Source organism: Malikia sp., from assembly GCF_028687635.1.
GTDB lineage: Bacteria > Pseudomonadota > Gammaproteobacteria > Burkholderiales > Burkholderiaceae_C > Malikia.
The window spans coordinates 1-51,209 of sequence record NZ_JAQTZS010000020.1; the positions used below are offsets into that span (position 1 = coordinate 1).

The 51,209-nt window shown below is 65.4% G+C and carries 44 protein-coding genes; 17 read left to right on the forward strand and 27 right to left on the reverse strand.

From position 1 onward, the window contains the following. The 8 genes from PHR85_RS15230 to PHR85_RS11400 form a co-directional block, all read right to left on the reverse strand. A partial coding sequence (locus PHR85_RS15230; RefSeq protein WP_367278740.1) for a transposase family protein occupies positions 1–126 on the reverse strand: 126 nt, incomplete at its 3' end. 86 nt (positions 127–212) lie between these two features. Beyond that, entirely contained in the window at positions 213–950 is a 738-nt protein-coding gene (locus PHR85_RS11370) for an amino acid ABC transporter ATP-binding protein (RefSeq protein WP_300054385.1), read from the reverse strand. Positions 951–973: 23 nt separating this feature from the next. Then, complete coding sequence (locus tag PHR85_RS11375; protein WP_300054387.1) at positions 974–1,642, reverse strand: amino acid ABC transporter permease; 669 nt, start codon at positions 1,640–1,642, stop codon at positions 974–976. Between the two features lie 2 nt (positions 1,643–1,644). Then, positions 1,645–2,397 (reverse strand): amino acid ABC transporter permease, encoded by a 753-nt coding sequence (locus tag PHR85_RS11380; protein WP_300054388.1) that lies wholly within the window; start codon positions 2,395–2,397, stop codon positions 1,645–1,647. Positions 2,398–2,476: 79 nt separating this feature from the next. Then, positions 2,477–3,376, reverse strand: a complete 900-nt coding sequence (locus PHR85_RS11385) for an amino acid ABC transporter substrate-binding protein (protein WP_300054390.1) — start codon at positions 3,374–3,376, stop codon at positions 2,477–2,479. A 140-nt stretch (positions 3,377–3,516) separates the two neighbouring features. Next, entirely contained in the window at positions 3,517–4,446 is a 930-nt protein-coding gene (locus tag PHR85_RS11390; protein ID WP_300054392.1) for a LysR substrate-binding domain-containing protein, read from the reverse strand. 1 nt (position 4,447) lies between these two features. Beyond that, positions 4,448–6,334, reverse strand: a complete 1,887-nt coding sequence (locus tag PHR85_RS11395; RefSeq protein ID WP_300054394.1) for an ABC transporter ATP-binding protein/permease — start codon at positions 6,332–6,334, stop codon at positions 4,448–4,450. 388 nt (positions 6,335–6,722) lie between these two features. Then, positions 6,723–8,081 carry an MFS transporter gene (locus PHR85_RS11400; protein WP_300054396.1) on the reverse strand — a complete coding sequence of 453 codons (1,359 nt, stop codon included), beginning with the start codon at positions 8,079–8,081 and terminating at the stop codon, positions 6,723–6,725. A 57-nt stretch (positions 8,082–8,138) separates the two neighbouring features. On the opposite strand from PHR85_RS11400, the gene PHR85_RS11405 reads away from it, so the two are divergent. Beyond that, positions 8,139–9,020: a M48 family metallopeptidase gene (locus PHR85_RS11405; protein ID WP_300054397.1), complete on the forward strand. Its 882-nt coding sequence runs from the start codon at positions 8,139–8,141 to the stop codon at positions 9,018–9,020. A gap of 6 nt (positions 9,021–9,026) precedes the next feature. On the opposite strand, the gene PHR85_RS11410 is transcribed toward PHR85_RS11405, so the two are convergent. Together PHR85_RS11410 and PHR85_RS11415 are read right to left on the reverse strand one after the other, a co-directional pair. Continuing rightward, positions 9,027–9,665, reverse strand: a complete 639-nt coding sequence (locus PHR85_RS11410) for an MBL fold metallo-hydrolase (protein ID WP_300054399.1) — start codon at positions 9,663–9,665, stop codon at positions 9,027–9,029. Between the two features lie 28 nt (positions 9,666–9,693). Further along, positions 9,694–11,484, reverse strand: coding sequence for a GspE/PulE family protein (locus PHR85_RS11415; protein ID WP_300054451.1), 1,791 nt, complete (start codon positions 11,482–11,484; stop codon positions 9,694–9,696). A 268-nt stretch (positions 11,485–11,752) separates the two neighbouring features. Between PHR85_RS11415 and PHR85_RS11420 the strand changes: the two genes are divergently transcribed. Next, on the forward strand, positions 11,753–12,148 hold the full coding sequence (locus PHR85_RS11420) for a glycerate kinase (protein ID WP_300054401.1): 396 nt from the start codon (positions 11,753–11,755) through the stop codon (positions 12,146–12,148). A 14-nt stretch (positions 12,149–12,162) separates the two neighbouring features. Here the strand turns inward: PHR85_RS11420 and PHR85_RS11425 are convergent, their stop codons facing one another. After that, entirely contained in the window at positions 12,163–12,966 is an 804-nt protein-coding gene (locus PHR85_RS11425; RefSeq protein WP_300054402.1) for an exodeoxyribonuclease III, read from the reverse strand. A gap of 1 nt (position 12,967) precedes the next feature. Here PHR85_RS11425 and pyrE point away from each other — a divergent pair, with 1 nt between their 5' ends. Together pyrE and PHR85_RS11435 are read left to right on the forward strand one after the other, a co-directional pair. Then, on the forward strand, positions 12,968–13,669 hold the full coding sequence (gene pyrE / locus PHR85_RS11430) for an orotate phosphoribosyltransferase (protein ID WP_300054453.1): 702 nt from the start codon (positions 12,968–12,970) through the stop codon (positions 13,667–13,669). Between the two features lie 36 nt (positions 13,670–13,705). Continuing rightward, complete coding sequence (locus PHR85_RS11435; protein WP_300054404.1) at positions 13,706–14,383, forward strand: DUF4124 domain-containing protein; 678 nt, start codon at positions 13,706–13,708, stop codon at positions 14,381–14,383. Positions 14,384–14,481: 98 nt separating this feature from the next. On the opposite strand, the gene PHR85_RS11440 is transcribed toward PHR85_RS11435, so the two are convergent. The 6 genes from PHR85_RS11440 to gatC form a co-directional block, all read right to left on the reverse strand. Continuing rightward, positions 14,482–15,684 carry an RNA-guided endonuclease TnpB family protein gene (locus PHR85_RS11440; protein ID WP_300054406.1) on the reverse strand — a complete coding sequence of 401 codons (1,203 nt, stop codon included), beginning with the start codon at positions 15,682–15,684 and terminating at the stop codon, positions 14,482–14,484. A gap of 78 nt (positions 15,685–15,762) precedes the next feature. Beyond that, complete coding sequence (locus PHR85_RS11445; RefSeq protein WP_300054454.1) at positions 15,763–16,008, reverse strand: hypothetical protein; 246 nt, start codon at positions 16,006–16,008, stop codon at positions 15,763–15,765. A gap of 5 nt (positions 16,009–16,013) precedes the next feature. Then, complete coding sequence (locus PHR85_RS11450; protein ID WP_300054408.1) at positions 16,014–16,802, reverse strand: hypothetical protein; 789 nt, start codon at positions 16,800–16,802, stop codon at positions 16,014–16,016. Positions 16,803–16,920: 118 nt separating this feature from the next. Further along, positions 16,921–18,456, reverse strand: coding sequence for an Asp-tRNA(Asn)/Glu-tRNA(Gln) amidotransferase subunit GatB (gene gatB, locus PHR85_RS11455; protein ID WP_300054410.1), 1,536 nt, complete (start codon positions 18,454–18,456; stop codon positions 16,921–16,923). Continuing rightward, positions 18,453–19,949, reverse strand: a complete 1,497-nt coding sequence (gene gatA, locus PHR85_RS11460; protein ID WP_300054411.1) for an Asp-tRNA(Asn)/Glu-tRNA(Gln) amidotransferase subunit GatA — start codon at positions 19,947–19,949, stop codon at positions 18,453–18,455. Before gatA ends, gatB begins: the two co-directional genes overlap by 4 nt. Next, the gene (gene gatC / locus PHR85_RS11465) at positions 19,946–20,245 is read right to left on the reverse strand and encodes an Asp-tRNA(Asn)/Glu-tRNA(Gln) amidotransferase subunit GatC (protein WP_300054412.1); all 300 of its coding nucleotides are present in this window, start codon (positions 20,243–20,245) and stop codon (positions 19,946–19,948) included. Before gatC ends, gatA begins: the two co-directional genes overlap by 4 nt. Before the next feature lie 237 nt (positions 20,246–20,482). Here gatC and PHR85_RS11470 point away from each other — a divergent pair, with 237 nt between their 5' ends. From PHR85_RS11470 to mrdA, 4 genes are read left to right on the forward strand one after another with little or no spacing between them, the layout of a single operon-like run. After that, positions 20,483–21,529 (forward strand): rod shape-determining protein, encoded by a 1,047-nt coding sequence (locus tag PHR85_RS11470; RefSeq protein WP_300054414.1) that lies wholly within the window; start codon positions 20,483–20,485, stop codon positions 21,527–21,529. A 19-nt stretch (positions 21,530–21,548) separates the two neighbouring features. Continuing rightward, positions 21,549–22,496, forward strand: a complete 948-nt coding sequence (mreC, locus tag PHR85_RS11475) for a rod shape-determining protein MreC (RefSeq protein WP_300054415.1) — start codon at positions 21,549–21,551, stop codon at positions 22,494–22,496. Further along, positions 22,493–23,026, forward strand: coding sequence for a rod shape-determining protein MreD (gene mreD, locus PHR85_RS11480; protein ID WP_300054417.1), 534 nt, complete (start codon positions 22,493–22,495; stop codon positions 23,024–23,026). The genes mreC and mreD overlap by 4 nt, the downstream gene beginning before the upstream one ends. Positions 23,027–23,032: 6 nt before the next feature. Next, on the forward strand, positions 23,033–24,967 hold the full coding sequence (gene mrdA / locus PHR85_RS11485; protein ID WP_300054419.1) for a penicillin-binding protein 2: 1,935 nt from the start codon (positions 23,033–23,035) through the stop codon (positions 24,965–24,967). A 47-nt stretch (positions 24,968–25,014) separates the two neighbouring features. Here mrdA and PHR85_RS11490 read toward each other — a convergent pair whose 3' ends face one another. Then, on the reverse strand, positions 25,015–26,508 hold the full coding sequence (locus tag PHR85_RS11490; protein WP_300054420.1) for an AAA family ATPase: 1,494 nt from the start codon (positions 26,506–26,508) through the stop codon (positions 25,015–25,017). A 119-nt stretch (positions 26,509–26,627) separates the two neighbouring features. Next, positions 26,628–27,611: a porin gene (locus tag PHR85_RS11495; RefSeq protein ID WP_300054422.1), complete on the reverse strand. Its 984-nt coding sequence runs from the start codon at positions 27,609–27,611 to the stop codon at positions 26,628–26,630. A gap of 336 nt (positions 27,612–27,947) precedes the next feature. Here PHR85_RS11495 and PHR85_RS11500 point away from each other — a divergent pair, with 336 nt between their 5' ends. Then, a complete protein-coding gene (locus tag PHR85_RS11500; protein WP_300054423.1) occupies positions 27,948–29,351 on the forward strand; it encodes a Fic family protein in 1,404 nt (467 codons plus the stop codon). Positions 29,352–29,452: 101 nt separating this feature from the next. Here PHR85_RS11500 and PHR85_RS11505 read toward each other — a convergent pair whose 3' ends face one another. The 3 genes from PHR85_RS11505 to PHR85_RS11515 all read right to left on the reverse strand — a co-directional run bounded on the left by PHR85_RS11505 (position 29,453) and on the right by PHR85_RS11515 (position 33,637). Continuing rightward, positions 29,453–30,541, reverse strand: coding sequence for a porin (locus PHR85_RS11505; RefSeq protein WP_300054425.1), 1,089 nt, complete (start codon positions 30,539–30,541; stop codon positions 29,453–29,455). 342 nt (positions 30,542–30,883) lie between these two features. Beyond that, positions 30,884–31,876: a porin gene (locus tag PHR85_RS11510; protein ID WP_300054427.1), complete on the reverse strand. Its 993-nt coding sequence runs from the start codon at positions 31,874–31,876 to the stop codon at positions 30,884–30,886. A 141-nt stretch (positions 31,877–32,017) separates the two neighbouring features. Further along, positions 32,018–33,637, reverse strand: coding sequence for an ATP-binding protein (locus PHR85_RS11515; protein ID WP_300054430.1), 1,620 nt, complete (start codon positions 33,635–33,637; stop codon positions 32,018–32,020). Positions 33,638–33,860: 223 nt separating this feature from the next. On the opposite strand from PHR85_RS11515, the gene groES reads away from it, so the two are divergent. The 4 genes from groES to PHR85_RS11535 all read left to right on the forward strand — a co-directional run bounded on the left by groES (position 33,861) and on the right by PHR85_RS11535 (position 40,442). Continuing rightward, the gene (gene groES, locus PHR85_RS11520; RefSeq protein WP_105746730.1) at positions 33,861–34,151 is read left to right on the forward strand and encodes a co-chaperone GroES; all 291 of its coding nucleotides are present in this window, start codon (positions 33,861–33,863) and stop codon (positions 34,149–34,151) included. 94 nt (positions 34,152–34,245) lie between these two features. Next, positions 34,246–35,892, forward strand: coding sequence for a chaperonin GroEL (groL, locus tag PHR85_RS11525; protein WP_300054432.1), 1,647 nt, complete (start codon positions 34,246–34,248; stop codon positions 35,890–35,892). A gap of 118 nt (positions 35,893–36,010) precedes the next feature. Beyond that, positions 36,011–37,702 (forward strand): SulP family inorganic anion transporter, encoded by a 1,692-nt coding sequence (locus PHR85_RS11530; RefSeq protein ID WP_300054434.1) that lies wholly within the window; start codon positions 36,011–36,013, stop codon positions 37,700–37,702. 256 nt (positions 37,703–37,958) lie between these two features. Further along, positions 37,959–40,442, forward strand: a complete 2,484-nt coding sequence (locus PHR85_RS11535; RefSeq protein ID WP_300054435.1) for an adenosylcobalamin-dependent ribonucleoside-diphosphate reductase — start codon at positions 37,959–37,961, stop codon at positions 40,440–40,442. A gap of 18 nt (positions 40,443–40,460) precedes the next feature. On the opposite strand, the gene PHR85_RS11540 is transcribed toward PHR85_RS11535, so the two are convergent. Together PHR85_RS11540 and PHR85_RS11545 are read right to left on the reverse strand one after the other, a co-directional pair. Next, positions 40,461–43,274: a PAS domain-containing hybrid sensor histidine kinase/response regulator gene (locus PHR85_RS11540; protein ID WP_300054436.1), complete on the reverse strand. Its 2,814-nt coding sequence runs from the start codon at positions 43,272–43,274 to the stop codon at positions 40,461–40,463. A 20-nt stretch (positions 43,275–43,294) separates the two neighbouring features. Beyond that, the gene (locus PHR85_RS11545) at positions 43,295–44,437 is read right to left on the reverse strand and encodes a response regulator (RefSeq protein ID WP_300054438.1); all 1,143 of its coding nucleotides are present in this window, start codon (positions 44,435–44,437) and stop codon (positions 43,295–43,297) included. 380 nt (positions 44,438–44,817) lie between these two features. On the opposite strand from PHR85_RS11545, the gene PHR85_RS11550 reads away from it, so the two are divergent. From PHR85_RS11550 to PHR85_RS11565, 4 genes are read left to right on the forward strand one after another with little or no spacing between them, the layout of a single operon-like run. After that, on the forward strand, positions 44,818–45,306 hold the full coding sequence (locus PHR85_RS11550; protein WP_300054440.1) for a tripartite tricarboxylate transporter TctB family protein: 489 nt from the start codon (positions 44,818–44,820) through the stop codon (positions 45,304–45,306). A gap of 14 nt (positions 45,307–45,320) precedes the next feature. Further along, a complete protein-coding gene (locus PHR85_RS11555; RefSeq protein WP_300054442.1) occupies positions 45,321–46,835 on the forward strand; it encodes a tripartite tricarboxylate transporter permease in 1,515 nt (504 codons plus the stop codon). After that, positions 46,836–48,833 (forward strand): ATP-binding protein, encoded by a 1,998-nt coding sequence (locus PHR85_RS11560; RefSeq protein ID WP_300054443.1) that lies wholly within the window; start codon positions 46,836–46,838, stop codon positions 48,831–48,833. Between the two features lie 7 nt (positions 48,834–48,840). Next, positions 48,841–49,464, forward strand: coding sequence for a LuxR C-terminal-related transcriptional regulator (locus PHR85_RS11565; protein WP_300054445.1), 624 nt, complete (start codon positions 48,841–48,843; stop codon positions 49,462–49,464). Between the two features lie 11 nt (positions 49,465–49,475). Here the strand turns inward: PHR85_RS11565 and PHR85_RS11570 are convergent, their stop codons facing one another. The 3 genes from PHR85_RS11570 to PHR85_RS11580 all read right to left on the reverse strand — a co-directional run. Continuing rightward, positions 49,476–50,123, reverse strand: a complete 648-nt coding sequence (locus PHR85_RS11570) for a methyltransferase domain-containing protein (protein ID WP_300054446.1) — start codon at positions 50,121–50,123, stop codon at positions 49,476–49,478. 96 nt (positions 50,124–50,219) lie between these two features. Continuing rightward, positions 50,220–50,819 carry a hypothetical protein gene (locus tag PHR85_RS11575; protein ID WP_300054448.1) on the reverse strand — a complete coding sequence of 200 codons (600 nt, stop codon included), beginning with the start codon at positions 50,817–50,819 and terminating at the stop codon, positions 50,220–50,222. 112 nt (positions 50,820–50,931) lie between these two features. Then, positions 50,932–51,209 (reverse strand): hypothetical protein (locus PHR85_RS11580; protein ID WP_300054450.1); only part of this gene is annotated, 278 nt, incomplete at its 5' end.

Consider the following 51,209-nt stretch of genomic DNA (forward strand, 5'->3'; position numbering starts at 1 on the left):
CTCGAAGCCGCACAGCACCGCGCACAGCGTGATCATCACGATGTCCTCGAGCTTGTGCAGCTTGTTGCGGGTCTGCCGCCTGGGGTCGGGCAACTCGGCGAAGTAGGTCTGGGGATTGGCAAGCATGCCTTCAGTATCCACCCGGCCAGCGCAGTAGCCCAGTCTCAGATCATTCCCGGGCTACATAGCGCAATCGCCCTGGCAGGGCCGCCTCAGTGCTGCAGGATCTTGTTGAGGAAGTCCTTGGTGCGCGACTGGCGTGCCTCCGGGTTGCCGAAGAACTCGTCCCGGCTGCAGTCCTCCAGGATCTTGCCGCCGACATCCATGAAGATGACGCGGTCCGACACCTTGCGCGCGAAGCCCATCTCGTGGGTCACGCACATCATGGTCATGCCCTCGCCAGCCAGACCGACCATCACGTCGAGCACCTCGCCGACCATCTCGGGGTCGAGCGCGCTGGTCGGCTCGTCGAACAACATCACGATCGGGTCCATGCTCAGCGCGCGCGCGATCGCCACCCGCTGCTGCTGTCCGCCCGAGAGCTGGCCGGGGAACTTGTCCTTGTGCGCCATCAGGCCGACGCGGTCGAGCATCTTGAGACCGCGCTTCCTGGCGTCATCGAGGCTGCGGCCCAGCACCTTGACCTGCGCCAGCGTGAGGTTCTCGGTCACGCTCAGATGGGGAAACAGCTCGAAATGCTGGAACACCATGCCGACATGGCTGCGCAGCTTGGGCAGGTCGGTCCTGGGGTCGTGCACGGCCTGGCCGTTGACCCAGATCTCGCCCCGCTGGATCGGTTCGAGCGCGTTGATGGTCTTGATCAGCGTGGACTTGCCCGAGCCCGACGGGCCGCAAACCACCACCACCTCGCCCTTGTGGATGACGGTGGAGCAGTCGTTGAGCACCTGCACCGGGCCGTACCATTTGGACACATTCTTGAGTTCGATCATCGCTGGTTCTCCGGGGTCCGCGCTCAGCGGATGATGGCTATTCTCTGGTGCAGGCGCTTGACCAGGGCGGACAGCGCGTAGCAGATGACAAAGTAGAGCAAGGCCGCCATCAGGTAGGCCTCGATCGGGCGGCCGAAGTTCTTGCCGGCCACCTCGAAGCCCTTGAGCATGTCGTAGGCGCCGATCGCATAGACCAGCGAGGTGTCCTGGAACAGGATGATGGTCTGCGTCAGCAGCACCGGCAGCATGTTGCGAAAGGCCTGCGGCAGCACCACCAGCTTCATGTTCTGGCCGTAGGTCATGCCCAGCGCCAGGCCGGCGGACACCTGCCCGCGCGGAACGGACTGAATGCCCGCGCGCATGATTTCGCTGAAATACGCCGCCTCGAAGGCGACGAAGGTGACCATCGCCGAGACTTCCGCGCCGATCGGCCGGCCGATCAGGAAGGGCACCAGCAGGAAGAACCACAGGATCACCATCACCAGCGGGATGCTGCGCATGCCGTTGACATAGAACGTGGCCGGCAGCACCAGCCAGCGCTTGCCCGACAGGCGCATGAGCGCCAGCAGGGTGCCGAACAGGATGCCGCCGAGCGTGGCGACCAGGGTCAGCATCAGGCTGAAGCCCAGGCCCTTGAGGACGAAGTCCTGGATCAGCGCCCAGTTGTAGAAGGACCAGTCGAGGTTCATCATGATCAATGCCCTCCCCCGCCAGCGGCGATCAGGCCCGGCACCCGGCTGCGCTGCTCGATGAAGGCCATCACGCGGTTGATGACGAAGGCCGAGATGACATAGAGCGTGGTCACGGCCAGATAGACCTCGACACCGCGCGTGGTTTCCTCCTGCGCCTGCATCGCGAACATGGTGAGCTCGGCCACCGACACCGCGAACGCGACGGATGAGTTCTTGAAGATGTTCATGGTCTCGCTGGTCAGCGGCGGGATGATGATGCGAAACGCCATCGGCAGCAGCACATAGCGGTAGGACTGCGCGGTGCTCATGCCCAGCGCCATGGCCGCGTGGCGCTGGCCACGCGGCAGGGCCAGGATGCCCGAGCGCACCTGCTCGGCCACCCGCGCCGAGGTGAACAGGCCCAGCGCCAGCACCACCAGCACGAAGCCCGGCACCGCCTGCAGCGCCGGGAACAGCGAGGGCAGCACGTGGTACCAGAGAAAGAGCTGCACCAGCAGCGGGATGTTGCGGAACAGCTCGACCCAGGCATTGCCGGCCCGCACCACCCAGGGCCGGTTCGGCAGCGTGCGCAGCGTGCCGATCACCGACCCCACCAGCAGCGCCAGCAGCAGCGCCGACAGCGACACCGAAACGGTCCAGCCCCAGGCCGACAGCAACCAGTCCAGGTAGGTGATGTCGCCCCCCTGGCCAAAACAGCTTGGCGTGGCTTCGCGCGTGATGGTGTCCTCGCAGAACACCTGCCAGTCCCAACTCATGGGCAGCTCCTTGTAAGCGTCAACAAAAACACCCCCTTCACCGACAGGCTCCCGGGGGTGTGGCTCATGTCATGCCGGCTTACTTCCTGGCGTACTCTTCCATCGGCTTGTCGTTCGGATTGGCCCAGGCGGCCTTGGTGCTGTCGGACATGGGCATCTTCAGGTTCACGTTGGCCGGCGGAATCGGCTGCATGAACCACTTGTCGTAGAGCTTGGCCAGCGAGCCGTCCTTGATCTGGCGCTTGATGCTGTCGTCGACCGCCCTCTTGAAGGCCGGGTCGTCCTTGCGCAGCATGCAGGCGATCGGCTCGACGCTCAAGACATCGTCCAGGATCTTGAAATCACCCGGTTTTTTCGCCTTGGCGATGTTGGCCGCCAGGATGGACTTGTCCATCACGAAGGCTTCCGCGCGGCCCGACTCGAGCAGCAGGAAGCTGTCGGCATGGTCCTTGCCGTAGACCTCCTTGAAATCCACGCCGGTGGCGCGCTCGTTCTTGCGCAGCGTCTGCACCGAGGTGGTGCCGGTGGTGGTGGCGACGGACTTGCCGTTCAGGTCCTTGATGTGGTGGACGTTCGAGTTGGTGCGCACGGCAATGCCCACCTCCTCGACGTAGGTGGTCACGGCAAAAGCCACGTCCTTCTGGCGCGCGGCATTGTTGGTGGTCGAGCCGCACTCCAGGTCGACGGTGCCGTTCTGCAGCAGCGGGATGCGGTTCTGCGAGGTCACGGGCTGGTACTTGATCTCGATCTGCGACAGGCCGAGCGGCTTGCGCAGGTCGGCCAGGATGCGCTCGCCCATCTCGGTGTGGAAACCGACGTACTTGCCGTTGCCCAAGGTGAAGCCGAGACCGGAGGACTCGCGCACGCCGAGCGTCACGCTGCCGCTGGACTTGATCTTGGCCAGGGTGTCGTTGGTCTGGGCCCAGGCGGAACCGGCGCAGGCCGCCATCAAGGCCATGGCCAGGATGCTATTTTTCATGTCAAGGTCCTTTATCGGTCGAAGGAAAACGGTTGCGCCCCATTCTAGGGCCCGTGCCAAGGCACCGCCATAGGGTCTAGCCAGCCCCGGACTGCATGGCGCAGCAGTACCAAGCAAAAACCGCGCCAAAGCGGCAGGAGTCAGCTCGATTGGACCTGCGCCGCAGCCACGTCGTCCCAGAACTTCTGTGCCGCGCGCTTGGGCCGGCGCGCGCCGGGGCGCTCGCGGTAGAGCCGAATATCCAGCCTCGCCTCGCAGGGCAGGTCCGGGCTGGCGGCTCGGACCAGTTGACCGTCGCGCAAGGCCTGTTGCACCGAGCTCGCAGGCAGGAAGGCCACGCCGTGGCCGGCGATCGCCATCGCCTTCAGGCTCTCGGACATGTCGGTCTCGTAGACCCGCTCGGGGTGGAGGGAAGTCCCGCCCTGCCGCAGCACCCAATCGACCACGCGCCCGAGGTAGGCGCCAGGCGCGTAGGCGAGCTGAGGCCAGGGCTGCTCGGCCGTGCCGGGCAGGCGGTACAAGGGCGCGCCGTCCTCGCCGGGCCTGACATAGGGCGCCAGCACCTCCTGCCCCAGCGACAGCATCTCGTAGCGCGCGGCGTCCAGCTGGATCGGCTGCGACGAATGCTGGTAGGTGATCAGCAGGTCACAGCTGCCCTCGATCAGGCGCAGCACCGCATCGTGGACGTTGAGTCCGATCAGGCGGGTCTTGACCGGACCGACCACCTCGCGCAGGCTGGAGAGCCAGGCCGGGAAGAAGGTGAAGGCCAGGGTGTGCGGCACCGCGAACTCGATCTGGTCCTGCCCGGTCGGACTTTGCTGGCGCAGCATGGTGCGGGTGGCCTGCAGCGCGTGCAGCATTTCGATGGCCTGCTCGTACAGGGTCTGCCCCGCCGGCGTGAGCCGGGTCGGGTAGGCGCTGCGGTCGACCAGGTCGGTGCCGGCCCAGGCCTCAAGCGACTGGATGCGACGCGAGAAGGCCGGCTGTGTCACATGGCGCAACTGGGCCGAGCGGCTGAAGCTGTGGGTCTCGGCCAGGCTGACGAAATCCTCCAGCCACTTGGTATCCATCTCAAGCTACCCTGGCCGGGACGCTCGCATCGATCGCCTCGGCGCCGCTTTGCTGCAGCGCCCACATCCGGGCGTAGCGACCATTGCGCGCCAGCAGCTCGGCGTGGGCGCCGCGCTCGACGATATGGCCATGTTCGAGCACGATGATCTCGTGCGCGTCGACCACGGTCGAGAGCCGGTGCGCGATCACCAGCGCGGTCTTGTCGCGCGCCGCGCTGCGCAGTTCGGCCTGGATCGCACGCTCGTTGGCCGAGTCCAGCGCCGAGGTCGCCTCGTCGAAGATCAGGATCGGTGGATTCTTCAGCAGGGTGCGCGCGATCGCGACGCGCTGCTTCTCGCCGCCCGACAGCTTGAGGCCGCGCTCGCCGACCATGGTCTCGTAGCCCTTGGGCAGCTTCAGGATGAAGTCATGGATATGCGCGGCCTGGGCGGCGGCGACCATCTCCTGCTGGCTCGCGTCCGGGCGGCCGTAGCGGATGTTGTAGCCGATGCTGTCGTTGAACAGCACCGTGTCCTGCGGCACGATGCCGATCGCGCGCCGCAGGCTGGACTGGGTCACGCGGCGGATGTCCTGGCCCGCGATCCGGATGACACCGGCCGCCTCCGGCGCCATGTCCCTGCCGCCGACATCGTAGAAGCGGTACAGCAGGCGCGCCAGCGTGGACTTGCCGGAGCCGGACGGACCAACCACCGCCACCGTCTTGCCGGCCGGCACGGTGAAGCTGATGCCGTGCAGGATCTCGCGCGCGGGCTCGTAGGCAAAGCGCACGGACTCGAAACGCACCTCGGGCGGACCGTCCAGCGCCAGCTCGGGCGCGCCCGGCGTGTCGGCGATCTCGCGCTCGCGGTCGAGCAGCGCGAACATCTTGTCGAGGTCGGTCAGGCTCTGCTTGATCTCGCGGTACAGCACGCCCAGGAAGTTGAGCGGGATGTAGAGCTGGATCATGAAGGCATTGATCATGACCAGGTCGCCCAGCGTCATGCCGCCCTGGGTCACGGCGCTGGTGGCGCGCCAGAGCATGGCGACCAGCGCGGTCGCGATGATCAGCTGCTGGCCCGCGTTGAGCAGCGACAGCGTGGTCTGGCTCTTGACGCGGGCGCGGCGCAGGCGCTCCAGGCTCTCGCCGTAGCGGCTCGACTCGAAGGCCTCGTTGTTGAAGTACTTGACGGTCTCGTAGTTGAGCAGCGAATCGACCGCGCGCGTCTGGCTGGCCGATTCGAGCTCGTTCATCTCGCGCCGGTACTGGGTGCGCCATTCGGTCACCTTGACCGTGAAGAACACATAGGCCGCCAGCGCGGCCAGCGTGGTCCAGACATACCAGAGCTCGAACTTGATGCCCAGCAGCGCCAGCACCAGCACCACCTCGAGCAGGGTCGGGAAGATGCTGTAGAGCGAGTACGAGATCAGCGACTGCACGCCACGGGTGCCGCGATCGACATCGCGCGTCATGCCGCCGGTCTGGCGCTCAAGGTGGAAACGCAGGCTCAGTCCGTGCAGGTGGCCGAAGACCTGCAGCGCGATCGCGCGCGTCGCGCCTTCGGTCGCCTTGGCGAAGATCAGCTCACGCAGTTCGGTGAACAGGCTGGTAGAAAAGCGCAGCAGGCCGTAGGCCAGCAGCAGGCCCAGCGGTACCACCAGCAGCGCGGCCTGGCCCGGCGCCAGCCCGGTGCGCGGCGTCAGCGCGTCAACCAGCTCCTTGAGCAGCAGCGGCACGCCGACGTTGGCCAGCTTGGCTCCCACCATGAAGGCCAACGCCAGCGCGACACGCCAGCGGTACTGCCAGAGGTAGGGCAAGAGGCGACGCAGGGTGGCGGCATCCGAGCGTTCATGCTGGGCGACAGCAGGGCCGGACGGGACGGGGGAACTGGATTGGGCGAGGTGGCGCATCGACGATAACGATCAAAGGAACGCATCGATTGTGCGCCCATCCCTTGCACCGCACCGGCATTGCCCTGGCCCGGGGCTCTCGTGGGCCGGGTCATTGCCAAGCCTGCGGCCCTAGCCCAGCAGGCCGCTCAGGTAGCATTGACAAAAGATGGTCGGCAGTGATTTCGGGCCGTACAGGCAAAAAAAACGCCGCCCTGGTGGGCGGCGGCAAGTCCTAGAGGACGTCGTTGGGAATCCGGTGATGGCGGGCACTACTTTGTTCTTGTGGCGCCGGCATCCACCCGCTGAGACTCTCTTGTTCTGGACAAGTGTGACAGCACTTGGGCCGTATTGTGCACCTGCCGCAAGTCCGCGAACATCCCCTGTTTGGGGGAGTCAAGGGTAGATTTCAAACTCGGGCCTGCTCCCGGGTCGCCAGCCACACCAGCAACAGCACCGGCAGTCCGAGCAGCGCGGTGCCGGTGAAGAAGACCGCATAGCCATGCGCATCGACGAAGGCGCCCGAGAAGCCGGCCAGCCACTTGGGCGCGAGCAGCATCATGGAACTGAACAGCGCGTACTGGGTAGCCGAATAGCTCACGTTGGTCAGGCTCGACAGGTAGGCGACGAAGGCCGCCGACGCGATGCCGGAACTCAGGTTGTCGGCCGCGATCACCGCGATCAGCGCGACCAGATCATGCCCATGCCCGGCCAGCCAGGCGAACAGCAGGTTGCTGACGGCGCTCAGCACCGCGCCCAGCATCAGCACGCGCGCGACACCCCAGCGCATCGCCAGCGCACCACCGGCAAACGCGCCCACCAGCGTCATGATCACGCCATAGACCTTGGTGACGGCAGCGACCTCGTCCTTGCTGTAGCCCATGTCGACGTAAAAGGGATTGGCCATGATGCCCATGACCACGTCGCTGATGCGATAGACGCCGATCAGCGCCAGCAACAGCAGGGCGCGGCGGCCGTAACGGCGCAGGAAGTCGGCGAAGGGCTCGACCAGTGCCTCGCGCAGCCAGGTCGCGAGGTCGCGCGCCGACGCCACCGGGCGGCGCTGGGGTTCGGGCGAGAACAGCACCGTCAGCAGACCCAGCGCCATCGAGGCCGCCATGACGAGGTAGGCGCTCTGCCAGGCCGCCTGCTGGTAGCCAGCCTCGGCGGCGGGTGCCAGTTCGGCACGCGCCGCCAGCCAGAGCACGCCGGCGCCGGCCCAGATCATCGCGAGCCGGTAACCGGTCTGGTAGCTCGCGGCGAGCGCGCCCTGGCGTTGCGCGCCGGCCGACTCGATCCGGAAGGCATCGAGCGCGATGTCCTGCGTCGCCGAGGCGAAGGCCACCAGCAACGCCCAGCCCACCATGCCTTGCAGATCGGTGCGCGGGTCGGTCAGCGCCATGCCGGCCAGGCCCGCCGCGACCGCGCACTGCGACAGCAGCAGCCAGGCGCGACGCTGGCCCAGCCAGCGGCTCAGTCCTGGCAGCGGCATCCGGTCGACCAGCGGCGCCCAGCACCACTTGAAGCCGTAGGCCAGCCCGACCCAGCTCAGGTAACCGATGGTGGCACGATCCAGCCCGGCCTCGCGCAGGCGAAAACTCAGCGTGCCGAGCACCAGCAGCAGCGGCAGGCCGGCGGAAAAACCGAGCGCGAACAGGCGCAGACTGGCGGGTTCGAGGTAGACGCGCAGGGCAGCGCGCCAGGACAGCACCGGCTCAAGCTGCGGCTCGGTGACAGTGGACGCGGGACGGGAATCGGGTATGGACATGTACAGCTTGAAACAGAAAACCCGCGCAGGCCGCAGACTTTTGTCTATTATTGGCGCATGTGCTGGCTTTGCGACGCGAAATCCACCCTTTCGGCTTCGGCCGCGGCTCATGATGAACTCCACGCCGGGCGCTGGTCGCCACGGCGCGGTTTCTTGCTGGCCGGGGCGGCGAGCGCCGTCGGGCTGGCGAGCGGACCGGCGCAGGCTCAGGTTGACGTCGGTCAATCTTCAGCCGTGCGCACCTTGGTGCCGGCCGAGCAGCTTGAGGGCGCGGCGCAACAGCAGTACGGCCAGATGCTGGAGCAGGCCCGCTCCCAGCGGGTGCTGGCGCCTGACAACCACCCCCAGCTGCAACGCCTGCGCGCGATCGCGCGCCGTCTGATCCCGTTCGCCGCCCCCTGGAACTCACGCTCGCGCAGCTGGCAGTGGGAAGTCAACCTGATCGGCAGCAGCCAGGTCAACGCCTTCTGCATGCCGGGCGGCAAGATCTGCTTTTATACCGGCATCCTCGACAAGCTCAGGCTGGATGATGACGAGGCCGCGATGGTGATGGGCCACGAGATGGCGCACGCCCTGCGCGAGCATGCGCGCGAGCGGCTGGCCAAGACCCAGGCCACCAGCCTGGGCCTGTCGCTGGGGGCGCGGCTGCTGGGTCTGGGCGAACTGGGCAATGTGGCGGCCGACCTCGGCACCCAGCTGCTGGCGCTCAAGTACAGTCGCGACGACGAGACCGAGGCCGACTTGGTCGGTCTGGAGCTGGCCGCGCGCGGTGCCTACGCCCCACCGGCCAGCGTCTCGCTGTGGCGCAAGATGATGACGGCCAACGGCAGCGGCGGGCCGGGCTTCCTGTCGACCCACCCGAGCGGCCCGAACCGGATCCAGGAATTGCAGGACAACCTGCCCAAGGTGCAGCGGCTCTACGAGCAGGCCAGAGGCTGAAGCGGCTCAGGTTCCGCGCACGTAGGGGTTCATGCGGCGCTCGCGCCCGAAAGTGCTCTCGGGGCCGTGACCAGGAATGAACACCGTGTCGTCGCCCATCGGCCACAGGCGCTGCGTGATGCTGGCGATCAGCTGGTCGTGGTCGCCACCGGGGAAATCGGTGCGGCCGATGCTGCCAGCAAACAGCACGTCGCCGACGAAGGCGCGCTTGGCCTCGGCCGAGTAAAAGACCACATGGCCGGGCGTGTGACCCGGGCAATGGCGCACCGTCACCTGGCTCCGGCCCAGCTGCAGCTGGTCGAGATCATGCAGCCAGCGCGTCGGGGTGAAGTGGCCCGCCGGCGGAAAACCGAACTGGACACTCTGCATCGGCAGACCGTCGATCCAGTACTGGTCGCCCTCGTGCGGGCCGATGATCGGCAGCTTGCAGCGCCGCGCCAGCTCGGCGGTGCCGCCGGCGTGGTCGATATGGGCGTGCGTCAGCCAGATCTGGGCGAGCTTGAGCCCGAGCCGGGCGACCTCGGCCAGCACCAGCTCAAGGTCGCCGCCCGGATCGATCACGGCGGCCTCCAGGGTCTGGTCGCACCAGACGAGCGAGCAGTTCTGCTGGAAGGGCGTGACGGGTATCGTGAGGTATTGCAGCATGCGCCTCATTGTAGGCAAGCCGGCCGGCTCACATGTTGGTCGCGGCGATCACCTCGGCCAGGTCGGTCAGGCCGGCGACCACCTTCTCGATGCCGTCCTGGCGCAGCGTGTGCATGCCAGCGGCGAGCGCGGACTGACGGACCTCGCCAGCCGAGGCGCGGCGGCGGATATGGTGCCGGATCGCGTCATCGCTGAGCATCAGCTCGTAGATGCCGAGCCGGCCCTTGTAGCCGCGCTGCTCGCAGGCCTCGCAGCCATGCCGGACATGGGTCTGGAGCTGGCGCGCACCGGACGCATCGGGCCGGCCATGGTCGGTCCGCCAGCGCGCGATCAGCTGCGCGATCTCGCGGTCGCCATGCGACTCGCCCTCTAGGTACTGGTGCGCCAGCGCCTCGATCTCGTCGGCGCGCGCCGGCCGGGTCTCGACGCACTGCTGGCACAGACGGCGCACCAGCCGCTGCGCCAGGATGGCCAGCAGCGAGTCAGAGAAGTTGAAGGGATCGAGTCCGATCTCGAGCAGGCGCGCGATGCTCTCGGGCGCCGAGTTGGTGTGCAGCGTCGACAGCACCAGGTGGCCAGTCAGCGAGGCCTCGATCGCGATGCGCGCGGTCTCCTCGTCGCGCATCTCGCCGATCATGATCACGTCGGGGTCGGCGCGCAGGAAGGTCCGCATCGCGGCGGCAAAGCTCCAGCCGATGCGCGGGTTCATCTGCACCTGGCGCAGGCCGTCCTGCGTGATCTCGATCGGGTCCTCGGCGGTCCAGATCTTGCGGTCCTCGGTGTTGATGTCGCTGATCAGCGAATGCAGCGTGGTGGTCTTGCCGCTGCCGGTCGGGCCACAGACCAGGATCAGTCCGTAGGGCTTGAGCACCATGCGGCGCAGGTCGACCAGGTCACAGGGGCTGAGGCCGATCGAGTCGACCGGCATCGGCCTGGAGCCGGCCAGCAGGCGCAGCACCACGTCTTCCAGCCCGCCGCAGGTCGGCACGGTCACGACCCGCAGCTCGGTCTTGCTGCCGCCGAAGCGCGAGAAATCGATCTTGCCGTCCTGCGGCTTGCGGTGCTCGGAAATGTCCATTCCCGCCATGATCTTGATGCGCGCGATCATGGCGTAGCGAAAGCGCGACTCGATCTCCAGGTAGCGCCGCAGCTCGCCGTCGAGCCGGAAGCGGATCCGGACCTTCCTGGGCGCGGGCTGGGTCTCGATATGGATGTCGGACGCCTTCTGCGTGATCGCCTCGGCGATCAGCGAGTTGATCAGCCGCACCAAGGTATTGTCCGACTCGCTGACGACGTCGGACTCGGGCTCGTTGCCGCCCTCGGAACCGGCCTGCAGGTCGTGCACCAGATCGCGCGACGAGGCACGGTTGGGGTCCTTGGGCCTGGAGGACTGGGGCGGCTCGGCTTGCCGCTCGTAGGCGCGCGCGACCGAGGGCATCAGCGTGCCGGGCGCGGCCAGCACCGGGACGATGCGGCGCTGCGTCATGAAGCGCAACTCGTCGAGCAAGCGCTTGTCGAGCGGGTCGGCCATCGCCAGCACCAGGATGTCCTCGTGCTGCAGCAGCGGCAGCACCGCCTCGCGCTCGGCGAAGGCATGCGGCACCAGCGCCAGCGCCTCCTGGTCGAACAGGTAGGCCGAGGGGTCGAGCACCCGGTTGCCCAGCCAGCCCGCGATCACATGGCGCAGCTGCGGCTCGGTCAACTGGCCCTGCTCGACCAGCTGCTGGCCGAGCTGGCGGTAGATGCCGAGCTTGCGCTCCTCGGCCTGGGTCGCGAGCGCATCGTGCAATTGCCCGGAGGTCAGCACCCCGCTGCGCACCAAGGCATCGCCGAGATGGCGCGCACCATGGGCCTGGGACTAGGGGTTCTGCAGCAGTTGCCAGAGTTCGTCCGGCACCCTGGGCCTGGGATAGGCCGATGCAACGGACGGCGGAGAGACAGTTGCGGTAGGCGAGGCTGGCACGTTCTGGCTCGGGTCGGATGGAAGCGACGGGGCGGAAACCCGCCCGGGCATGGCCCATTGTGCCGATTTTCCGGGGCCAGGTCACGCCCTGCCGCGGTCTCCCGTTGCGGCGACAATGCGGGGCATGAAATTCCAAGGCATTCTGTTATGGGGCGGCGTGGCCGCGCTGCTGGTACTGGCGCACGCCCAGTTCGGCTGGCCCGGCGTGGCTTTCGCGGGCGCCGGCCTGGTGATGTGGCTGCTGCTGCACTTCACCCGCCTGATGGGTGTCATGAAGCGCGTGGCCAACCGACCCATCGGTCATGTCGACAGCGCGGTCATGCTCAACGCCAAGCTGCAGCCGGGCCGGACCTTGATGCATGTGATCGCGCAGACACGCGCGCTCGGCGAGCGGCTGTCGGTCGAGGCGGCGCAGCCCGAGGTCTACCGCTGGAGCGACGACTCGGGCTCCAGCGTGAGCTGCGAGTTCGAGGACGGCAAGCTCGCGCGCTGGAAGCTCGATCGACCGGCACAGGACTGAGATACCGACGCGGGTCAGAGCGTCCAGTCGTACTCGATGGTCAGCGGCGCATGGTCGCTGAACCATTGCTGCTTGTAGATGCTCGCGCGGCGCGCGCCCCGGGCCAGCGCCGGGCTCGCGAGCTGGTAGTCGATGCGCCAGCCCACGTTGTTGGCGCGCGCCTGGCCGCGGTTGCTCCACCAGGTGTAGGCGCCCTCGCCCTCCTCGGGGTGCAGGTGACGATAGACGTCGACCAGGCCGGCCTCGTCGAGCAACTTCGTCATCCAGGCGCGCTCCTCGGGCAGGAAGCCGCTGTTCCTGAGGTTGCCCTTCCAGTTCCTGAGGTCGATCTCGCGGTGCGCGATGTTGACGTCGCCGCACAGCACGTAGTCGCGCTCGGCGTTCATGCTGGAGAGACGCGGGTAGATCAGGTCGAGAAAGCGGAACTTGGCCTGCTGGCGCTCCTCGCTCGATGAGCCACTCGGGAAGTAGCAGCTCACGATGCTGCGCTTGTGGCTGGGCGTATCGAAGCGCAGCTCGACGTAGCGACCCTCGGCATCGAACTCAGGCTCGCCCAGGCCGACGATCACCTCGCTGGGCTCGTGCCGGCTGTAGACCGCGACACCCGAATAGCCCTTTTTCTCGGCGTAATGGAAATGGCCCCGCAGGCCGGCGAGCTGCTCGAAGCGGCCGGCCACGTCGGCGCCCTGCGCCTTGAGTTCCTGCACGCAAATACAATCGGGCGCCTGGGCTGCGACCCAGTCTTCCAGCCCCTTGGAACTGGCGGAACGGATGCCGTTGAGGTTGAGGCTGGTGAGTTTGAACAAGGAATTTCCCATGATGGTTGAAGCGAACAAGCCGGCGGCAGATGACGCGCTGGCACTGGAATTTGTGCAATTTTCCGTCGAATCGGGCGTGCTGCGCTTTGGCGAGTTCAAGACCAAGGCCGGCCGTCTGAGCCCCTACTTCTTCAACGCCGGCCTGTTCGACGATGGCGCCAAGCTGGGACGCCTGGCCGCCTTCTACGCCCAGCGCATCCAGGCCAGCGGCATCGAGTTCGACATGATCTTCGGCCCGGCCTACAAGGGCATTCCGCTGGCGGCGGCGGTGGCGATCGAGCTCGCGCGCCTGGGCGTCAACAAGCCGTTCGCCTACAACCGCAAGGAGGCCAAGGACCATGGCGAGGGCGGCTCGCTGGTCGGCGCCCCGCTCAAGGGCCGGGTGCTGATTGTCGATGACGTGATGAGCGCGGGCACCGCCGCACGCGAGTCGATCACGCTGATCAAGGCCGCCGGCGCCATCCCGCACGCGGTCGCGATCGCGCTCGACCGCCAGGAAATGGCGACCGAAGCCACGCCGGACGGCTTGCGCGACGTCCCCTACAGCGCGGTGCAGTACGTGCGCGGGCAGCTCGGCCTGCAGGTCTGCGCGATTGCGCAACTGTCCGACCTGCTGCATTATCTGCAGCAACAGGCGGGCGGCGAGATGACCGAGCACCGCGACCGGGTCCAGGCCTATCGGGATCGCTACGGCGTGGTCTGATGCGCCAGTCCCATCGGGCACTCAAAGGAGAAATGGATGGCAGACCAGCCCGCCAGATGGGCGCCCGTGGCGAAGGCCTCCGGCTGGCTGGCCTTGGCGGCTTGCTGTGCCGCGGGCCTGGTCTGGGGCCAGGGCAGCCCCCTGCCGGGCAGCCAGCCCAGCATCTATACCTGCATCGACCCGCAGGGCAGGCGCATCACCTCCGACCGCCCGATAGCGGAATGCATGGGCAGCGGGCAGCGCGAGCTCGGCCCGGGCGGCAACCTCAAGCGCATCATGCCTCCGGTGTTGACCGCGACTGAACGCGCGCGGGAGACCGAACGCCTGCGCGAGGAGACAGCCCGCCAGGCCCGACTGGCGGAGGAACAACGCAAGCAGCGCGCGCTGGTGGCGCGCTACCCCGACCAGGCGGCGCACGGCAAGGCGCGCGCCGAGGCCGTGGCCCAGTTCGACGCCCTGATCGCCGCCGTGCACAAGCGCCAAGGCGAGCTCGACAAGCAGCAGCGGGAAATAGCGGCCGAGCTGGAGTTCTACCAGCAGGACCCCGCCAAGGCGCCGGTCTGGCTCAGGAAGCTGAGCGAGGAGAACGCGCGCCAGCGCCAGTCGCAGGCGGACTACCTGGCCGAACAGCAGCGCGCGCGCCAGCAGACCCTGCAGAACTTCGACGATGAGCTCGCGCGCCTGCGTGAGCTCTGGAAACAGGAAGGCCGCTGAAAGCAGCGGCCTTGGCCTTAAAGATCAGCCCAGGCGGGCCTTCAGGACCTCGTTGACCTGGCCCGGGTTGGCCTTGCCGTTCCGTAAGACTTACTCATTCATGCGCAAACATGAACAAAGCTGACTTCCTGCTTCGCCGAGGCCGGTTTCGTCTTCGTCTTGCAACGAAGGCCAGCGCCTTCCTCTCCACAGGCTGACACGGTGGAACTCACCGCCAAATTTCTTAAATTGACCGCCGCGTTCACATCACGGTCGTGGACAGAGCTGCAGGCCGGGCAAGTCCACTCGCGCACCGACAGCGGCAGTTGATCGAGCTGGTGCCCGCAGCCCGAGCAGGTCTTGCTACTGGGATACCAGCGATCGGCGACGATCACCTGCCCGCCACGCATCGCGGCCTTGTATTCCAGCTGCCGCCGGAACTCGAAGAAGCCCATGTCGGTGATGCTGCGCGCCAAACGGCGGTTTTTTACCATGCCACGGACGTTCAGATCTTCGATGCCGATGGTGTGGAAACGGTGCGTCAGATCGCTCGTCAACTGGTGCAGCGCATCCGAGCGGATCGAGGCAATGCGGGCATGCAATTTCGCCAGTTTGGCCTTCGCCTTGCGGCGGTTGGCCGATCCCTTGCGCTTGCGCGACAGGCTGCGTGACAGCCGTTGCAAGCGGCACAGCAGCGCCTTGTGGGGCTTGGGACCAGGGATCACCTCTCCCGTCGAAAGTGTTGCCAACGCCTTTACACCCAGATCCACACCGACCGTGCCTTGGTTTTCGGCTTGGGGCAGATGTGAATCGTCCTGGGTATCGACGACGAGGCTGACCAACCAGCGATCCGCCACACGGGAGACCGTGGCCGACAGGATCTTGCCCGCGAAGCGCAACGTCTCGCGCATTCGTACCCAGCCCAGATTGGGGATACGAATGCGTGAACTGTCGATGCTGAACTGGTCGTTGCTAAGCGTGAAGCGGTCGTGCACGCCCTTCTTGCGGAACTGCGGGTAACGAGCACGCCCGACAAAGAAGTTCTGGAACGCCTGGCCCAGCTGAATGATAGCCATTTGCGGCGCGTTCTTTGTGACCTCCAGCATCCAGGGGAACTGCTCGCGCTTGATGGCGTTCAACTGGCGACGCAAGGCGGATTGGGAGGGCTTGGGTAGCGTCGGATCCACCTTATGAGCCTCGTACTGGCGCTTCCACTCGGCCAGCGCCCAGTTGTAGGCGAAGCGCGCCACGCCCGCCGCGCGGGCCAAGTAGGTGGCCTGCGCGTTGTTGGGATCGAGAGCGATCTGGTGGGCGATCAGCATAGGGGGCATCATTCTTGCACGAACTGGCACGGCTTGAACAGAGCTGGTGTAGCCTACTGTTCGATGTTCTTCACGTACCTACGTCAAAGTACGTGCGCAGGTATAAGCAAGAGTGAGGAGATTTGAGCATTTTTTACTGGATCTGATCAAACCCTTGCTGGCCTTCATAACCTGGCCGACCAGGGCGTTGAAGGCTTTTTCCTTGCCAGCGCAGTATTCGGCCACGTTCTTCTCGTTGGCGGTCAGCACCTCGTCGACGCTAGCTTCCAGCGCGCCGCTGTCACTTACCTGCTTAAAATTACAAGTTTTTATAAAAGTATTTATTTAATTCACCACGGCCGCCAACCAGATTTCAACTTACTTATGATATTGTCCTGAATATACTGAAAATTAGAAACTACTATCTTTGACTCACAATCCATTATGTAGTTCTTCTTCTGTGGATTATCCCTGTACTTCCAGTAATAATCTCTCTCATACCCACAATCTCTAATCAAAAGCTCTTCTATTTCAGGTCGATAATAACCAATTGCATCTAGGTCGCGATTTTTTAACCAATAAACCTGATTTGATGGCTTCGCCATCATTTCATCAATTAAATACAAAGGCACTCCGTTATCAGAAAGATATTCTCTTACATAATCCATAGCAGAAACTTGGTTTTTCAAAAATCTAGAGGCGATCAGATCTTTATCAACAATGTAGGGACGATGAATTCCAACAAAACTCATCCACGGTCTATCGCGATTACTCGGAGGCTCAACCAAACCTCCACCATCAACTCCTACAGCATTTCGACTCAAGCCAGCCAACCAAACAAAAAAACATGCACTAACGCAATCTGATCTTTCCTTAATATGTATTGAAATATTTGAATATTTAACTAATTTAGCAATTCTCAACGCTTCAACCACACTACCACCGGGAGAATTTAGCCAAAGAATGTTAACCCATGGCAATTTACTCATCTCCTTCGCAAATCTCTCCGCATCCCCATCACGAATCACGCCATCAATATACAAATGATGCGAATTTCTATTAGACTCAGTATATATATCCGCAGCCCACAAGGAAGTACTAGATAAAATAAAACAAAGAAAAAATAATAACTTACCCATAACTTAGCGGATTCAAGTTTGAAATGCAAGACTATATATTCAGTAAAAGCCTGATCAGGTTAATGATTGCCGCATCAATAAACCTGCCGCAGCAAAAACTGCGGCAGGTTTTAGCTTACTAAGCTAACATAGCTTTAAGCATGGCAGTAACTTGAGCCGGATTAGCCTTACCCTTGGTAAGCCTCATGACTTGCCCAACCAAGGCATTAAACGCTTTTTCTTTACCGGACCTATATTGCACCACATTATCAACATTAGTAGCAATCACTTCAACTATTATCTCTTTAAGCTCACCTGCATCATCCATCTGCCTAAGATTCCTACCTTCAATTAGATCATCTACCAGCTGAGGCGGAGAATTACTCTGATCGACTCGACCCTTCTTCCAAATATAGTCAAATAACTCTTTTGCTGCCTTACCAGAAATAACCCCCTGCTGCTCCCGCAAAGCTATCCGAGCCAATGTAGCAGGATCAATCCAGAAACGCCAATCAGGCCCTCCATCCTCATTCATTGCCCTACTAATTTCACCAGAGATCCAAACAGCAATCCGACGAGCAAAAGGCTTATAAAATCCCGGATCATTAAGCTGATCTGCTGAGATAGCTTCAGTATCACTATTTTGAATAGCTGCAGAATGGAAAAACTGCGCTTTGGCATACGTCCCCACTACTTGACTTGCCATATAGGTGGTCAACCCGTATTCATCAACGTAAAGACGCTCCAAATCGCGCGGCAGCTCGGGCATTTCGGCGCGCACCCGCTCGACCCATTCGCGCTCGATCATCAGCGGCGGCAGGTCCGGATCGGGGAAGTAGCGGTAGTCGGCCGCATCTTCCTTGGTGCGCATGGCGCGGGTCTCGCCGGTGTCGGGGTCGAACAGCACGGTGGCCTGCTCGATCTCATAACCGTCCTCGATGCGGTCGATCTGCCAGCGGACCTCGAAGTCGATCGCCTGCTGCATGAACTTGAAGCTGTTCAGGTTCTTGATCTCGCGCCTTGTGCCGAGCGCCGCGCCAGGTTTGCGCACCGAGACGTTGGCGTCACAGCGGAAGCTGCCTTCCTGCATGTTGCCGTCGCAGATGCCGATCCAGGTCACGATCTTGTGCAGTTCCTTGGCATAGGCCACGGCCTCGGCGCTGGAGCGGATGTCGGGCTCGGTCACGATTTCGAGCAGCGGCGTGCCGGCGCGGTTGAGGTCGATGCCCGACAGGCCGTGGAAGTCCTCGTGCAGCGACTTGCCGGCGTCCTCTTCCAGGTGGGCGCGCACCAGGCGCACGGTCTTCTTCTCGTCGCCGAGGAAGAAGGACACCTCGCCGCCCTGCACCACCGGGATCTCGAACTGGCTGATCTGGTAGCCCTTGGGCAGGTCGGGATAGAAGTAGTTCTTGCGCGCGAAGATGCTGCGCTCGGCCACATGGGAGCCGACCGCCAGGCCGAACTGGATCGCCCGCTCGACCGCGCCCTTGTTCATGACCGGCAGCGTGCCGGGCAGCGCCAGGTCGACCGCGCAGGCCTGGGTATTGGGCTCGGCGCCGAAGGCGACCGGGGCGCGGCTGAAGATCTTGCTCTGGGTCGAGAGCTGGGCATGGGTCTCGAAGCCGATCACGACCTCGTAGCCCTGCACCAGCAGGGAAGCTTGCTTCTTGCTCATGCGAATTCCTTCGGCGCGCGGGTATGCCAGTCGGTGGCGCACTGGAAATGGTGGGCGGCGCCCAGCAGGCGGGCCTCGTCGAAGTAGTTGCCGATCAGCTGCAGGCCGACCGGCATGCCGTCGGCGCCGAAGCCGGCCGGCACGCTCATGCCCGGCAGGCCCGACAGCGAGGCCGGCAGGGTGTAAATGTCGGCCAGGTAGGCCGCGACCGGATCGTCCGACTTCGCGCCGATCTTCCAGGCCACGCTGGGCGCGACCGGACCGGCGATCAGGTCGCATTGCCCGAAGGCGGACTGGAAATCCTGCGCGATCAGGCGCCGGATCTGCTGCGCCTTGAGGTAGTAGGCGTCGTAGTAGCCGTGGCTCAGCACATAGGCGCCGGTCAGGATGCGGCGCTGGACTTCCTCGCCAAAGCCCTCGCTGCGCGACTTCTTGTACATGTCGCTCAGGTCGGCGTAGTCCTTGGCGCGGTGGCCGAACTTGACGCCGTCGAAGCGGCTCAGGTTGGAGCTGGCCTCGGCCGGGGCGATGATGTAGTAGGCGGGGATGGCCAGCTCGGTGCGCGGCAGACTGATGTCGACCAGCGTGGCGCCCAGCTTTTCGTACTCGGCCAGCGCGGCGCGCAGGGCGGCCTGCACGTCGACGGCGCAGCCCGCGCCAAAGAACTCCCTGGGCAGGCCGATGCGCAGGCCCTTCAGGGGCTGTGCGACGGTCGCGTCGGCGCCCAGCGGCTGACCCAATGCGACGGCGTAGTCCTCGGCCGGGCGGTCCAGGCTGGTCGAGTCACGGTCGAGGTCGGGGCCGACCATGGCCGACAGCAGGATCGCGCAATCCTTGGCGCTGCGCGCCATCGGGCCGGCCTGGTCCAGGCTGGACGCATAGGCCACCATGCCGTAACGCGAGCAGCGGCCATAGGTCGGCTTGATGCCGGTGATGCCGGTGAAGCTGGCGGGCTGGCGGATCGAACCGCCGGTGTCGGTGCCGGTCGCCGCTGGCGCCAGGCGCGCCGCCACGGCAGCCGAGGAGCCACCCGAGGAGCCGCCCGGCACCCGGGTCTTATCCCAGGGGTTGAGCGCGGGGCCGTAGGCCGAATTGTCGTTGCCCGAGCCCATCGCGAACTCGTCGCAGTTGAGCTTGCCCAGCGTCACGGCGCCAGCCGCGGCCAGCTTGGCCACCACGGTCGCATCGAAGGGGCTGCGATAGCCTTCCAGCATCCTGGAGCCGGCGGTGGTCGGAAAGTCCTTGGTGACGAACAGGTCCTTGTGCGCGATCGGCACGCCCAGCAGCGGCTGGCGCTCGCCGGCGGCCAGGCGCTCATCGGCGGCACGGGCCTGCGCCAGGCTGACTTCCTCGTCGAGCGCCAGGTAGGCGCCGAGATCGGCGTTCGCCTTGGCGCGCTCCAGCAGGGCTTGCGTGACTTCGACGCTTGAGACCTCGCGCGCGGCCAGCTTGGCCGCCAGCGCGCTCACGTCCAGTTGATACAGTTCGCTCATTCGATCACCTTGGGCACCAGGAACAGGCCGTTCTCCACGGCCGGGGCGCTGCGCTGGTTGGCTTCGCGCTGGTTGGGCTCGCTCGCCACGTCGTCGCGCAAGCGCAGCGCGACCTGGCCGATCACGGCGGTCGGATGCGCGAGCGGCTCGACGCCGGCGGTGTCGACCGCCCTCATCTGCTCGACGATGTCGAAGAAGCCGTTGAGCCGGGTCAGCATGCGCTGGGCATGAGCCTCGTCCAGCTCGAGCCGCGCGAGATGGGCAATTCGCCCGATATCTTGCAGGGTCAGGGACATGAAGGGTCCAAATGAAGGGAAGATCCAGCCAGAAAGCAGGACTTTCGTTACAAAAAACCTCGACGCCAAAAGACCTTAGGCGCGGGCCATGCGGTATTATCCCGCGTTTGGCGACCGCTGGGTCGAGCCGCGCATTGGCGCGTGTCTACGAAGCGGCTGTCCGCCAGTCCCGAATCCCCCACCATACTCGGCGCTGCCCAGCCCCACGCGCAGGCAGGCCGCACAGGACACCCTGACATGTTCGAAGTTTTCCGTCGGCATTTCTCCACCGACCTGGCGATCGACCTCGGCACCGCCAACACCCTGATCTACATGCGCAACAAGGGCATCGTGCTCGACGAGCCCTCGGTGGTCGCGATCCGTCACGAAGGCGGCCCCAGCGGCAAGAAGACGATCCAGGCCGTCGGCAAGGAAGCCAAGGCCATGCTGGGCAAGGTGCCTGGCAACATCGAGGCGATCCGCCCGATGAAGGACGGCGTGATCGCCGACTTCGTGGTCACCGAGCAGATGATCAAGCAGTTCATCAAGATGGTGCACCCGCGCAGCCTGCTGACCCCGAGCCCGCGCATCATCATCTGCGTGCCCTGCGGCTCGACCCAGGTCGAGCGCCGCGCGATCAAGGACGCGGCCGAGGCCGCCGGCGCCAGCGCGGTCTACCTGATCGAGGAGCCGATGGCCGCCGCGATCGGTGCCGGCCTGCCGGTGTCCGAAGCCTCGGGCTCGATGGTGATCGACATTGGCGGCGGCACGACCGAGGTCGGCGTCATCAGCCTGGGCGGCATGGTCTACAAGGGCAGCGTGCGCGTCGGCGGCGACAAGTTCGACGACGCCATCATCAACTACATCCGCCGCAACTACGGCATGCTGATCGGCGAGCAAACCGCCGAAGCGATCAAGAAGCAGATCGGCTCGGCCTTCCCCGGCTCCGAGATCAAGGAGATGGAAGTCAAGGGCCGCAACCTGTCCGAAGGCGTGCCGCGCAGCTTCACGATCAGCAGCAACGAGGTGCTCGAAGCGCTGACCGACCCGCTGAATCAGATCGTCTCGGCGGTCAAGATCGCGCTGGAGCAGACCCCGCCCGAGCTGGGCGCCGACATCGCCGAGCGCGGCATGATGCTGACCGGCGGCGGCGCGCTGCTGCGCGACCTCGACCGCCTGCTGGCGGAGGAAACCGGCCTGCCGGTGCTGGTCGCCGAGGAGCCGCTGACCTGCGTGGTGCGCGGCTGCGGCATGGCGCTGGAGCGCATGGACCGCCTCGGCGGCAGCGTCCTGTCCCACGAATAATCCCTGAGCGGCTCGGGCCATGCCCAAGGCGACCGTAGACCGCCGGGTCCCGCCGCTGTTCCGGCAGGGCCTCACGCCCCTGTCCAAGCTGCTGCTGCTGGGTGCGCTGTCGGTGCTGCTGATGGTGGTCGACACCCGCCTGCAGCTGGGCGCGCCGGTGCGCGCGGCAGTGGCCACCGCGCTGACGCCGCTGCAATGGCTGGCGCTGGCACCGATACGCGCCCTGCAGGCCGGCGGCGGCTATTTCGGCAACCTGCAGACCGCGCAACAGGAGGCCGCGCTGGCGCGTGCCGAGCTGACGCGCCAGGCCCAGCGCGCCGCCCAGGTCGAGCACCTGGGCCAGGAGAATCGCGAACTGCGCGCCCTGCTCGGCATGCGCGAGCGGCTGAGCGTCAAGGCCCATGGCGCCGAGGCGCTCTACGACGCGGCCGACCCCTACACCCGCAAGCTCGTGATCGACCGTGGCGAGACGCACGACATCAAGCCCGGCTCGCCCGTCATGGACGGCTACGGCGTGCTGGGTCAGGTCACGCGCGTCTACCCGCTGGTCTCCGAGATCACGCTGCTGACCGACCGCGATCAGGCCATCCCCGTACTCAACACCCGCACTGGCCAGCGCAGCGTCGCCTATGGCCAGCCCCGGCTGGGGCTGCTTGAGCTGCATTTCGTCTCGGCCAGCGCCGACCTGGAGGTGGGCGACCTGCTGACCACCAGCGGCGTCGACGGCGTCTACCCGCCCGGCCTGCCAGTGGCGCGCATCCACAGCGTCACGCGCCAGGGCGAAGGCGGCTACGCGCGCGTGCTCTGCCAACCGATGGCGCACACCGAGCATTCGCTGCAACTGCTGGTGCTGGACCCGCCGACCGGCAAGCCGACCGACGAGGGCATCAGGCCGCTCGTTCCGCCCAAGCCGGCCAACGGTCGCACCGGCAAACCCGGCCGCCCCGGAACGGAGGGATCGCAATGATCATGCCCGCCGGCCACCAGCAGCTGCTGCTGCCGGTCAGGCCCTGGTTCGTCTGGCTGAGCCTGCTGCTCTCGCTGGTGCTCGACATGGCGCTCAACATGGGCCTGACCGGGCGCGCCGCCTGGACGCCCGACCTGCTGGCGGTCGCGCTGCTGTTCTGGGTCGTGCACGAGCCATCACGGGTCGGCCTCATGGCCTGCTTCGTCCTGGGCCTCATGCTCGACGTGCACCAGAGCGCGCTGCTGGGCCAGCACGCGCTGGCCTTCTCGGTGCTCGGCTTCCTGGGCCTGCAGGTGCACCGGCGACTGCTCTGGTTCGCGCTGCCGACGCAGGCGCTGCATGTGCTGCCGCTGCTGCTGACCGCGCACGCGCTGCAATGGCTGGTGCGCCTGCTGGCCGGGTCGGGCTGGCCGGGCTGGGACGCGCTGCTGGCGCCGCTGGCCGAGGCCTTGCTCTGGCTGCCGGCCACCTGGCTGCTGCTGGCGCCGCAGCGCCGACCGCACGACCCCGACGGCAACCGTCCGATCTGAGTCGCCATGGAGTTGCGCAACCTCAAGCAGCAACTGGACCAGTTCCGCTCCCGGGTCTGGATCGCGGGCCTGTTCGCCGCCTTCTGCTTCGGGCTGGTGCTCGCGCGCATGGTGTACCTGCAGGTGATCCGGCACGAGGACCTGCTCGAACAGGCCGAATCCAACCGGATCGCGGTGCTGCCCGTGGTCCCGCACCGGGGCCTGATCACGGACCGCAACGGCGTGGTGCTGGCCAACAACTATTCGGCCTACACGCTGGAGATCACGCCCTCCAAGGCCGGCAAGCTCGACGAGGTGCTGGCCGAACTCGGCAAGGTGGTCGAGATCCAGCCGCGCGACCTGCGCCGCTTCAAGCGACTGTCCGAGGAGTCGCGCCGCTTCGACTCGGTCCCGATCCGCACCCGACTCAGCGACGAGGAGATCGCCCGCTTCGCCGCCCAGCGTTACCGTTTTCCGGGCATCGAGATCCAGGCCCGCCTGTTCCGCCATTACCCGCTGGGCGAGACCGCCAGCCATGTGATCGGCTACATCGGCCGCATCAACGCGCGTGAAAAGACACAGATGGAGGACTGGCCGGACGAGGAGATCGCCAACTACCGCGGCACCGAATACATCGGCAAGCTCGGGGTCGAGCAAAGCTACGAGTCGGTGCTGCACGGCGTCACCGGATTCGAGCGGGTCGAGACCTCGGCTGGCGGCCACGCGGTGCGCAAGCTGGCCGACTCCCCCGCGACACCCGGCAACACGGTCAGGCTCACGATCGACATCAAGTTGCAAAAAATGGTCGAGGATCTGTTCGGCGATCGTCGCGGCGCGCTGGTCGCGATCGATCCGCGCAATGGCGAGGTGCTGGCCTTCGTCAGCAAGCCGACCTTCGACCCCAACCTGTTCGTCGAGGGCATCGACGTCGACAACTGGAAGGCGCTCAACGAGTCGCTCGACAAACCCCTGCTCAACCGCGCGCTGCGCGGCACCTACCCGCCGGGCTCGACCTACAAGCCCTTCATGGCGCTGGCCGCGCTCGAACTGGGCAAGCGCAAGGCCGAGACCGTGATCAACGACACCGGCTACTGGGAGTTCGGCGGCCACCGCTTCCGCAGCCACGGCGACGGCGGTCTCGGGGCGGTCAACATGAAGCGCAGCATCGTGATATCGAGCAACGTCTACTACTACATGCTCGCCAACGACCTGGGCGTCGACGCCATCCACGACTTCATGGCGCCGTTGGGCTTCGGCCAGATCACCGGCATCGACCTGCGCGGCGAGGTGCGCGGCGTGCTGCCCAGCACCGAATGGAAGCGCAAGACCTACAAGCGCCCCGAGCAGCGCAGGTGGTACGCCGGCGAGACCATCTCGCTGGGCATCGGTCAGGGCTACAACAGCTTCACCATGCTGCAGCTCGCGCATGCGACCGCGACACTGGCCAACGGCGGCATCAAGTACAAGCCTCATGTGCTGCTGGGCACGCAGGACGTGGTCAACCGGGCCGAGACACCGGCCAACGTCGGTCCGGGTGAATCGCTGGGCTACAAGCCCGCGCATGTCGCCACCGTCCTCAACGCGATGGAAGGCGTGACGACCGAGGGCACCGGTACCCGGGTCTTTGCCGGCGCCCCCTACCGCAGCGGCGGCAAGACGGGTACCGCGCAGGCCGTTACCATTGGCCAGAAGGACAAGTACAACGCCGCCAAGCTGGCCGAGCGCCAGCGCGACCACGCCCTCTATTCCGCCTTCGCGCCGGTGGACCAGCCTCGGGTCGCGCTCGCCGTGATCGTGGAAAACGCCGGCTTCGGCGCCGCCAGCGCCGCGCCGATCGCGCGCCGCGTGTTCGACTACCTGCTGCTCGGCCGCTACCCGAGCGAGGATGACATCCGCACGACCCAGGCCGGCCAATCGTCCAGACCGATCGGACCTTTCCGCCAGGCCAGCGAACTCGACTGAGCAAGCGAGCCGGCGCCGAGCGCTTCAGCGCCAGCCGGTCTTGCCGATCAGCGCCTTGCCTCGGCCAGCAGTGCCACGACGGCTGCCTGCAGATCGGCCAGGCTGCCGTCATTGGCGACCAGGCGGTGCTCTGGCACCCAGTCAGCCGGGACCGGCTCGGCCCACTCGCGCTGGCGATGCTGCACCTCGATGCCAGCGTCCGAGGCGTCGGTCCCGGCGGCGGCGCGTGCCACCAGCCGTTGCTCCATCCGCTGCTGGCTGGCGACGCATTCGACCAGCAGGAAAGGCGTGCCCAACCGGCGCGCCAACGCGCGCAACGCCGCGCGCTCGGCCTGACGCAGCAGCGCGGCATCGACCACGACCGAATGGCCCGCGACCAGCAGCCCCTCGGCCAGCGCGGACAAGCGCGCATAGGTGAGTCGCGTCGCCTCGGCGCCATAGAGCGCCCGCCCCGGCGCGGGCCGGTCGGTCGCTGCCAGCCCGAACAGGCGCTTGCGCTCGACATCCGAGCGCAGCCGGATCGCGCCCGACTGCTCGGCCAGCAGGGCTGCCAGCGTGGACTTGCCGGCACCGCTCAGGCCCATGACCAGCAGCAGGTGCGGCGGCGCCGGATCGGCCGCCAGCGCCTCGGCCAAGGGCCAGTAGCGCAGGAAACCCTCCGGCTGCCCGGACAGCAGCGCGACCTTGGCCCGCACCAGCGCACGGTAGGCCGCGAAGGCACGCAGCCCGACCAGCCCGTCGAAGTCGCCGCTGCGCTCGACATAGCCGTTGACGAAGCGCCAGGCCAGCTCCACCCGCCCGCAGGCCAGCAGATCCATGAAGGCAAAGGCGACATCGTTCATCAGGTCGATGCAGCGCAGCGCGGGCTCGAACTCGATCGCATCGAAAGCGATGACCCCGCCCCGCCACAGCACCAGATTGCCCAGATGCAGGTCGCCATGGCCTTCGCGCAGGAATCCGTCGCGCAGCCGAGCAGCACGCCAGGCCGCCTGGGCCTCAAGGCGCGCCAGCAGCCGCTCGCGCAGCGCCAGCACCCGCGCCAAGTCGATCGCGGGCGGACGCAGGGGGTTGGATTCGGCCTCGTCCAGGCTCTCGCGCGTCCACTCGACCACCTCCTTGGCCGGTGCCGACTCTGCCGGCAAAGCAGGTAGTGACTGGTGAAAGTCCGCCACATGGGCGGCCAGCGCATCGATGTGACTGGCTTGCAGCTGCCCGGATGCGGCCAGCTCGGACAGCGAGGCCCCTGCGGGGAAGCGCCGCATGCGCAGCACCCACTCGATGGGCTCGCCCACGCCGCCCAGCACGGGGGCCGCAGCGCCGCCGGTGACGGGCAGCAGATCGAGGTAGAGCTCGGGCGCGGTGCGCCGGTTCAGGCGCAGCTCCTCCTCCAGGAAGAAGCGGCGCCGCTCCAGCGTCGAAAAGTCCAGAAACGGCAGGCTGACCGGCTTCTTGAGCTTGTAGGCGTAGTCACCGGCGAGCCAGACGGTCGAGATATGCGTGTCGATCCGGACGGCACCGGGCAGGCAGGGGCTGAGGTCCATGCGGGGATTGTGCCGCCCACCCGCGCCACATGATCACTGATGGACAGCAAAAAGCCTGACGGCTTGCGCGGTCAGGCTTTTTGTTTGCTTCAGACCAGCTGGCTCACGCCAGCGGGAAATCAGAAGACGTGACGGATACCAGCGCCGACGGCGGTGAATTCCTTGTTGGCGTCCTTGACTTCGTAGGTCTTGTAGCCAGCGTAAGCGGTGGTGCGCTTGGACAGGGCATAGGTGGCAGCCAGATCGAAGCCCGAACGCTTGACGGTAGCGCCCACATCCGGATCGGTCTTGGAGTTGGCGTAGCCGAAGTACACGGTGGTGGCGCCGAACGGAGCCGACACGCCGACTTGGTATTCCTTGTCGTCGCTGCCAGTGCGCTTGGTGGTGTTGTAACCAGCGTTCAGCCTGACGACGCCGAAGTCATAGGCACCACCGATCAGGTTGTACTTCTTCGAGCTGCCATCAGCCTGCTTGTCGCTCAGGTGAGCGTAGGCGGCCAGCACCGGGCCGTTGGCGTACTTGACGTTCAGCGAGACTTGGTCGGTCGACTTCGCGCCCGGTGTGACATCCTTGTTCTCGCCGAAGCCGTAGGACACGGCACCGCTGAAGCCGCTGTAGTCAGCGGAGTTAAAGCGGATCGAGTTGTTGGTACGGTTGGTGTAGTCACCACCGTTGGCAAACACCTCGTTGGTCACTGCCATGTTGGTGTCGGCAGTGTTGTTGACCAGGGTGCGGATGGTGTCGTAGGCGGGGTAGTTGCGGCCCAGGTCAACGGAACCGAAGCTGCCCGACAGACCGACGGTGGCTTGGCGATGGAAAGCGCGCTCAGCGTTAGCCGGTGCACCGGTATCAACGCTCATCCCCTGTTCCAGCACGAAGTTGGCCTTCAGGCCGCCACCCAGGTCCTCGGAGCCCTTCATGCCCCACAGGCTGTTGTTCAGGACGTTGGACTCCAGCTTGTTGCGGGTGACGCCGTCACCATTGATCTCGTCCTTGACGTTGACCAGGCCAGCGTCGAGGCGGCCATACAGGGTCACGGAGGATTGAGCGGAAGCGGCACCAGCGGCGGCCAGGACGGCCAGAGCGATCAGACTCTTTTTCATGGGGGTTCTCCAAAAGTTGTTTACTTCGGTCGCAGCACCTTGCCGCGCCTGACTTCCAGCGTGTGAAGCTGTAGGAATTAAAGCAGAGAGGCTCGGCCCGGCCAAGAACCGAGGCGGCCTGACACCCAGAAAACGTTGCGATCATGCAACAAACGAGGGTTAACCATAGGCAAGCGCCGGGTGGGAGCAGGCCAACGCTGGCATCAGAACGGCAATCTGCCGACTATTTTTGATGCCGAGACACCTGTTTCGCGACACTTTATTTGTCGTGATACTGCTTGCGTGACACTTTATTTGTCGCGATACTGCGGCGATCACCACCGCAGAGCCCGCCACATGCCGCCCATCACCCAACAAAAAGAGCTGGATTTCCTTGTCGAACTGATATCAGATGATCCTGAGGGCGTGGGCATTGACGCCCTTCTGCGCCAACTGGGTGATAGGTGGCAGCGCCGCACCTTGCAGCGGCGACTGGCCTTGCTGGTGGCGCAAAAACGCCTCCAGATGCACGGTGAAGGCCGCGCTGTCCGCTACCGCCGTGCAGCGGCGCCGGGCGGCAGCGCCAGCCTACCTGCCCAACCGGCAACTCCCCTTCACGCTTCAACCGAGGCCCGCTTCCCGATTTCCGCAGAAGGCGAGGCCATCAGGGCCTACGTCGTTCAGCCACGCCAGCTTCGCGGCCCGGTCGGCTACCGGCTGGAATTCCTGGAGGCGTACCACCCGAACCACACCGCCTACTTGCCGCAAGGCTTGCGCGAGCAATTGCATGCGCTGGGCCGATCACCTGCACAGCAGACCCCCGCAGGCACCTTTGCCCGCGACATCCTCAACCGCTTGCTGATTGATCTCTCGTGGGCTTCATCCCACCTGGAAGGCAACACCTACAGCAGACTGGACACCGAGCGGCTGATCGAATACGGCCAGGCTGCGGCGGGCAAGGATGCCTTCGAGACGCAGATGATCCTGAACCACAAGCAGGCCATCGAGTATCTGGTGCTCAACCCGGAACACACCCGCGTGGACACGGGCACGCTCATCGCGCTGCATGCCTTCCTGTCGGACGGCCTGATGGCGGACCCGGCGGCGGTCGGCCGCATCCGTCGCCGCGCAGTGGAAATCGGGGGCAGCGTCTATCTGCCGATTGCGCTGCCTCAGCGCCTGGAAGAACTGTTCGGCATCGTGGTGCAAATGGCAGCGGAGATTGCCGACCCGTTCGAGCAAGCGTTCTTCCTGATGGTGCATCTGCCTTACCTGCAACCCTTCGAGGACGTGAACAAGCGCGTGTCCCGGCTGGCCGCCAACATCCCGTTCATCCGCCACAACCTGTGCCCCTTGTCCTTCATCGACGTGCCCCAGCAGGCCTACGTCAACGCGATGATCGGGGTTTACGAGCTGAACCGGATCGAGCTGTTGCGCGACCTGTTTGTCTGGGCCTACGAGCGCTCCTGTCAGCAGTACGTCGCCGTGCGACAAACCCTGGTGCTGCCGGACCTGTTCCGCCTGCGCCATCGGCAGGCGTTGGCCGAGGTGGTTGCCGCCATCGTGCGCCAGGACGAAGCGGCCACGGAGCACGCGATCAGGGACAAGATCCCCGCTACCGTGCCGCAAGCTGAACAGGATCACTTCATACGGCTGGTTCTGGCCGAGTTCGACGCACTGCACGCAGGCAACGCGGTGCGGTTCGGCATCCGCCCGCTGGAACTCGCAGCCTGGCAGAGTCATCATCGTCGTGAAGCATGATCGAGCCCACCTTTGCCTGGCGCACGCGACAAAAAACCCACCGCATCGCTGCAGTGGGTTTTCGCTTCCAACTTGCGAACTGGCTCAGGCCAGCACGGGCATCAGAACTTGTGGTTCACGCCAACGCCGTAGAGGGTCGACTTGGCTTCGCTGGGACTGTTATCGACATCCAGCTTGGCCTGGGTCAGGGCGCCGTAGACCGAGGTGCGCTTGCTCAGGCTGTAGACCAGGGCGCCGGTATAGCCGGTGGTCTTGAACAGGTCATTGCCAGAATCTTCAACTTTCGAGCGCGCATAGCCCAGACCCAGGTTCAGGTTGGCAGCCAAGGGGACTTCGACGCCCAGGTTGAATTCCTTGGCCTTGAGCGAATCGGGCGCGCCATCGATGGTCTGCTTGACGTGGCTGAGACCACCCACCAGCTTGGCCATACCGAAGTTGTAAGAGCCGTTCAGCACGTTGTACGTGGTCTTGCCCTGGAGCAGACCCGTCGGCAGCAGCGCTTGCAACTCGGCGGCGGCCACGCCCGGAAGGGCAGAGAAGACCCCACCGATGCCACTCTGCTTCTGCCTCTGGTGCGCGAAGCCCACGACCACCGGGCCGTTGGCGTAATGCAGACCCAGCGAAGCCACGCTGCTGGCGCTGTTGTTTTTATCCGCGTCGGTGTTCTTGTCCTCGCCGAGGGCCAGGGTCAGCGAGCCGCTGAAACCACCGTAGTTCGGGCTGATGAACTTCAGGCCGTTGTCGGTGCGGTCGGAGTAACCCAGCCAGGCGCGGTTGGACGCCGCGATGTTGGCGTTGAAGGTGTCGTTGGCCGCCGCGCGGACATCGTCATACGAAGTCCAGACCTTGCCCAGCTGGACTTCGCCAAAGCCGCCGGAAAGACCCACCCAGGACTGACGGCTGAAGGCCTTGGAGCTGTCCTGGGCCGCGCCAGTGTCCAGGTTGATGCCCTGCTCCAGCTGGAAGTTGGCCTTCAGGCCGCCGCCCAGGTCCTCGGAACCTTTAAGACCCCAGCGGCTGGTGTTGATGCCGCCACTTTCGACCGCAGTGTTGGTCACGCTGTTACCGTTGACTTCGGTCTTGGCAGAACCGAACCAGACGTCGGCGAGGCCGTACAGCTGCACGGAGGATTGGGCGGAAGCGGCGCCAGCGGCGGCCATCACGGCCAGGGCAATCAGACTCTTTTTCATGTCAGTACTCCAGTGATGAATTGACTCCGGCTGCCGCGTTACCGTAGCAGCCCGACCCCCCTGGGTCGTCGGATCAATTACATCATACAGCCAGCCTGAATATCCACAAAGACCCGAATAACCAGAAAAACTGTATCAATTAAGCAACATGAAATTCATGATATGACATGCCATCACTTGTGTCGAGGCACCTGTTTCGCGACACTTTATTTGTCGCGATGCTGCTGCGATCGCCACCGCAGAACCCGCCCTTGCCGGGCGCACACGACAAAAAACCCACCGCGTTACCACGGTGGGTTCTTTGGATTGCTAGACCTCGCGCTGGCTTACGCCAGCGTCAGATCAGAAAGCGTGCTTGACGCCAACGGCGTAGACGTTGGTGGTCACGTCGGCGATAGCAGCATTGACGTGGTCCAGCTTGGTGCTGCGCACGCCAGCGTAGGCGGTGGTGCGCTTGGACAGCAGGTAGGCGGCAGCCAGGCCGAGACCGCTGTTGTCAGACTGCTTGACGCCCTTGTCCTTGTTTTCCGACGAAGCGTAGCCAGCCGACAGGATCAGGTTGGAAGCCAGCGGGTAGTCGACGCCGAGTTGGTATTCCTTGTCCTTGATGCCGTTGTTGTTGTCGCGCTGAGCGTAGCTGCCCTTCAGGGTCACGACGCCCAGGTTGTACGAAGCGTTCAGGTTGGTGAACTCGATGGAATTGACAAAGCCAACAGCTTGCTGGTTCTGATAGGCAACGGCAGCGGCGAGCGGGCCGTTGGCGTACTGAACTGCCAGAGCGGAGACTTCCGCGTTGCCAGCAGTATTCTCGTCCAGGGCGTAGCTCACGATGCCGGTGACACCAGCGAAGGACGGCGAGGTGTACTTGATGCCGTTAGCCGGGTTGGCCAGGTAGCCGGTGGCAGCTGCAGTGGTGGCGAAGGCACCAGCCGACGGGGTCAGAGCCGAATCGAACACCGGATTGGAAGCATTCTGCACGTCGTCATAAGCGGTCCAGACCTTGCCCAGCTTGACGGTACCGAAGTTGCCAGCCACGCCAACCGAGGCTTCACGGCTGAAAGCCTGACCAGCGGTAGCTTGCGCACCGGTGTCCAGGTTGAAGCCTTGCTCCAAGGTGAAGATGGCCTTCAGACCGCCACCCAGGTCTTCCGAACCCTTCAGGCCGAAGCGGCTGGCGTCAACGCCGCCGCTTTCGACGACGGTCTGGGCCTTGGCAGCACCGATCTTTTGGGCACCGACCCACACGTCAGCGATACCGTACAGCTGCACGGAAGATTGAGCGGAAGCGGCGCCAGCAGCGGCCAGCACGGCCATAGCGATCAGAGACTTTTTCATTTTGAATTCCTCTTGGGGTTGGGGTTCAGCGCAACGAGGCGCCGCAGAGACAGTCGTCGTCGCAAACGATGACGCAAGCCAATTTCACCAGAATTTGGCCCCAATATAAAGGTTTACCCTGATTTTTCGCGGCAAACCGTGTCATAAAAACGACACTTTTCCCGAGCGGCCTACCAAGGGCAAACCCGGATGGCGCTCCTCGCATGCTCCGGCAGCCAGCGTCTCGACCTCGAAGCCCACCACGCTGCGCCGTTCCTTGCTGAATTCCACCCCGATCAGGTGGATGGTCTCGTCGCGAGCGCGGTACTTGTCGGCATAGCCCCGGTCCTTGATCTGCTGCAGCGCCCGGCCCTCGGGCAGCAGCTCGACGACCTTGAACTCGAACAGGTACACATTCCCGTTGAACAGCACCGTCATGTCGATGCGGCCCTGGTTCGTCACGTCTTCGAGCCGGATGTCGAGCCCCAGCGCGGCGAAGTGGCTGTAGAACACGCTCGCGTAATAGCCCTCGTAACTGGCAATTTTGTTGCTGCGATACCAGTCGTTCGGTATGCTGGCGAAGAAGGCGGTGAACAGCGCCTGCAGACCGGCGAAGTCATTGGCCAGCAGCAGCCGATACAGGCGCCCGCTCTGGCGCGCCGTCTCGGTCGAGCGGGCGGTGAGCGCCTGCAGCAGCACACCGTTCAAGCTGGCCTCGACCTCCTGGTTCGGGTACTTGAGCGTGTATTCGGTGCGTGCACCCATCTTGAACTGGCTGCCTATCGTCAGGTAGCCGCTCTGGAACAGCAAGGCCTCGCTGCTGATCTCATCGACGTCGAAGGTCGACAACAGGCTGTCCATCGTCACCCATTGCCCCAGCTCGGGCGTGAAGGTCTGGCGCTGCATCAGCAGCTCGACCAGGAAGGTCGGCGTGCCGGTCTCGAACCAGTAGGGTTTGAACTGGCGCTCCTGGAACAACAGCAGCAGATCGAAAGGGTTGTAGACACTGGTGCCGGTCCAGTTGTAGCCGTTGTACCAGCGCCGGATCTCGTCGCGGTCGAGTCCGGGTAGCTCGGGAGCGAATACCTGGTCCACGTCCTCGTCGGTGTAGCCGCAGATGGCCGAATAAGCCGCCGAAACCGTGATGTCGCGCAGGTTGTTGAGCCCCGAGAACAGCGACACCTTGCTGAACTTGCTCACCCCCGTGAGCAGCGCGAACTTGATGTGCGCGTCCTGCCCCTTGAGCACCGAATACAGGTCGCGCAGGCCGTCGCGCATCTGGCGCGCGATCTCGGGCTCGGTGATGTTGTCGAGGATGGGCTTGTCGTACTCGTCGATCAGCACCACCACGCGCTGGCCGCTCTGTTCATGCAGTTCCTGGATCAGCTCGGCCAACCAGCCCGAAATGCTGGTGTTGCGGCACTCGATGTCGTGGCGTTCTTGCTGCGCGCGCAGGAGTTCGCGGATCTTCTGCTCCAGCGCTTGCTGGCTGCGCAGCACCCCGTCCGAGAAGCTGATGCGGATCACCGGGTAGGTTTGGGACCAGTCCCAATGCCGTTCGGCGTGCAGGCCCTGGAACAGTTCACGCCGGCCCTCGAACAACTCGGCGATGGTGTCGAGCAGCAGGCTCTTGCCGAAGCGCCTGGGTCGGCTCAGGAAATAGTATTTGCCCTCGTCGATCAGGCGCAGGACATGCGGCGTCTTGTCGACGTAGTAGTGGCCTTCCTGCCGGATCTCGGCGAAGGTCTGGATACCGATCGGCAGCTTCTTGCGGTGGCTCATGGCGGGATTGTGCGTGCTGGACGGGTGCGTTGCCAAATCCACCAGACTGCTTCACCAGACTGGCTCAGGGCGGCCCGAACAGGAGCCGAGCGGCTTTTGCGCCACCCGGCTCTTGAAAAGGCACGAACCAGCCCTTATGATTAGCACTCAATGGCAACGAGTGCTAACAGCGCCCGGGCCAGTCCTGGCAACCCCTGTGTCTTTGAATTTCGGAGGAAATCCCATGAAACTGCGTCCCCTCGCCGATCGCGTGATCGTCAAGCGCCTGGAAAACGAAACCAAGACCGCTTCGGGCATCTACATCCCCGACAACGCCGCCGAGAAGCCCGACCAAGGCGAAGTGCTGGCCGTCGGCCCGGGCAAGACCAATGACAAGGGCGAAACCAAGGCCCTGACCGTCAAGGTCGGCGACCGCGTCCTGTTCGGCAAGTACAGCGGCCAGACCGTCAAGATCGACGGCGACGAGCTGCTGGTCATGAAGGAAGACGACCTGTTCGCAGTCGTCGAAGCCTGACGATTTTGTGGGACAGACCCAGCGACGCGCGTAGCGCACGCTGACTCTGTCCCCAACTGACTATAGATTTTCAAATATTTAAGGAATCTGAAAAATGGCAGCAAAAGACGTTGTTTTCGGCGCTGACGCACGCGCTCGCATGGTCGAAGGCGTGAACATCCTGGCCAACGCGGTCAAGGTCACCCTGGGCCCCAAGGGCCGCAACGTGGTGCTGGAGCGTTCCTTCGGCGCTCCGACCGTGACCAAGGACGGCGTGTCCGTGGCCAAGGAAATCGAGCTCAAGGACAAGCTCATGAACATGGGCGCGCAGATGGTCAAGGAAGTCGCTTCCAAGACTTCCGACAACGCGGGCGACGGCACCACCACCGCCACCGTGCTGGCCCAGTCGATCGTGCGCGAAGGCATGAAGTATGTCGCCGCCGGCATGAACCCGATGGACCTCAAGCGCGGCATCGACAAGGCGGTCGAGGCCCTGATCGTCGAGCTGAAGAAGGCTTCCAAGGCCACCACGACCAGCAAGGAAATCGCCCAGGTCGGCTCGATCTCGGCCAACAGCGACTACTCGATCGGCGAAATCATCGCCAACGCGATGGACAAGGTCGGCAAGGAAGGCGTGATCACCGTGGAAGACGGCAAGTCGCTGCAGAACGAGCTCGACGTCGTCGAAGGCATGCAGTTCGACCGCGGCTACCTGTCGCCCTACTTCATCAACAACCCGGAAAAGCAGGCTGCCCTGCTGGACAACCCGTTTGTCCTGCTGTTCGACAAGAAGATCAGCAACATCCGTGACCTGCTGCCGACGCTCGAAGCCGTTGCCAAGGCTGGCCGTCCGCTGCTGATCATCGCCGAGGACGTCGAAGGCGAAGCGCTGGCGACCCTGGTGGTCAACACCATCCGTGGCATCCTGAAGGTTGTCGCCGTCAAGGCTCCGGGCTTCGGCGACCGCCGCAAGGCCATGCTGGAAGACATCGCCATCCTGACCGGCGGCAAGGTGATCGCCGAGGAAGTCGGCCTGACCCTGGACAAGGTGACCCTGGCCGATCTGGGCCAGGCCAAGCGCATCGAAGTGGGCAAGGAAAACACCACCATCATCGACGGCGCTGGCGCTGAAGACGACATCCAGGCACGCGTCAAGCAGATCCGCATCCAGATCGAGGAAGCCACCAGCGACTACGACCGCGAGAAGCTGCAAGAGCGCGTGGCCAAGCTGGCCGGCGGCGTGGCCGTGATCAAGGTCGGCGCTGCCACCGAAGTCGAGATGAAGGAAAAGAAGGCCCGCGTCGAAGACGCGCTGCACGCGACCCGCGCAGCCGTTGAAGAAGGCATCGTGGCCGGCGGTGGCGTGGCCCTGCTGCGCGCACGCGCCCAGATCGGCGCCCTCAAGGGTGACAACCACGACCAGGACGCCGGCATCAAGCTGGTGCTCAAGGCGATCGAAGCGCCGCTGCGCGAAATCGTCTCCAACGCTGGCGACGAGCCGAGCGTGGTCGTCAACGCCGTGCTGGCCGGTTCGGGCAACTACGGCTTCAACGCCGCCAACCACACCTACGGCGACATGATCGAGATGGGCATCCTGGACCCGACCAAGGTGACCCGCACCGCGCTGCAGAACGCCGCTTCGGTCGCTTCGCTGATGCTGACCACCGAATGCATGATCGCCGAGTCCCCGAAGGACGACGCGCCGACCGGCGGCATGCCCGACATGGGCGGCATGGGTGGCATGGGCGGCATGGGCATGTAATGCCCGCCTGACGGCTGCAATAGCGGCCGTCGCCAACAACAACCCGCCTGGGGCTTTCCCGGCGGGTTTTTTTGCGTCCGGCGCTGGCGGCGCGGCGCGCGGTTTACGATCAGCCGCCATGACTCGACTGCACCACCTGTTCCCCTTCCTGTCCTGGCCCAGGCCCGACGCTGCCTTGCTGCGCGGCGAGGCGATGGCGGGACTGGCCGTCGGGCTGATGGTGATCCCGCAGGGGGTGGCCTATGCGGCGCTGGCCGGCATGCCGCTGGTGACGGGCATCTATGCCTCGATGCTGCCGGCGCTGCTGGCGGTACTGTTCGGCAGCTCGGTGCGGCTGTCGGTCGGACCGACCGCGCTGAGCTGCCTGCTGGTCAGCGCCTCGCTCAGCGGGCTGGCCGAGCCCGGCAGCGCACGCTGGGTCGAGCTGGCGGTCTGGCTGGCGCTGTTGTCGGGGCTGCTGCAGGTCGCGCTCGGCTTCATGCGCTTTGGCTGGCTGCTGAATCTGGTCAACGCCCCGGTGCTGATGGCCTTCACGCAGGCGGCGGCGTTGCTGATCATCGGCTCGCAGTTGCGCGATCTGCTCGGCATCAGCCTGGGCTGGAGCGCCTGGCTGCGGGCGCCCGCCCTGCACTGGCCCTCGCTGGCCTTCGGCCTGGTTAGCCTGGCCTTGCTGCAATTGTCGCGGTGCTGGAAGCCGGCCTTTCCCTCGGTGCTGCTGATCGTGCTGGCCAGCGCTGGCCTGTCCTGGGCGCTGGACTTCGAGGCGGGTGGCGGCCACGTCATTGGCGCGCTGCCCGAGGGTCTGCCGGCGCTCTACCTGCCGACGCTGCCCGAACTGTCGACCTTGAGCCAGCTGCTGCTGCCGACGCTGATCATCACGCTGGTGAGCTTTCTCGAAACCGCGTCGAGCGCCAAGGTCGACAACGAGCGCCAGGGCACGCGCTGGAACCAGAACCAGGACCTGATCGGCCAGGGCCTGGGCAAGCTGGCGGCGGGGTTCAGCGGCGCCTTCCCGACCAGTTCGTCCTTCTCGCGCTCGGCGCTCAACCTGTATGCGGGCGCGCTCACCGGCTGGGCCACGGTGTTCTCGGTCGTGGTGGTGTTCGGCGCGCTGCTGGTCTTCACGCCGGTGCTGCGCCATGTGCCGCAGTCGGTGCTGGCCGCGATCGTGCTGGTCGCCGTGCTGGGGCTGGTCAAGCCGCGCGAATTCGCGCGCCTGTGGCGCATCTCGCGGGTCGAGGCGGTCATCGCGGGCGTGACTTTCGCCATCACCCTGCTGGCGGCACCGCAACTGTACTGGGGGGTGCTGGCTGGCGTGCTGATGGCGCTGAGCCGGTTCGTGTTCCAGCGCCTGCATCCGCGCATCATCGAGGTCGGGCTGCACCCGGACGGCAGCCTGCGCGACCGCCACCTGTGGAAGCTGCCGCCGCTGGCCGCACACACCTATGCGCTGCGCATGGACGAGGCGCTGGATTTCGCCACCGCCGCCGACTTCGAGCGCGCCATCGTCGAGCATCTGGCCCGGCACCCGGACACCGAGCAGGTCTGCCTGTTCGCGCAGCCGATCAACCACATCGATGCCACCGGGGTCGACCTGTTCGCCAAGCTGGTGCGGCAGCTGCAGGCACGCCAGATCACGCTGCACATCAGCGGCATCAAGCTGCCGGTCGAGCGGGCGCTGCGCCGCGCGGGCTGTCTGCAGGCGTCGCCTCGGCTGGCGCTGTACCGCACCGATGCCGAAGCGCTGTCGGCCCTGCAACGACAAGGCCGGCCGGCGGACATGCCCTGCGAGCCCTGGCCGGTGATCTGAGGCGGCTCGCTCCCGGGGCGAGACCGGGGGCGCGAGACCTCTACCACAAACACTAGATGTAGTGACAAGAATAATTTGCGGCACTACATCTAGTGCCGACTGAGGTTCGTCGCTAAAATCCGGTCGCTGTCCGGATGACCGGGCGGCAGGTTTTTTCGGGCTCGGGCAGTCCGAGCGGCGCCCCTGCTGGCGCCCCCCCACTGCCCGCCCTGCGGCACCGGTTCACCCGGCGGCCCCCACCAGACTCAAGGATCACATGAAACTCGACGACCTGCATCTGTCGGCCCATGCAATGGCCCCGCAACCGATCAGCCTGGACGTGCTGCGCGAGAAATACCTCAAGGGCGACGAGTCCAGCATCGAGGACCTGTACGCCCGTGTCGCGCGCGCGCTGGCCTCGGTCGAGCAGCCTGAGTTGCGCGAGGAATACGAAGCGCGCTTCCTGCAGAACCTGCGCGCCGGCGCGATCGGCGCGGGCCGCATCATGAGCGCGGCCGGCACCGACATCCAGGCCACGCTGATCAACTGCTTCGTGCAGCCGGTGGGCGACTGCATCCAGGGCGTGGACGACGAGGGCTTCCCGGGCATCTACGAGGCGCTGCGCGAGGCCGCAGAGACCATGCGCCGCGGTGGCGGCGTGGGCTATGACTTCTCGCGCATCCGTCCCAAGGGCGCGCGCGTCAAGGGCACGGCGTCGATGGCGTCGGGCCCCTGCAGCTACATCAATGTGTTCGACCAGTCCTGCTCGACGGTCGAGAGCGCCGGCGCGCGCCGTGGCGCCCAGATGGGGGTGCTGCGCATCGACCACCCGGATGTGCGCGAGTTCATCACCGCCAAGCGCACCCCGGGCCGCTGGAACAACTTCAACGTCTCGGTCGGTGTGTCCGATGCCTTCATGCAGGCCGTGGTCAACGACGCCCCATGGGATCTGGTGCACCGCGCCATGCCGGGCGAGCACCTGCTGGCCGCCGGCGCTCGCCAGCGCACCGACGGCCAATGGGTCTACCAGACCGTGCCGGCGCGCGAGCTGTGGGACACCGTGATGAAGTCGGCCTACGACTTCGCCGAGCCGGGCATCCTGTTCCTGGACAACATCAACACCGACAACAACCTGGGCTACTGCGAGACCATCGCGGCGACCAACCCCTGTGGCGAGCAACCCTTGCCCTCCTACGGCTGCTGCGACCTCGGCCCGGTGATCCTGCCGCGCTTCGTGCGCCACGCCTTCGGCCGCCAGGGCGAGGCCAGCTTCGACTTCGCCGCCTTCGAGCAGGTCGTGGCACTCCAGGTGCGCGCGCTCGACAACGTGCTGGACCTGACCTGGTGGCCGCTGCCGCAGCAGAACGAGGAGTCCAGGTCCAAGCGCCGCATCGGCGTCGGCTTCACCGGCATGGGCAACACGCTGACGATGCTCAACCTGCGCTACGACAGCGAGGCCGGCCGATCGATGGCGGCCCGCATCGCCGAGACCATGCGCGACGCCGCCTATCGTGCCTCGGTCGAGCTGGCCCGGGAAAAAGGCGCCTTCCCGCTGTTCGATGCCGACGGCTACCTCAAGGCCGGCAGCTTCGCCAGCCGCCTGCCCGCCGACCTCCAGCAGGCAATCCGCCAGCATGGCATCCGCAACAGCCACCTGCTGTCGATCGCGCCGACCGGCACCGTGAGCCTGGCCTTCGCCGACAACGCCTCCAACGGCATCGAGCCGGCGTTCTCCTGGACCTACACCCGCAAGAAGCGCGAGGCCGACGGCAGCCGCAGCGAGTACCAGGTGCAGGACCACGCCTGGCGGGTCTGGCAGGAGCTCGGCGGCGACCCGAACCAGCTGCCGGTGGGCTTCGTCAACGCGCTGGAGATGAAGGCGGCCGACCACATCGGCATGATGCAGGCGGTCCAGCCCTTCGTCGATACCGCCATCTCCAAGACCGTCAACGTGCCGGCCGACTATCCCTACGAGGACTTCAAGGGCCTGTACCTGCAGGCCTGGCACGCGCGCCTCAAGGGCCTGGCCACCTACCGCCCCAACAGCATCCTGGGCTCGGTGCTCGAAGTGACTCCGGCCCCGGCACCCGCCGCCGAGCCGGTTCCGGCCGCTGCACCCGCTCCGGTCACTGCCACCACGCCGGTGGCGGCCGCCCCGTTCGACCCGATGCGCACCGTGATCGAGAGCCGCCCCAAGGGCGCGCTGTCGGCGGTGGCCGAGAAGCTCGATTACTGGACCCAGGAAGGCCAGAAGACGCTCTACCTGATCGTCTCCTTCCTGCCAGTGGCCGACGGCCATGGCGGGACGGTGGACCGCGCGGTCGAGTTCTTCATGCCGGTCGGCCAGAGCAACGAGTCACAGCAGTGGATCACCTCGAGCATGCGCCTGCTGTCGCTGGCGGCGCGCGGCGGCTTCCTGGAGCGCGCGCTCAGCGACATGCGCAAGGTGGCCTGGGACCGCGGCCCGGTGCGCCTGGGCACCCACGAGCGCGAGGACGGCGCCCGCATCCCGATGTGGCACGACTCCGAGGTGGCGGCGATCGCCTACGCGATCCAGAACATCCTGACGCTGCGCGCGAAACAGAACGAGCAGGCCGAACAGCTCAACCTGCCGCTGGCGGAGCAGGACCTGGCGCTCGCCTCCGAGGCTCCGCCCGTGATGGCCGGCAAGAAATGCCCCGAATGCGGCGCCCATGCCGTGATCAGGAAGGACGGCTGCGAGTACTGCACCCAGTGCGGCCACCTGGGCAGTTGCGGCTGATCGCTCCCCGGGACACGCTCACGCCACGCTTGAGGCTGCCGCCAAGGCGGCAGCCATGGCCTGCATGAGCTTGTTCCACTGCCGCTCCAGCAGCGGCATCTGCCGGGCGATCTCATCCGCCTGCCCCTGCGTGCCGGCCTTTTCGAGCCGCTCGCAGACTTCACCCAGCGCCATGGCCCCGACCGAACGCGACGAGGATTTGAGCGTGTGCGCGACGCGCGCGACCTGGCGCCATTCGGCCTCGGCGAAACCCGCATGCAGCTGCGGCACGAGCTCGGCGGCGGAAGTCCGGTAGTCCTGCAGGAATTCACGCACGAGTTCATGCCCGCCTCCGATCAGTTCGGCCAACACATCGAGATCGAGCACGGACAGTGAGGGCAGCACATCCTCCTCGACGGGCATCTGGTCGGACTCGACCACGCTCGATGCCAGCTCGGCGACCAGGCAAGCCCCGTCGTCCACGACCCGCATCCAGTGCGCCAGCTTCTCGCCGAGCAGGTCGATCTTGACCGGCTTGGTAAGGAAATCATCGACCCCCATCGCGCGCCAGCCGTCCCAGCTGGCATCCATGGCATTCGCCGACAGCACGATGATCGGCATGCGCACGCCCTCGCCCTCCTCGGATCGGATATGCTGGGCCAGCTCGTAGCCACCCATGTACGGCATCTGCAAGTCGGTCAACAGCAGGGCATAGGACTGCTCACGCCAACGCGACAGGGCCACGCTGCCATTCCCGACGAATTCACAGGCATAACCCAGGCGCTTGAGCTGCTGGCCAATCACCTTGCGATTGACGGGATTGTCCTCGGCCACCAGTATCGGCTGCGAGGGTGTACGGAGCGCTGGAGCGTCCAGCCGCGCCGCGGGCCGGTCCACGGACGGAACGGCTCGGGGCGGAGATCCGGGCTCGGCCTCTTGGCCGGGCCTGTCCTCGCTGGCATGGGCCAGTGGAAACTCGACCCAGAAAGTGCTGCCGACCCCGACCTCGCTTTTGACCCCGATGCGGCCATGCATCTTCCTCACCATCTTCTTGGTGATGTTGAGGCCGATGCCCGTGCCTTCGATCGCCGAGTTCTTGGCCCCCAGACGGTTGAAGGGTTTGAACAGACTGCCGAGATACTTCTCCTCTATGCCGATGCCGGTGTCGGAGACCAGTATCCTGACGCTGCGCTCATCGACCAGCTGGGTTCTGACCTCGATCCGGCCATCGGGGCGGTTGTATTTGACCGCATTCGACATCAGGTTGATTAGAACCTGCTTGAGCCACACCCGATCGACCTGGATCAGATGCGCAGATTCCCGGGCGATGTCGAGCGTGATGCCATTGGCCTGCGCCGCCTGCTCGATCAGATCCTCACACTCGTCGAGCACGGCGTTGAGCGCGACGGGAACGAGCGTGACGGGAATCTGGCTGTGATTGACCTTGGCGAGGTCGAGCAGGTCGTTGACGAGCGCGAGCAGATGCTTGCCAGCATTGACCATGTCCTGAACGAGATCCTTGTTCTCTTCGGTCAGATGCTCATCCATCTCCAGCATCTGGCCAAAACCCAGGATGGCATTGAGCGGCGTGCGCAGTTCGTGACTGACGGTCGCGAGGAACTGGTCCTTGGTCCTGGCGGCATCCTCGGCGACCTTCTGGGCGTGGCGCAACTCCATCTCGCGCTGCTTGGCGACTTGGATGTCCTGCATGGTGCCGTTGAGGCGGATACATCGGCCCTCGATCTGCTCGGCATGGCCGATGATGCGCAGCCAGCGCTGCTCGCCATTGAAGGTCTGCAGCAGCAGTTCGAGATCCCAGCCGCCACCGCCCTGTGTCGCGTGCTGGATGGCCTGCTCCAGGATATCGCGTTGTTCGACCCGGGCCAGCAGGCTTTCGAGCGCGAGCGGAACCTCGGGCAGGGTCTTGAGCAAGGTGGCACCGAACGGCGAGAGGTGCAGCGTATCGCCGGCGATATCGTAATCCCAGAACCCGATCTGGGCCGCCTGGGTCGAGAGCTCCAGCGCCTGCTTGGTGCGCAGCAGCAGCAGATCGTTGTTCTTGTCGGCGGTGATGTCGGTGGCGAACTTGACCACCTTGTACGGTTGATCGTCAGGACCGATGATCGGGTTGTAGGAGCACTGGATCCAGATGGTTGCCCCGCTCTTGGAGAGCCGGCGGTATTCGCCCGAGTCGAACTGCCCTTGGCGCAGGCGCTCCCAGAGCGATTCGTACTCGGCGCCATGGGCATCGAGCGGATCGCAGAAAAGGCTGTGCGACCGGCCCACGATTTCCTGCAAGCCGTAGCCGAACATGGCCAGGAAGTTCTCGTTGGCATGCAGCACGCGACCCTGCATGTCGAACTCGACGACCGCCTGCACCTTGTTGAGCGCACGCATCTGGCCCTCATACTCGGCCGCGGCGAGCTTGGCCGGCGTGATGTCGGTGGCGAACTTGACGATGTGGTCGATCTGTCCATCGACCCCCCGGACCGGGTTGTACGAAGCCTGCAGCCAGACCGTCCGGCCATCCTTGCCGAGGTAATGAAACTCGCCAGCCTGCGCCTCGCCGCAGCGCAGCCGGGTCCAGAACCGATCGTAAGCCTCGCTCTCCGCATGGTCCGGGTCACAGAAAATCCGGTGATGGCGACCAACCATCTCGTGGAACTCATAGCCCATGGCCTGCAAGAACAGCGAGTTGGCCTGCAGCACATGGCCATGGAGATCGAACTTGATGATGGCCTGGATGCGATCGAGCGCCTCCACCAATCCAGACTGGGCAACGAACAAGGACGGCGTGTAGGGCTGATGGGTAGATGGCGACATGTTCTCGGACTCGGAGATAGGGACGGACATCGGATGCGAGCCATCGGATGTCAGCCCAGGAAGCGCAACACTTTCTTGTGCAACACAACGCGCTTGAAGGGCTTGACCAGAAAATCGGCGGCGCCGGCCTGCAAGCTCTGCGCGAGGATCTCCTTGTCGCTGTTGCCAGTCACCATGACGATCGGCACCGCGGCGCCATTGGGCATCGACTTGAGGTAGCGGGTCAGGTCGATGCCCGTGATGTCGGGCATCATCACATCCATCAAGACCAGGCAGGGCTGCTTCTGCTTGAACAAGGCAATCGCCTCGATGCCCGAGCTCGCGCACGCCAGCTCGCAGTTCAGGTCGGCCAGCAGGTGGCTGACGAGCTTGTGCTGGAAGCCATCGTCATCGACCAGCAAGATGGTGGGCCTGGCGGGAGGCGGCGTCGGCGGGCTGTCGCTCGGGCGCAGCTGCTCGATGGTGGACTTGACGCCATCGAGCCAGTCATCGACAGGCAGCAGGACACCGCGCGCCTGCTGCAGCGGGACGCCCAGCCCGACAGCCATCAGCTCGGTGAAAGCCTGCCGCAGCAGTTCGGGATCCTGCACCGTCACAGCGGCCTTCATCTCCCCGCTGAGCATGGCCTGCGCGAAGTCGGACATGGCATCGCCGACGCCGACCTCGGCCTGCATCAGACTGGCCTGGGCACGCGCCGTGTGCTGCAGGCCCTGGGTCAACTGCAGGTCGAGCTGGGCTTGCAAATGCTTGACCTGGCGCACATAGGCAGCCAGTTGCGTCTGCTCGCGCTGCGCCTGCATCGCGCGAGCCGCGAGCAGAACCGACATCGGCAGGCGCGCGCCGTCGAGCGTCATCGGCCAGAACAGCAGGTAGTCGTCGAAATGCTCCAGGCAGCAGAGCTCATAAGCGGTCTTGGCATCCGTCTTGTTGCACAGTATCAGGGTGCGGTGCGGATGGTTGGCCGCGATCTTGCTGAGGCGGCACAGCCCCATGTAATAACCCCGGGCTTTCTCCAGACCGTTGAAGGCCAGAATCAGCACCTCGGGCAAATGCCGCTCGAAGTCGGCGACATAGTCCTCGGAGGCGGTCGAGACCGCCAGCCGCGTGAAGACATGCGCCAGCAACTTACGAACCAAGTCGGCATCCGCCGTCGAGTCGCCGGCGACCAGTATGGGGGCTGCGTAGCTCGTCATCAGCACAAGTCCGCCTTCATGGGTGCGGGGCGATGGTGAGGCGGACTGCCCCCGGCGACACGCGATCAATCACCATCTGGAGATCGCCATCATCCACACAAATCTTGGCACAGAGGTGAAAATTTTCAAATCTCATTATTCAACCAGCAATAACGCATCCTCCCTACCAACGCCCCTGCGGAACTGGCCAGCGGGACAGCAGAAAAACTTCTTTCTCGCATCGTAGAAAGGAAAAAATACGCTTTCATGAAATTTGTATTCAAACTGGATTAATTCCCGTCTCGACAAGGCCCGCTCCAGCGTACGTAGCTTCCACAATTTTCCTGTCGTGATGGCCGGTGGACAATTCGTTCATTACTAAAACCACGATAGGAGATCACATGGCGATCAAAAGCCAACAAAACCTGGTCGCGGGACTGATGTTCACGCTCACGGGGGCCGCGTTCGCGCTGGGTGCCCGCGAGTACGACATGGGCACCGCCGGCCGCATGGGCCCGGGCTACTTCCCGCTCGTGCTCGGCGTCATCCTGGCCGTGCTCGGCATGCTGACCGCCATCCAGTCCTTCGGCGCCAAGCCGCAAGAAGGCCAGGAAATCGGCAAGATCGCCTGGCGGCCGCTGACCTTCGTCATCGGCGCCAACCTGATCTTCGGCCTGCTGCTCGGCGGCCTGCCCAGCCTGGGCATCCCGGCCATGGGCCTGATGGTCGCGATCGTCGGCCTGACCTTCGTGTCCATGCTGGCCAGCAAGGACTTCTGCATCAAGCGCGCATTCATCCTGTCTGCCATCCTGGCCGTCAGCAGCTATTTCGTGTTCGTCAAGATGCTTGGACTGACCTTCCAGGTCTGGCCCTGGTTCATCGGCGCCTGAAAGGAAAGCACATCATGACGGATCTCATTGACCACCTCTCGCTTGGCTTCGGCGTCGCCTTCACGATGCAGAACCTGCTCTACGCGCTGATCGGCTGCCTGCTCGGCACCCTGATCGGCGTGCTGCCCGGCCTTGGGCCCGTGACGACGATCGCGATGCTGCTGCCCGCGACCTACGCGCTGCCGCCGATCGCCGCGCTCATCATGCTCGCCGGCATCTACTACGGCGCGCAATACGGCGGCTCGACCACCGCGATCCTGGTCAACCTGCCAGGCGAAGCCTCCTCGGTCGTGACCGCGCTCGACGGCTACCAGATGGCCAAGAAAGGACGCGCCGGCCCGGCGCTGGCCGCCGCCGGCATCGGCAGCTTCTTCGCCGGCTCGGTCGGCACCCTGGTGCTGGCCGCCTTCGCGGTGCCGCTGACCGAGATCGCCTTCATGTTCGGCCCGGCCGAGTATTTCTCGCTCATGGTGCTGGGCCTGATCGGCGCCGTGGTGCTGGCCTCGGGCTCGCTGCTCAAGGCGATCTCGATGATCATCCTGGGCCTGCTGTTCGGCCTGGTCGGCACCGACGTCAACTCGGGCGTGGCGCGCTACAGCTTCGACATCCCCGAGATGACCGACGGCATCAACTTCATCGTGATCGCGATGGGCCTGTTCGGCTACGGCGAGATCATCGTCAACCTGGCTCAGCCCGAGGAGGAACGCGCGCTCAACACCAAGAAGGTCAGCGGCCTGATGCCGACGGCGGCCGACTTCAAGGCCATGATGCCGGCCATCCTGCGCGGCACCGCGCTGGGCTCGGCGCTGGGCATCCTACCGGGTGGCGGCGCGCTGCTGTCGTCGTTCGCGGCCTACACGATCGAGAAGAAGACCAAGCTCAAGCCGGGCGAAGTACCGTTCGGCCAGGGCAACATCCGTGGCGTGGCAGCCCCCGAGGCGGCCAACAACGCTGGGTCGCAGACCTCCTTCATCCCGCTGCTGACGCTGGGCATCCCGCCCAACGCCGTGATGGCGCTGATGGTCGGTGCCATGACCATACACAACATCCAGCCGGGTCCGCAGGTCATGACCAGCAACCCCGAGCTGTTCTGGGGCCTGATCGCCTCGATGTGGATCGGCAACCTGATGCTGGTGATCCTGAACCTGCCGCTGGTCGGCCTCTGGATCAAGCTGCTGTCGGTGCCCTACCGCTGGATGTTCCCGGCCATCGTGCTGTTCTGCGCGGTCGGCGTGTACTCGACCAACAACACCACCTTCGACATCTGGCTGACCGGCCTGTTCGGTGTGATCGGCTACTTCTTCGTCAAGCTCGGCTGCGAGCCCGCACCGCTGCTGCTGGGCCTGATCCTGGGTCCGATGATGGAGGAGAACCTGCGCCGCTCCATGCTGCTGTCGCGCGGCGACTGGAGCGTGTTCGTGACCCGTCCGCTGTCGGCCTCGCTGCTGGCCGTCGCCGCAGTGCTGCTGCTGATCGTGCTGTCGCCTTCGGTGAAGAAGAAGCGCGAGGAAGCCTTCGTGGAGGACTGATTGAAGTTCTCCCTCGGGGCCGGCCGCTGGTGGCTGTGGTCGGCCCTTTGCGTCCTCTTGCTGCTGCTGCTGGGGGCGCTGGTCTTCCTCGCCAGGGCCTACGAGGACAGCCGCCTGACCGAGCAACTTGAGCAGACCGCCACCGATCTGGTCGCCGAGATCCGGGCCAGCCTGAACCACAATGTGCAAGCGCTGCAGGCCCTGCACAGCTCGCGGCCTGACCAGGCCCGCTGGCAACAGGCCAGCACCGCGCTGCTGCTCGACAACCGCGAGGTGCTGCGCATCGAATGGCGCGACCCGCAGCTGCAGATCAGGCTGGCACAGGCCAGCCCCTTCCTGCCCAACCTGTTCGACCAGCTGCCGCGCTCGCAGTTCCAGCCCGACGTGCGGCAGGCCTGCGCCAACGCCAGGCGCTTCAACGGCCCGGCCTATTCGACCAGCTACTTCCTGCCGCAGCAGGAGGGCCGCGGCCAGGAACTGCTTGAGATGTGCCTGCAACTGCCTGACGACGAGGGCTATCTGGTCCTGACCTATGGGCTGAGCAACCTGCTGGCCGAGCGAGTCGGTCGCGATGCACAGGGTTCGCTCAGCGTGGCGCTGACCGAATCCGACGGCACCCGACTGGCCATCGCCGGCAGGCTCACCCATCGGCAAGACACCCTGCGCGCGGTGCAGCTGTTCGAACTGCCCGGCAGCGCCTATACGCTGCGGCTGGAGCAGGCGCGCGAATTCGCCGACGGCAGGCCCAAGGCGCTGAGCTCGACGCTGGCGCTGCTGGCACTGGCGCTGGCCGGCGTGCTGGCCTTGCTGGCCTACGACGTGCGCAAGCGACTGCGTACCGAGGCCCGACTGGCCGAGGCGCTGGCGTTCCGCAAGGCGATGGAGGACTCGCTGCAAACCGGTCTGCGCGCGCGCGACATGAAGGGCCGCATCACCTACGTCAACCCGGCGTTCTGCCAACTCGTCGGCCTGCCACCCGAACGACTGATCGGCACCAGCAACCCGGCGCCCTACTGGCCGCCCGATCGGGTCGAGGAATACCTGCAGCGTCAGCCGGTGAACCAGACCGGCAAGCCGCAGCCGCGCCAGGGCTTCGAGGCGGAATACATCCGGCCTGACGGCACCCGCTTGCCGCTGCTGGTCGTCGAAGCCCCGCTGATCGACGCCCAGGGTCGGCAGACCGGCTGGATGAGCGCGGCGCTGGACCTGAGCGCGCAGCGCAAGATCGAGGAACAGTCGCGCGCCTCGCAGGAGCGACTGGCGGCCACCGCGCGGTTGGCGATGGCCGGTGAGCTGGCCTCGCTGATCAGTCACGAGCTCAACCAGCCGCTGGCGGCGATATCGAGCTATGCCAACGGCTCGCTCAACCTGCTGCAGGAGGCCGACCGGGATTGCCAGGCCCTGCGGCCCGACCTGGAGGAAGCGATGCGACGCATCGCCTCCCAGGCCGAGCGCGCCGGCCGGGTCATCAAGAGCGTGAGTGACCTGGTGCGTCGGCGCGAACGTGAGCGCAGCGCGGTCGCGCCCCAGGCGCTGTTCGACGGCATCGCGCCGCTGGTACAGCTGCAGGCGCGCAAGGCCGGCATCGAGGTGCGCTGGCAGGTCGAACCCGGCTGTCCGCCGGCCTGGTGCGATGCCACCATGGTCGAGCAGGTGCTGCTGAACCTGGTGCGCAACGGCCTGCAGGCGATGCCGACCGGCGACCCGCCGGCCAGTTCCGGGCTGCGCACGCTGCAGCTGCGGGCCGCGCCAGCACCCGCCGAAACAAGTGGCGGACGCCCATGGATCGCCTTCACGGTCACCGACCATGGCCATGGCCTGTCGGACCAGATCGCTCGGCAGCTCTTCACACCCTTCTTCACGACCAAGTCAGAGGGCATGGGCCTGGGCCTGAGCCTGTGCCGCACCGTGGTCGAACAGCATGGCGGCGCGCTGGACTACCTGTCCGGGTCGCCGCGCGGCACGGTATTTCGCTTCACGCTGCCAGCCGCCCTATGATGCGGGGATGGCCAAGGACGGTACGGTATTCCTGATTGACGACGATGATGCGGTGCGCGACTCGCTGGGCTGGCTGCTGCGCACGCGCCGCTTGCTGAGCATCCCTTACGCGAGCGCGGATGCCTTCTGGGCCGAGGCTCAGGGCTGGCGCGAGGGGCCGGGCTCGCCCTGCTGCGCGCTGCTGGACCTGCGCATGCCCGGCATGAGCGGGCTGGCGCTGTTCGAGCGCCTGCGCGAGCAGCCCTGGTTCACGCAGCTGCCGGTGATCTTCCTGTCCGGCCATGCCGATGTGCCCACCGCCGTCGACGCGGTGCTGCGCGGCGCCTTCGACTTCTGCGAAAAGCCGTTCTCGGACAACGCCCTGGTGGCCCGGATCGAGCGCGCGCTGGAGCAATCGGCCGAGGCGCTGGCCCAGCGCCAACGCCAGCGGGATCTGCTGCTGCGCATCGCCGGGCTGACCGAACGCGAGCAGACCGTCATGCAGCTGGTCGCCGCCGGCATGCCGAACAAGCTGGTGGCCGATCAGCTCGGGATCAGCGTGCGCACGGTCGAGGTGCACCGGGCCCGCATCTTCGACAAGATGGGGGTGAAATCGGTGGTCGAGCTGGTCCGGCTGCAGCAGCAGGACTGAAAGCGGCAGCCTCAGGGCAGCTGGCCGCTGGCCAGGAACAGCGTGCCGCAGAGCAGGGGCTCCACCGTCAGGCGGGCGCCGCGCTGCGCGAGCCCTGCCCAGGGCGCATCGAGTCCATCCAGCGTGGTGACGGACTGGACCGCGTGCCACCAGACCAGCGGGTTGAACGCGGCGAACAGCGGCGGTGCCCACTTGAGCCCGCAGACGGCCAGCCTGGCGCCTGGGGCCAGCTGCGCCAGCACATGATCGAGCGCGGCCGGTGTCTGCAGGATGTCATGGGTGAAGTGAAACAGCGCGGCATCGGCCCGCGCGGGCAGCACCGCATCCTGCACCGGACTGCAGACGAGTTCGACCTGCTGCCAGCCTTCGCGCTCGACACGCTGACGGGCCTGCTCCAGCATCTCGTGACTCTGGTCGACGGCGACCACGCGGCCAGCGGGGCCGACCGCCTGCTGCAACAGGTCCAGGCTCATGCCGGTGCCGCAACCGATGTCGAGCACGACCTGGCCCGGTTTCAGGCCCAGGCGCTCGACCGCGCAGCGGCGCAGCCCCTCATAGGGGGCAAGCTGGAGGTCGTAATAGCCGCAGCGCGCGCGATACAACGCGCGAGCGGCGGCCTCGTCGGCCGATCCCGCCAGGGCGGGGGGTGCAATGCCCATTGTCTTGTCCCTTCTCTGTCCATGGTCGCCCGTGGAACCCGGGCTGTCGGGCCAGTGTAGGGCGGGCCAGGCGCATGAGCAAGGGTTTGATCAGTTTCAGCCGCCGATGAGCAGGAGATAGGCCTCGCGCGTGGCCGCGCCGACCGCCCGCAGGGCCTGGTCGTGGCGGGTCTTGTGGCGCGCCAGCAGCCGCGCGCTGGCGATGGTGCGCGAGCGGCAGAACCAGTGACAGCTGTGTTGCAGCAGCAGCATTTCGGCCATCAGCCGGTAGGCACGCTCCTGCGGTGAACGGCGCTCGTCCCGCGCGGCGGCCTCGGCCAGGCCGCGCGCGTGCAGCGCCAGCAGCTGGCGAAAATCGAAGCAGGCTTGAGGCCACCAGCGCGTGGCGTAGGGCAGCGGCCAGCGGCTGACGAGCGCCTGCCCGGCCTCGACGCGCGCGAAGTCGCTGGCCAGACGACCGACCTGGTCGGCCAGCGCCTGCTCACTGGTGCCGTGCTGCTGCCAGAGCGCCTCGCGGCGCTGCGGGTCGGACTCGGCGAGCGCGCGCTGGTAGCCCTCGGTCAGGCGCTCCATCAGCGGCTCGATCTGGTAGCGGCGCAGGTGCTGCGCCAGCAGGGCAATGCGCGCGCGCTGTTCACGCGCGCGCAGCTGGAAAACGAAAAAGGCGACCAGGGCCAGCAGCAGATACAGGTTCATGGCAGGTTCATGGCGGATTGATCATGAAAAAACCCCGGCGGGCGGGTGCCGGCCGGGGTTTCATATTGCAACGGGAAAGGGCTAACGCCCTCCCCCTTCAGCGCTCAGGACCTCATTCGGCCGCGGAGTCGCTGGCCTCGGCCTGGTCGCTCGCCAGCGCGGCGGCGTCGGCTTCGGCGATCGAGCGGCGCTCCTCGTCGTCCATCTGCTCCTTGGCGCGACGGGCGTCGTGGAAGGCCATGCCGGTACCGGCCGGGATCAGGCGACCCACGATCACGTTTTCCTTCAGGCCGCGCAGCTCGTCGCGCTTGCCCATGATGGCCGCTTCGGTCAGCACGCGGGTGGTTTCCTGGAAGGAAGCCGCCGAGATGAAGGAGTCGGTCGACAGCG

Coding starts and splice junctions, on each gene's coding strand:
- PHR85_RS11400 (WP_300054396.1), bottom strand. CDS start 8,081: ATGTCCATACCCGATTCCCGTCCCGCGTCCACTGTCACCGAGCCGCAG.
- PHR85_RS11380 (WP_300054388.1), bottom strand. CDS start 2,397: ATGAGTTGGGACTGGCAGGTGTTCTGCGAGGACACCATCACGCGCGAA.
- groL (WP_300054432.1), top strand. CDS start 34,246: ATGGCAGCAAAAGACGTTGTTTTCGGCGCTGACGCACGCGCTCGCATG.
- PHR85_RS11565 (WP_300054445.1), top strand. CDS start 48,841: ATGGCCAAGGACGGTACGGTATTCCTGATTGACGACGATGATGCGGTG.
- PHR85_RS11530 (WP_300054434.1), top strand. CDS start 36,011: ATGACTCGACTGCACCACCTGTTCCCCTTCCTGTCCTGGCCCAGGCCC.
- PHR85_RS11575 (WP_300054448.1), bottom strand. CDS start 50,819: ATGAACCTGTATCTGCTGCTGGCCCTGGTCGCCTTTTTCGTTTTCCAG.
- PHR85_RS11410 (WP_300054399.1), bottom strand. CDS start 9,665: ATGCTGCAATACCTCACGATACCCGTCACGCCCTTCCAGCAGAACTGC.
- PHR85_RS11550 (WP_300054440.1), top strand. CDS start 44,818: ATGGCGATCAAAAGCCAACAAAACCTGGTCGCGGGACTGATGTTCACG.
- PHR85_RS11370 (WP_300054385.1), bottom strand. CDS start 950: ATGATCGAACTCAAGAATGTGTCCAAATGGTACGGCCCGGTGCAGGTG.
- PHR85_RS11555 (WP_300054442.1), top strand. CDS start 45,321: ATGACGGATCTCATTGACCACCTCTCGCTTGGCTTCGGCGTCGCCTTC.
- gatA (WP_300054411.1), bottom strand. CDS start 19,949: ATGAGCGAACTGTATCAACTGGACGTGAGCGCGCTGGCGGCCAAGCTG.
- gatB (WP_300054410.1), bottom strand. CDS start 18,456: ATGAGCAAGAAGCAAGCTTCCCTGCTGGTGCAGGGCTACGAGGTCGTG.
- PHR85_RS11435 (WP_300054404.1), top strand. CDS start 13,706: ATGGCAGACCAGCCCGCCAGATGGGCGCCCGTGGCGAAGGCCTCCGGC.
- mreD (WP_300054417.1), top strand. CDS start 22,493: ATGATCATGCCCGCCGGCCACCAGCAGCTGCTGCTGCCGGTCAGGCCC.
- mreC (WP_300054415.1), top strand. CDS start 21,549: ATGCCCAAGGCGACCGTAGACCGCCGGGTCCCGCCGCTGTTCCGGCAG.
- PHR85_RS11395 (WP_300054394.1), bottom strand. CDS start 6,334: ATGCGCCACCTCGCCCAATCCAGTTCCCCCGTCCCGTCCGGCCCTGCT.
- PHR85_RS11505 (WP_300054425.1), bottom strand. CDS start 30,541: ATGAAAAAGAGTCTGATTGCCCTGGCCGTGATGGCCGCCGCTGGCGCC.
- PHR85_RS11375 (WP_300054387.1), bottom strand. CDS start 1,642: ATGATGAACCTCGACTGGTCCTTCTACAACTGGGCGCTGATCCAGGAC.
- PHR85_RS11540 (WP_300054436.1), bottom strand. CDS start 43,274: ATGTCCGTCCCTATCTCCGAGTCCGAGAACATGTCGCCATCTACCCAT.
- PHR85_RS11490 (WP_300054420.1), bottom strand. CDS start 26,508: ATGGACCTCAGCCCCTGCCTGCCCGGTGCCGTCCGGATCGACACGCAT.
- mrdA (WP_300054419.1), top strand. CDS start 23,033: ATGGAGTTGCGCAACCTCAAGCAGCAACTGGACCAGTTCCGCTCCCGG.
- PHR85_RS11545 (WP_300054438.1), bottom strand. CDS start 44,437: ATGACGAGCTACGCAGCCCCCATACTGGTCGCCGGCGACTCGACGGCG.
- gatC (WP_300054412.1), bottom strand. CDS start 20,245: ATGTCCCTGACCCTGCAAGATATCGGGCGAATTGCCCATCTCGCGCGG.
- groES (WP_105746730.1), top strand. CDS start 33,861: ATGAAACTGCGTCCCCTCGCCGATCGCGTGATCGTCAAGCGCCTGGAA.
- PHR85_RS11470 (WP_300054414.1), top strand. CDS start 20,483: ATGTTCGAAGTTTTCCGTCGGCATTTCTCCACCGACCTGGCGATCGAC.
- PHR85_RS11440 (WP_300054406.1), bottom strand. CDS start 15,684: ATGCTGATCGCCCACCAGATCGCTCTCGATCCCAACAACGCGCAGGCC.
- PHR85_RS11535 (WP_300054435.1), top strand. CDS start 37,959: ATGAAACTCGACGACCTGCATCTGTCGGCCCATGCAATGGCCCCGCAA.
- pyrE (WP_300054453.1), top strand. CDS start 12,968: ATGGTTGAAGCGAACAAGCCGGCGGCAGATGACGCGCTGGCACTGGAA.
- PHR85_RS11510 (WP_300054427.1), bottom strand. CDS start 31,876: ATGAAAAAGTCTCTGATCGCTATGGCCGTGCTGGCCGCTGCTGGCGCC.
- PHR85_RS11425 (WP_300054402.1), bottom strand. CDS start 12,966: ATGGGAAATTCCTTGTTCAAACTCACCAGCCTCAACCTCAACGGCATC.
- PHR85_RS11390 (WP_300054392.1), bottom strand. CDS start 4,446: ATGGATACCAAGTGGCTGGAGGATTTCGTCAGCCTGGCCGAGACCCAC.
- PHR85_RS11405 (WP_300054397.1), top strand. CDS start 8,139: ATGTGCTGGCTTTGCGACGCGAAATCCACCCTTTCGGCTTCGGCCGCG.
- PHR85_RS11385 (WP_300054390.1), bottom strand. CDS start 3,376: ATGAAAAATAGCATCCTGGCCATGGCCTTGATGGCGGCCTGCGCCGGT.
- PHR85_RS11420 (WP_300054401.1), top strand. CDS start 11,753: ATGAAATTCCAAGGCATTCTGTTATGGGGCGGCGTGGCCGCGCTGCTG.
- PHR85_RS11515 (WP_300054430.1), bottom strand. CDS start 33,637: ATGAGCCACCGCAAGAAGCTGCCGATCGGTATCCAGACCTTCGCCGAG.
- PHR85_RS11570 (WP_300054446.1), bottom strand. CDS start 50,123: ATGGGCATTGCACCCCCCGCCCTGGCGGGATCGGCCGACGAGGCCGCC.
- PHR85_RS11495 (WP_300054422.1), bottom strand. CDS start 27,611: ATGAAAAAGAGTCTGATCGCTCTGGCCGTCCTGGCCGCCGCTGGTGCC.
- PHR85_RS11500 (WP_300054423.1), top strand. CDS start 27,948: ATGCCGCCCATCACCCAACAAAAAGAGCTGGATTTCCTTGTCGAACTG.
- PHR85_RS11450 (WP_300054408.1), bottom strand. CDS start 16,802: ATGGGTAAGTTATTATTTTTTCTTTGTTTTATTTTATCTAGTACTTCC.